Genomic DNA, 57671 nt, shown 5'->3' on the forward strand with positions numbered 1-57671 from the left:
ATTCTGGCTGCCCGCATGGCTGCCAGTATTGTTATAATCAAAAATTTTTTAACATTATCCATCCCGACTGCCCCTGGGGTAAATATTTTGACGTCAAAACAAATTTCCCAGAAATTTTAGCCAAAGAAATCTTGGCCAAACCCAAAGCCAACGTATTTTTTTCAACTATTACCGATCCCTACAACGCCCTGGAGAAAAAATACCAGATCACTCGCCGTTCTTTGGAGCTGCTGCTGGCTAATGGTTGGCGAGCTTCTCTTTTAACCAAATCTGATCTGGTTTTGCGGGATTTGGATTTATTCAATAAATACCGAGCTAAAATAGACGTCGGTTTTACTATTACTTCGGTTGATGATAAAATCGCCAGAATTCTCGAGCCTAACGCGCCAAGCCCGACCCGTCGATTAGCTGCCTTAAAACAACTACACAAACATAAAATAAAAAATTATATTTTTGTCGCGCCAATTATTCCGCACCTAACTGACATTGAAAAAATTTTCCAGGCAGCGAACGGTTTTTGCGATGAAATTTGGTTTGATTCATTTAATACTAAGCTGGTTAACTGGCCAGCCTGGTTAAGGATCGTTAAACAAAATTTTTCAAATTTATTAGACTTTTACAAAGATTATGCCTTGAATAAAAAATTATTTGAGAAAGAAATAAAAAACAAAATAATAAATTTAGCGCAGAAATATAAAATAAAAACCAAATTTATTTTTTAATTTTAAAAACAAAAAGCACATTCCTTCTCGCGCTTTTTAATATACATATTTTACTGTTGACAAAATGCCGATCTTTGCTATCATATAATAGTATTTGAAAGGAGCGTTCTTGGGCAAAACATGTCCACCTGGCGAGAGACTCATCTCTCGTCCGCCCTTCCACAAAGGCACAGATTGGCGTCGCCAGCTCAGACCAGGGCATGGCAGTCGCCCGGGCAACGGTCCGTCGCGCATACCGCGACCGATCGAAACTCGATCCGAATCTGAGAGTCGTATCTCAAGGAGGTAAGTAAGATGCTCTTGCGTCCGAAAGCGCGCGACCAGCCGCATTAAGCAAGGGTCACCCTCTCGGGTGAAGCCTACGCGCGGTTTTCCTCACATCGAACCCCCTCTCCCAGGGGGTTCGTTTATTTTATAAAATTATATTAATCAATATTATTTAAACCATACTCATATTAATAGGCCGAAGAAATAACTCTAAACTAAAAAAATTTGCGAAATTACGAATATAGAATTCGGGGTTGCAAGTGGGATAAACCTATCTACTCGTTCCTCTTTTTCTTTTTTTAATTAAATTTCTTTGTTTGTGTCGTAAAACGTGAGTGCAAAATTTGTGGATTATGTTTTAATTTTTATAAAACCCGATTAACCCAATAAAATGTTCCACGTGGAACATTCACTCTGGTTAATACGAAAAACAAGGGATTATTGTGAAATTCTGGATCTATTTTGAATTTAAAAACAAGAATTTAGCTCTGCTTAAAATCTTAAAAATATTTTATCTTTTACTTTTTATTTTCTTAATTCTATTAAATGTTCCACGTGGAACATTCTTAAATTAAAAATAAAATTCATTAATTTTGTCTGGCGATATGCTAAAAATTGAAACATCATTTTACGACGCCAAATATTTATAAATAAGCCTGATCAAAAAGTTAATAAAAAACAAAGGATTGACAAATATAAAAATTATGCTATCATTAAAAATGATAGATATCTACTCGGAGAACGATCTCTAAGAAGAGGTCGACAGCGAGTAGGGTCTGTCGGAATTAAGCACTAGGAGGTTTTGTGAGTATAGCGACAGTTCACCCCTTAAAACAGGGTTCAGTCCAAAAATGGCTCAGGCGATTCTGGATGAATCTGCTCCCCTGGAACAGAGCCTGGAAAAAGTTCATAAGCGAAGATCACCTGTGGGGCGGTTTATTCTACCTGAAGAACCACTACATCGACCCGATCAATTGCCCGGAAGAAGTCTCGCAACTGCTTCGGCTCCTTACGGCCTTACGTGCAGAAGTAGGACACATTCCGGAGCTCCGGAAGATCCAGAATCAGCTGCTTTGGAATCCCAACCCCCAGAGCAAGCACCGCAAGCTGGCCGACTTGATTGGCCAGGTAATTGTCCTGCTTCAGTCGTATCGCGCCCTTGCCGATAAGTGCGGCATCCAATCGCCCAGGCCCGGCATATTCCTCGAAGCCGACAATGTCATAATTGCCGAGAGTTCAATTAAGTACCTGCGCAGTCTCGGCAAGACCGATTCGAGGAGAGTTTCGGCCAATTTGTCGGCCCGGACCTTCCGGAGAAACGAGATGTGGTCGATGGTCCCCATCATCGGCACCATCAACGAACTGCTCAACTCATGACCATTGCCCGCATCAGGTTCAATCCCTGATCGCGGGCTTTTCTTTTTTAAAAATATTGACAAAAGACAAAAATCTGCTATAATATATTTAACAAACCAACAGACAACTGCTCGGAGAACGATTTCCTAGGAGAAATCGGCAGTGAGCAGCTCTGTTAAAGGAGGTTTTGTGAAGCTACATCCGTCAATCATCAGGATCTGGAAGCGAACTTGCCGCTGGCTCAAGGAGATCTGGCCATTCCTGTCTCCCTGGGGCCGCGCTGTTGTTCGCTTCACCGAAGAAGCTCCAAGCGGTAAAGAAATACCGTTGTGGAACATGCTCTTCACTCTCGTGCGCACCTACCTCGAGGCCAAGACTCCCATCGGCTTCCCTGAAGACCAAGAAGAACTGATGAGACTACCTACCGTGCTCTACTACTTGCGCATGCTAATGCTGCGAATCCCTGAGCTCGAGAAGGTCAGAAAAGGGCTGCTATGGAACCCTTTCTACGAAAGCAAGCATCTGCAGCTGGCGCGCCAGGTTGAGCGAATTATCTACGTACTACAGCGGTACGACGATTACGCCGCTGTATGCGAGATTGAGGTGCCGAAAGAACTCCCCCAGCTCCACAGCACCAAAGTGCTAAGCCGCACCATCGTTCAACTAAGAAGCCTTGAAAAGGGCGCCGACAACGATCGAGCCAAGGCCAATAACCTCTGCCACGACTTCATGCGACATCAGCTGTACGAACTGATAGCCGCCGTTAACGCGATAAACCAGCTTCTTCACCCCGAGTCATAGCCCTGGCGGATTCATCAGGATCGGCCGATCCTGAAATGTCGCCCGCGGGATAATTAGGTTCAAATCCTACCTGCGGGCTTTTCTTTTTGAAAAAGACATCTAATTTTAGATGTCTTTTTGTTTTGTATTCTAGATTCTAATTTATGCATTAGCCCTAATCTCAATCACGTCGCCATCTTTAATTGTGTATGTCTTGCCTTCGGTGCGAACTAAACCCTTTTCGCGAGCCTCAATATAACCATGCGCCTTTAATAAATCTTGCCAAAAAATAACTTCAGCGCGCACAAAGCAACGTTCAAAATCAGTATGAATCACGCCGCCGGCTTGTGGCGCCATACTACCTCGTTTCAAGGTCCAAGCTCGCGTTTCATCCGGCCCAGTTGTTAAAAACGTAATCAAATCTAATAACTGATAAGATTTTTGAATTAATTTGTCTAAACCCGACATGGCTGGTAAACCGAGGGCGATTCTGTCTTCTGTTTTCATGTCCGCTGCTTCAAGTTCGGCCACCACGTCAACAATTAAATACGACCAACTGTGTTCGTTAAAAACATCTTTTATTTTTTGCGACACCTCTGATTCGGATCCGTTTAATAAATATATTCTCGGCTTGGTGGTTAAAAGCTGATAGGTTTTTAAAATTTGCTTTTCTTCTTCGTTTAAAATCACTTCGGATAAAATCTGACCATTATCTAAAATCTGCCGCACTCGTTTTAAAACTTCAAATTCTTTAAGCGTCTCTTTGCGGCCACTTTTTATTTCATGTTCCAGGTCTACCAAGCGCTTATTGATAGTTTCCAGATCTTTTAAAATTAATTCTGTATCTAAAATTTCTTTATCAGCCACTGGGTCGATTTCTTTTTGAGTGTTGACGATTTTATCATCCAAAAATGCTCGCAAAACATAGACAATAGCGTCGGTTTCACGAATATTGGCCAAAAATTTATTGCCCAATCCTTCGCCTTGGCTAGCGCCCTTAACCAGACCAGCAATGTCAACAAATTTTACCGTAGTAAAATTTTTCTTAGCTGACTTAGTCAGCTCGGCTAATTTATCAACGCGTTCGTCAGGCACAGCCACCACACCAACATTTGGATCAATGGTGCAAAAAGGATAGTTCGCGCAATCAACCTGCTTTTTAGTAATAGCTTGAAATAGGGTAGACTTGCCCACATTGGGCAGCCCCACTATGCCGATAGAAAATGACATGTCAAAATTATTAAAAATTAAGAACTAAAATATTATATAGATTTTTCTCTCTTTCGTCAACTTTTCATAAGATTGACAAATTCATTAAAATGCGCTATTATATAGCAAGGTTCGTGAAGCTGGGGTCGCTCGGTTTTCGCAAACCTGTCTGGAGGCACCTTAACAAGGAGTTTACCGTGAGAATCGTGATCTTGACTATGGCGGTCTTTGTTGTCATAGCAGGTGCTATGATCGCATGGGCTTGGCCAATCGTCACCCAGCCAAATGCCGGAGACGAAAAACCGCAGAGCGCTATCACGCACTTCCGCAATGTACTCAACACGACCGCGAACAACAGCTTAACCCTGGTACAGCTCAAGGATACCATGACCAGGCTGGGCCAACTGCCCATGGCGCGGCAACTCGGATGGTCTGGGTATCATCTCGACTCACTGCTATCGAATTACGCCAAGAACCTGGCCGTGAACTACGGCGATACTATCAAGGCTGTCCTGGGAGAACTGACTGCCGGGAAGACCGATACTGCTACTTTTTGTGAAGTACTGCAGGCTTTCTCTACCCGCATCGCCTATCTACGCGTGGAATTGAGTATCGCCTGCCCGGCAATGACCATGTTACCAGACGATAGTCTCTACCCCTACTCCCAGGTTTGGGACGTTTGGGAGAAAACGAGAACGACATGGGTGCAGCGTTTTTTCCGCACATTGTCTCTCGGGCCGCGCATTAGCGCGGCCCTTATCTTTTCCTAAAAAACCATTGCGGTTTTTCTAATTTTAGTTATAATAAAGGGTGTTCTGTCTCAACAGAGCCTACTCTTAATCTGCGCGCTTGGCAATAATCTCTATTTAAGTCAAAAGGTTAAATTAATCTATGACCCTTTCTCTTTTTGTCATTCTTGTAATTTATCTTATTTTCTGCGGCGTAACTCTGTTGTTTTTTTTAGCCAACCTATACCACCTTATCCGATTCGGGGCGCTTAATTTAGTGACTCTTTTATTTTCTTTCATTTCCATTTGCGGCGTCATTCTGTTGGTTTATTTTTCTTACCAATACATCTCCGGTATTGATTGGGGTCAAACTTTTACTATTTTTGATGTCATTCGTTTTAAAATGCCTTCCATACCAAAAATTAACCTCTAATTTATGGAGCCATTATACGCCCTATTTCATCTCGATCTTGACGAAAGAATTATCATTCATGTGCGACAGCACTGGTGGTTTTTCTTCAAAAAGATTTTAGCTTTTATTCTAGAAATTTTGGTTTTGGTTGTTATTTATATTATTTTGGTTAATTTTAAGACATCGCTGCTTGAAGATCCAATCATTACCCCGATCTTATTCTTAGCGGCCACTGCCTACCTGCTCTTTGCTTGGGTTAAATTATTTTCCGACTGGGTTGTCTATTATTTAAGCATCTGGGTGGTTACGAATAAACAGGTTATTAGTGTTGAACAAAAAAGTATTTTCAACCGGCTTGTGGCGCGCCAGCCGCTTCATCGCATCCAAGACGTCATGGCCACTTCGCAGGGCGTGATAGCAACGATTCTAAAGTTTGGCAACGTCAGAGTCCAGTCAGCCGGCACACAAGATTATTTCCTATTTAAAAACGTGCCTCGCCCATTTGAAATTGAGGCAAAAATAAACGATTTAATAGAACGCCTTCCCAAAAAATAAAGAGTTAACACCCTTTGTTGCTCGCCGCGCTTAGCAATAAAAATATTAATCACGATAAATATGGTAAACGGAAACAAAAATAGAAAAAATCAAACTATCAAACAAAAGCCCGCTAAGGCAAAAAATCCCGAAGCGCAGCGAGTTTCGCGTTTAATTACGGCCACCGTCTTAATCGCAATTGCCATTGTGATTATTTTGGGCCTGGCCGGCGCGGCCGGACCTTTAGGAAAATATTTAGCCCTAGGATTAAAATTTATTCTAGCCTGGTCTAGCTGGTCAGTGCCGATTGCACTTTTAATTATTGCCTATAATTTAATTATTCTTCGTGAAGAGGAAAAAATCAGAAAAACCGTTTGGGTTGGCGTGATTCTTTTTGCTATTGCTCTTGCTGGTATTTTACATTTTTATTTTCTACACGATCAAACTGCCCTAAAACAACAACGTGGTGGCGGCTATCTTGGCTTTGCTTTAATCTGGTCTATGAACCAGGTGTTCGGTTTTTGGCCGAGCTTAATAATTTTAATTGCTATTTTTTTAACTAGCCTATTTTTAATCGCCACCCTCTTTGCTCATACCAAAAAATTAATTGAAGAGGCAGAAGAAGAGCCCGAAGAAGCGATCACTTCGACGGAAAAATCTTGGCTGCAAAAATTAAAAGACAAACAACAAGACAAAAAAGAAGAAAAAGAAAAAAGAGACGCGGAGAAGGCCGCGGAAAAAGCAGCTCTAATAGAAAGTATGGCCAACGAAGAAGAGGCTAAGGCCGCAGTTAGAGACGCCTTTAAACCGATTTTTCGATCGCGGCAAATAGCTCAAAAGACTGACTTGCCTCTCGATCTTTTAGAAAAAAATAGCGCCAAACCAACCAGCGGCGATATAAAAAGCAATAAACTAATTATTCAAAAAACTTTAGAAAATTTTGGCATTTCCGTGGAAATGGGCGATGTGAAGGTTGGACCAACTGTAACTCAATATACGCTTCGACCCTACGATGGCGTAAAAATTTCACAAATCACCAGCCTAAACAATGATCTGGCTCTGGCCTTAGCCGCGCATCCAATTCGCATTGAAGCGCCAATTCCCGGCAAAGCTTTAGTGGGCATCGAAGTTCCCAACCAAGGCATTGCCATTGTTAAAATCAGGGAAATGCTGGAAACAGAAGAATTTAAAAACAGAAAAAATAACACGGCTATTGCTATTGGCAAAGACGTGGCCGGACATATTTTATTTTCTGACTTAACTAAAATGCCGCACATGCTTGTGGCTGGCGCAACCGGCAGCGGCAAAACCGTCATGCTTAATTCGATTATTATCAGCTTGCTTTATGAAAATTCTCCGGATGATTTAAAGTTTATTTTCGTTGACCCAAAAAGAGTAGAGCTTTCTTTATATAACGACTTGCCCCACCTTTTAACTCCGGTTATTACTAGCGTGCCTAAAACCGTCAATGCCTTAAAATGGGCTATCGCTGAAATGGAACATCGTTTTGATGTTATGTCTGAAGCTCGCAAGCGCGACATTCAATCCTATAATCAAGATGCCGAAGAAAAAATGCCCTACATCGTCATTGTCGTCGACGAATTAGCCGATTTAATGGTTGTGGCACCGCAAGAAATAGAAACTGGCATCATCCGTCTAGCGCAAATGGCCCGCGCAACCGGCATTCACTTGGTCTTGGCCACTCAACGGCCATCAGTTGATGTCATTACTGGTTTAATTAAAGCCAACATCACTTCGCGCATTGCCTTTTCAGTGGCCTCAATGACTGACTCGCGCACCATCCTAGACTTTGCTGGCGCAGAAAAACTTTTAGGCCGTGGTGATATGTTATATGTTTCAGCCGACCTGTCAAAACCACGAAGGTTACAAGGCGCATACGTAAGTGATAAAGAAATAAAACGCGTAGTTGATTATTTAAGAAACATCCGCGAACCCAACTACCAAGCTGAAATTGTAGAAAAATCTTCTTCGATTGAAGGATTTGGTAGTGGTGACTTGGCCGAAGACGAACTTCTACCACAGGCTCGCGAAGAAGTTATCCGAGCTAAGCGTGCTTCAGCCTCGCTGCTACAAAGACGATTAAGGGTTGGTTATGCCCGCGCAGCGCGCCTATTAGATTTACTGGAGATGGAAGGAACCATTGGACCGGCCGACGGCTCAAAACCCAGAGAAATTTTAAAAAATATCCTAGCTCCCGAAGGATTAGCGGTTAAAGGAGAGCGCGAGGGCGAAGAAATGCCGCAGGAGGAAGAAAAACAATAAATACCAAATTTAAAATCCAATATTTGTTTGAAATTTATAATTTTGACATTATAGTTTATTCTTCATGCCTCACATATTTTTTGACGAAAGTGGTCAATTTACAACACATAATAATGAAAACTATTTCATCGTCGCATCTTTTACCGTCGGGAATCCCAGACGAACAGAAAAACAATTTAAATCTTGGCAGAGGAGAAAATTTCCCAAAAAACTGCGCTATCAACCAGAAATTAAATTTTCTGAAGTTGAGATTAAAGACGAACTTCGTATGGCAACTCTAAAATTTATTTCCGATCTTGATGTTAGGATTAATTTTTCCTATTTATTAAAACAAAATATTCCTGGCAATTATCATAAAAATAAAAAACTACAAAGCGGACTCTTATATACCAACATCATCGGAGAAACAGTAGAAATGTATTTGCCCTTAGCCGATAAAGAACTTCGAGTTTTTTGCGATGAACGACATTTAAAAGGAATTAAAAAACCAATATTTGAGAAAACCCTAATTAATAGATTGTTACCGCAATTACAAAAAGGTACAAATATTCAAATTGAGATGATTGATTCAAAAGAAAATGCTAATATCCAAATCGTCGATTGGATTGCCGGGGCACTAGCTGCTTTTTTGGAGAAAAAAGAACTTGGTAGCGGATTTTATCAAATCTTACAAAACAATATCTTAAAAGAAGGCAAAGAATTATTTAAAGATTATTGGAGCAATAAATATCAAAATTAAAGATAAAAACCCTGATTTGTTAACCAAGGTTTTTATCGAGAAGTAGCGTCTTATAAAATGGTTATTCTGCGGCTTAAGTCTCGGATACTCCGAGGGAACACCACAGCATTTTATAAGCTATTATTGCATACTTCTATGAGATAATAATAGCAGATTAAGCATTAAAATCAAATCAATACTGTGGAAAACTGGTGGACTTAAAATACAATAAAAATGACTAAAAAAATAAAAACAATTCTTATCACCGGCGGCTGCGGCTTTATCGGATCAAATTTCATCCGATATTTTTTGGCCAAACATTCCAACTATCGCATTATCAATTTAGATAAACTGACCTATGCCGGCCGAAAAGAAAACTTAAAAGACTTGGCAGGCCATCCGCGCTATAAATTTATCAAAGGTGATGTTTGCGATAAAAAAATCGTTGAGCTGTTAGTCAAAAAATCTGAAGAAATAATTCATTTTGCCGCTGAATCGCATGTAGATCGCTCAATCGAAGGACCGGAAACATTTTTACGCACCAATATTTTTGGCACCTATGTTTTACTTGAAGCAGCGCGCAAATACAAGATTAAAAAATTCCTTTTTATATCAACTGACGAAGTTTATGGCAGCATTAAAAGCGGAAAATTTTGTGAAACCAGCAACCTGGCCCCCAATAGCCCCTACTCGGTCTCCAAAACTAGTGCCGACCTGCTTTGCCGAGCCTATTTCAAAACATATGGACTGCCAATTTTAATTACTCGCTCTTCCAATAATTTCGGCCCGTACCAATTTCCAGAAAAGGTTATTCCTTTGTTTATCACCAATTTAATGCGTAACAAAAAAGTGCCGCTTTATGGCACAGGCAAAAACGTCCGCGACTGGATTTATGTGCTTGATAATTGCACTGGCATTGATTTTGTCAGACAGCATGGCAAATTCGGCGAAATTTATAACATCGGCGGCGGCAATGAATTGCCTAACGTTGTTTTAACTAAATCAATCTTAAAAGCTTTAAAGAAGGATAATTCTTGGATTCAACCGGTAGCCGACCGTTTAGGCCACGATTGGCGCTACGCTCTTGATTGCACAAAAATAAAAAAACTCGGTTGGCAACCAAAATATAATTTTGAAAAAGCCATTGATGAAACTATTAAATGGTATGTTAATAATCCGTGGTGGTGGAAGCCGTTAATTAAATGATTTTATGTCTCGCATTTTTATCGCCATCGCCGTTATTTTTCTCGCCCTTAGCCTTTTGGTCGCCGGGGCTTGTTTTTTGGCCAGTCGCGATACTTTAGCGCAATTTGTTCCTCAAGGAACATCTTTTTATTTACATTTTAATTTTAATCCCCTAAATAGCCAGGGACAAGCAGCCGCAAAATATTTTAATCAAAACTGGCCGCAGAAATCACTTGATCAATTATTAACCAGCGAATGGTCTTTTGTTAAGAACTATCTTAATAGAGATAAAATCGGACAAATTGATGAACTGGCTATTGCTGTTGTCGATAATCAGCCATTAATTTTAATGAGATATAAGGCTAATTATGCCAATTTTATGCCCCTGGTCTTAAACCAAAATAAGACCAATAATTATTATCAATTTTTAACGCCCACTATTTTTGTCGCTTCTAACCAAAAAACCAATCTTGGTAAGGTAAATAGGCAAACCAATAGCTGGCAAAATCAGTTTAAAAATATATCTTTAAGGTCTTTTGTTTCCGGTCGATTGCAAAGTTGGACAATTAAGGCTACGCTAGCCAAGAACGGCCTTAATTTTTATGCCTTAAATGAACAAAAGGTACACAAAGCTGACTTGCCGGAAAAAATCAACCAATTTCTAGCTTACGTTATTGCCGCGCCTCAAAACCAGGAAGAATACGTTTATTTTTTACCAAATCAATCGCAAACTTCTTTGGAACAAGTCCAAAATATTTTCCAAAGAAGACTAGCTCTCCTGTTCCCGATTAAAAAATCAAAAACCTTACCCGACAAAACTATTATCAATGAAATAGTCGCCGATCCAAGCCTTTTCAAATTCCAAAACATCACCATCGACGGACAAAATGCCTACAAACTAAATATTGATAAGGCGAAGGCTGTTGTTTTCTTGGGTCGATTTCAAAATTGCATTTTACTAAGTAATGACCAGGTTATTTTAGAAAAATTTTTAAAGCAACCCCTTCAGATTAATTTTTCTGAAGCCTTTTATTGGCAAAACCAGGCCATGGTTGTTCAGGGTCAATCTGCTAATAGCCAGAAATATCAAGGCCAAAACAGCGTCCGTGGATTAATTTACTTCAAATAGCTGTGGAAAAGGCTCTTGCTTTTTTATTAAAAAGCGTTAGAATTTAATTCTAAGATTGGTTAAGCCAAAATCTTATTTTTTTAACTTTTGATTTTTGATTTTATATCGTATGAACAAAAAATTAGCCGAAGAAATGCAGGCGTCTTTATTACAAATTAAGGCAGGCCTAGAAAAATCCATGGAAGATGTTGCTCAAAAAAGCAACCGCGTTAAGGATACTTATGAAGCCAAATTCCCGGAATATGGAACCTCTGAAGAAGAGGGTGCTGATGAAGTCTCTACTTTTATCGATCGGCTGTCTTTGGGCGAAAACATGGGCCACAATCTACAAGAAATTGATTTAGCTCTAGATAAAATTAAAAATGGCACCTATGGCATTTGTGAAGAATGCCATCGCGACATAGATCAACAAAGACTAAAGGCTATGCCGACCGCGCGCTGGTGCTTAAAGTGCAAAAATAAATTAAATAAATAAAGCCCTTTCTGCTGAAATTTTAGAACAAAGGGCGGAATCCACCAAAGCCCAAAAATTCCCGGAAAATAAATTATAAACCACCTTACTAATTAAATATTTATGTTTGAACCAGAGCTGGCGTCGGTGGATAAATCGAAAATTACTATGCGCCACAAATATCTTGGGATTAATTTAATAATCCTGGGATTTTTTGTTTTAGATAGAATTTTAAAGGCCATTTTTTTGGCTAAAAATTCACTGCTTAATTTAGGCCCGATCAATTTATCTCTGACCAAAAACCCGCAAACAGCCTTCGGCTACTTACAGCCAAGCGCTTTATTCTATATTATTATTATTATACTAATCAGCTTTTTAATTTATAAACTTTACCAAGCCTACCAATCACAAGAAATTTGGTCAATCTGGGCATATACCTTGGTAATTATCGGCGGATTTAGTAATTTACTAGATCGAATTAAATATGGCTTTGTTGTTGATTACGTTTATATTGGTCATTTGTCGTTTTTTAATTTAGCTGACCTAATGATCAGCGCCGGAATTATTGTCTTAATTATTTATTGCATCCATTCCGGTCGCTTGGCTAAAATAAAAAATAATTAATCGTAAAAAGCATTATGGAAAAAATGCATCATCAACCATTTGAAGGCACCGAAAACTGGTTTAACGAAAATCTGCCAATCTCTCAAGAACAAATGAAAGAAAGGTATGATTTTTGGGCTGGAGGCGATATTGAAGTTGAACCAGTTATAACAAAACCCCAAGAACTTTTGGCTGTTAGTCTTTTGTTAAACAAGGCTTGTTTGCCTGACATAAAAAATTTATCTTTATCAACTTTGCATCTTTTACAAAAATCTATTCGCAGCTGTTATGCCCAATCTGGTATAGAAATAATTCCAGAAATAGGTAAACTAACTCCCGAAGACATTGATAAAATAAAGGCCGGCGAAACAATTGGTTGTCCGGCTATGGTTTTAAGTCACAGCCTACGGCCCATAAATCTTAAGGGGCGGGTAATGCGCTTCTTTTGGACCAACACCGAGGCATGTTTAATAAAAAATAATTTAATCGAAACAGTTAGAGATAAAATGGCCATTAAGGGCATCGAGGGTAAAGATTGGTGGTTTGGCGAAGAAGTCATCGATGAAGAAACCAAAAGAGTCTTTGGCGAAGATGTTCCCAGGTCTAGCCAGCCGAGCGACGCACTAACCTTGTGTCTTAAAATTCAAGAAAAAAGACTGTGGTATCCGCCGGGCGATGAACCAATTAGCGTAGATAGCCGCGCCGATTTAGCTAAACATATAGAGCCAATTCCTGACGGCATAGACCCGTATTTTATAATCGGAGAGACGCCCTGGATCTCGTTTCCTAAAGATATAGTCGGCGTTTTAAATCTTGGCGCTCATGATAGAACCAGTGCCCGCCACGCTCATTCTCCTTTGATTGACCCTGGTTTTGAGGGTCCGATTCGTTTAGAACTTATAAATGGCCCTCGACATCCAGATTATGTCGAGTTGCTTATTTATCAAATAAGGAAATAAAAAGTTAAATAAAAAAGAGATCATCAATAGATCTCTTTTTTATTATAAAAAATTTATTTAAATAATAATTGGCTGGCCTTATATTTATCTTTGATAATTTTTTTAGCCATCGGGCTTAATTTTTTATAACTGCGATTAAGCTTTTCTCTCAACCATATTTCGGCCTGATTAATAGTCATTTGGTAGCGACGACTATTAAAAGCGTGATATAACAAAGAAGCAATGCAGTCAAAATGAGCCATGGAATCAGCATCAGCTAAACAGCGGGCTTCTTTGGTTAGTTTTTTAGCTAGTACGCTACCGCGATGAGTTAAAATACAATATTGGACTCGCGCGGTTTTGTCTTGAGGATAGCCTAGCTTTTTTAAAATTTTTTCCGCTAATCTGGCTCCATGAATGTGGTGATCTTTGTGCAATTTATTTGATTTAACACTGGCATAATCATGAAGCAAAGCGGCGAGCTCAACAATCTCCGCATCAGCGCCAGTTGCTCGCGCCATTAATTTAGCATATTTGACTGCTGGCAAAAAATGATAAGTCCAGGCGCTTGAGCCGGCGTAATTAGTAGGCTTTTTACAAGCCGCTTCAACGATTTTGGCTACCCTGGTGGTAATCATAATCATTTTAATAATTCTAACGCTTTATTTAATTGCGGATCTTTATCCGCATTATAATCTTCGTCGGTTAATGTAACTTTAATATCAGGCGCAATGCCGGTTTCATTTATCTGGCGATTTTTTGGCGTATACCAATAAGCAGTCGTCACTTTAATTGCCGAACCGCCGGGCAAATTGATCAGCTCTTGAACCGAACCCTTGCCAAAGGTCGTCTCGCCAACCAATGTCGCCCTACGAGCATCTTGCAGGGCACCGGCCAAAATTTCTGCCGCCGAGGCCGTCCCACCATTAACCAAGACAATCGTCTTTAAGTTAGCCAATTCGCCACGGCCCTGTGACTTATAGGTTTGAACCAGGCCTTGAGCGTCTTTAGAGGTAACAATGGTTTGACTGGGCAACCAATAACCGCCGATTTCAACTGCGCTTTCAAGATAACCGCCCGGATTATTACGCAAATCTAAAATAAGATTTTTAGGATTTTTAGCTAAAATCCCCTTAACTGCGTTGGCCGTATCTTTAACCGTATCACTGTTAAAATGAGAAATTTTTAAATAAGCGGTTGAAGTGTTCCTCATCTCCCATTCCACGGTCTTTACTTCTATTTTAGCGCGAACAATTTCTATGTCTTTAGCTTGAGGCCAACCTAATCGACCAATAGTTAAAATTACTTTGGTGCCGCTTTTGCCGCGAATCAAGCTCGAAGCATAGTCAATCGACATATCTGAAGTATCAAGATGATTAATGCCAATGATTTTATCTCCGGCTTTCAGACCAGCCTTGGCGGCTGGTGTGTTGGGTAAAGGAGCAATAACGGTCATTTGATTTTTCTTAATGCCAATTTCAATGCCAATGCCTTCGAACGACCCGGCTATTTCATTTTCGAATTTTGTCGCCGTGGCCGGATCAAGATAAACCGAATAAGGATCTTTGAGCGCGCTAACAACGCCCCTTAAACTGCCATAAAATAAATCCTGATCAGAAACCGGCTGCTTAACATAATTATTTTTTGCAATTTGCCAAACTTGCTGGAATAGGCCCGCATCTAAGCCCTTGCTCGTTAAAAATGGCAAAAGCAAAGTTGAACCAGCTGGGCTTTGTGACGAGGTATTATGTAAAATAGTCAAATAAGCGGTATAATAGCCGGCCGTTAAACCGAATACAAAAATTAGAATCAAGGTCAAAATTAATGTTCTTCTTTTCATAAATAACTAAAAAATATTTTTAAAAAAATCCCTTTTTAAAACCTAAATGCTGATAAGCCTTGTCAGTGGCCACGCGGCCGCGAGCAGTGCGATGCAAAAATCCGCTTTGAATTAAATATGGTTCATAAATTTCTTCCATGGCCTCTAGTTCTTCGCCGCAAGCAATAGCCAGCGATTTTACTCCCACCGGTCCACCTTTAAATTTTTCTATCATCACAGTTAAAATTTTTCTATCCATTGGATTAAGCCCAGCCGAATCAATCTCCAGCATCTCCAGCGCCCCATCTACTACGTTTTGATCGATAGTTTGGTGCTGGTGGACCTGGGCAAAATCACGCACCCGCTTAAGCAACCGATTGGCGATACGCGGTGTGTAGCGAGCGCGCTTGGCAATTTCTTGCGCTGCCTCATCGTCTAATTTAATACCTAAAATCTTAGCTGAACGTTTGATGATTTTTTTTATATCTTCGACTTGATAAAAATCAAGCTGATAAACTGCACCAAAACGATCTCGCAAAGGAGAAGAAAGCATCGAGGGCCGGGTGGTAGCGCCGATTAAAGTAAAACGCGGCAGGTCTAGGCGCAAAGTTTTAGCCGCCGGGCCTTTACCTAAGACCAAGTCAATGCCAAAGTCTTCCATGGCCGGATAAAGCACTTCTTCGATTACTCTATTTAAGCGATGAATCTCGTCAATAAATAAAATGTCTCCGTTGTTAAGGTTAGTCAAAATAGAAGCCAAATCTCCGGCACGCTCCAAGGCTGGACCAGAAGTAATTCTGATATTCACGTTCGTTTCTTTGGCGATAATATAGGCCATGGTCGTTTTGCCTAGACCTGGGCCACCATTTAATAAAACATGCTCAAGCGCTTGTTCGCGTTCTTTGGCTGCTTGAATAAAAATCCGCAGATTTTCTTTTATTTTTTCCTGGCCAACAAATTCACCTAGCCGTTGCGGTCTAAGATTTTGGTCCAAATTATTATCTTCGGGGGTATTAGTTGCAGAAACAATTTTTTCTTCGTCGTATTTAGCCATGAAGACACTTTAACAGAAAATCATAAAACAAGCAACCTAAAAAAATAAAAGCAGAATTGACAAAATTAAAAAACCTGCTATAATTATAATGTAAGTGTAAATCCAAAGGAGGTCCCCTAGTGCCAATGTCAGACGACGAGATAAAAGCCATGATCGATTTCTGGGGAGATACGGCTGAAGCCTTTCTCGAGAAGAAAGGCGTCCCTGAGGACGACCATGATAAGTCGTTCAAGCATGCTTTGGCTGCCGTAGCAGCCCTGGCGTGCCAGCTCGGTCCCCGACAAAGAAAGATCGGAACGCCGGAAGAAGGAGCCGTTATCTTGGCGATTCTCGATCAGCTGTGGGAAGCTTGCGCCAAACACCTCAAGAGCCCGGCCATCATCGCCGGGGCCGTGAAGGTCGTCGTAAGCAACCTGTCAGCGGTCGAGATAGCGCTTCTCTACCAGGCGAGTTCCGCCAAGTCCCAGTAGCGGATCTTCGATCGTGTACTGAAGTCACTCCGGGCGGCTCATTCGAGCCGCCCGGTTCTCTATTTAAAAATTTTTCTAAAAACAAAATCGCCAAATTTTCTTTCGGGCGATTTTGTTATCTAGCTAAATTATCAACCAAATTATTTTTCTTTCTTGTCTTTCTTTCCCAGCCCAGTGCCCGCTGGAATTAATCGACCAATAATTACGTTTTCTTTCAATCCCATTAAATTGTCCGGTCGACCGGTAATCGCGGCGTTAATTAAAACGCGAGAAGTTTCCTGGAAAGAAGCTGACGATAAGAAACTATTAGTCGAAAGTGAAACTTTAGTAATGCCCAATAGTAATTCTTTAGCCTTGGCCAATTTCTGGCCAGCCTTGGTGGCGCGGCGATTTGATTCTTCCAAGTATGATTTAGATACAACTTCGCCGGGCAATAAATCAGTATCGCCACTTTCGGAGACTAAAACGCGGGAAAACATTTGGCGAATCAAAATCTCCACGTGCTTATCATTTAAGTCCTGGCCTTGTGAAGAATAAATATACTGAATCTCTTTTAAAATATATTTTTCAACCAATTCGCGACCACAAAGCTCATAAAGCTCGTTGAGATTTAAGCTGCCGTCAGTTAATTGATCGCCCGCCTTAACTTCTTGGCCGTCTTTAACTAGCAAAGCATAACTAATACCAATGTCATATTCTTCGACGTCAATGGCCGGGTAACTAACGCGCAACACTTCGCCATCGATCTTAACTTCACCTTTATGTTTGGCGGTGATTTTTTGTTTCTTAATATCCTGACTTTTATCGGCTTTGATTTCGGCCAAAACATCGCCGCTATTCACTTTATCGCCATTTTTAACTTTTATTTGCCAGGGTTTTTCTTCTTCTAAAATATAACTGTCGTCCTTGGTGCCCTGATATTTAATTCTAATCTTTTTGCCCGTCTTGTCTTCAATAACCTGGAGACGGCCCGGGTTTCTGGCCAAAATAGCGGCTTGACGAGGTGGACGAGCTTCGAGCAATTCTTCTACCCGCGGCAAACCTTGTGTAATATCTTTTCCGGCCACACCGCCAGTATGGAAGGTTCGAAGGGTTAATTGCGTTCCAGGCTCACCAATACTTTGGGCAGCCACAATGCCGACCGGCGTACCAATCTTAACTAATTCATTAAAACCCAAGTCATAGCCATAACACATCGCGCAAGCTCCTTCATGGGCCTTACAGGTTAGAACAGACCTAACCTTAGCTTCGGCCAAATCTAATTTTTTGATTTCTTTTACTTTAGCCGAATCAATTAATTCGCCGGCCTTAAAGGCAACTTTTTTCGTATTAGGATCTGTAATATTACTAGCTAAAACTCGGCCCAATAAACGTTCAGCTAGGCTCTCTCCCATTTCTTCCGACTCTTTTTTGGTTAAAGTAATGCCCTGTTTGTCTCCGCAGTCTTCTTCACGAATAACCACGTCTTGCGAGACATCAACCATACGCCTGGTCAAATAACCAGCGCTGGCGGTTCTTAGGGCCGTATCAGACGTACCCTTACGGGCACCGTGAGTAGAAATAAAATATTCTAATTCATTGAAACCTTCTTTATAAGAACTCTTAATCGGCAACTCGATTAAGCGGCCTGTCGGAGACGAAACAATGCCCTTCATACCAAGCATTTGAGTTAATTGCGTCCAAGAACCCCGAGCGCCCGACTCAATCATACTTAAAACCGAACCATATGGATCAAGAGTTTTGCGGCAAAGATTGGTAATTTTATCTTTGACTTGCATCCAAGTTTCAATATTTTTCATATAACGTTCATCTTCGGCCAGTAGCCCCATTTCATATTGATGTTGAATCTCGTCAATTCTTTTCTCGGCGGCTTCGAGGATCTCTTTTTTGCCTGGAATATCCGGCAAGTCGTCCATACCCCAGGACAAGCCTGACTCGGTCAAATATTTCAAAGTTAATTCTTTAATATCATCTAATAAGTCTACTGTTCTTTCTTGGCCGTATTTTTCCATACACTTCATAATCAGTTCTTTTAAAACTTTTTTATCAACCACTTTGTCTAAGTTATAAACATCGGTCGGAAAAATGGAATTGAAAATCAAACGGCCAATGCTGATTTCTTTAATCTCTTTGCCAAAACGAATTTTTACTTTTTCTTGTAGATTAATTTTTTTCAAATCATAAGCAATCTGCGCTTGACCAACGTCGGAAAAAACTTTAATTTTATCAGCTGGCTGAATGTCGCGAATAGTCGTTAAATACCAAGCACCCCAAACCATGTCCTTAGATGGCACAACGATCGGTTCACCGGTGGCCGGTTTTAATAAGTTCTTAGATGATAAAATTATGTCCGCCGCTTCTTTGACGCCTTGCTCGGTAATTGGCACATGCACGGCCATTTGGTCGCCGTCAAAGTCGGCGTTAAAGGCCGCGCAAACTAAAGGATGAATTTGGATGGCCTTGCCTTCAATTAAAACTGGCTTAAAGGCCTGAACTGAAAGGCGATGTAAAGTTGGCGCACGATTTAAAAATACGTAAGCCCCTTTAATGATTTCTTCTAAAATATCCCAGACTTCTTTAGCGCCTGATTCTATATAACGATTGGCACTGCGGACATTGTGAACAATGCCTTGTTTAATAAGCTGAGAAACAACAAATGGTCTGAATAATTCCACTGCCATAATCTTTGGCAGGCCGCATTGATATAATTTTAAGTGCGGACCAACCACGATAACGCTGCGGCCAGAATAGTCAACGCGTTTACCAAGCAAGTTTTGACGGAAACGACCTTCTTTCCCCTTTAAGATATCGGCTAAAGATTTTAAAGATCTTCGTTGGCCGGTCGAAGCGATAACGGTTTTACCAGATCTCATTTCGTTATCAATTAAAGCATCAACTGCTTCTTGTAACATTCTTTTTTCGTTGCGCAAAATAACTTCCGGCGCATGTAAATCTTTTAATCTTTTTAAACGATTATTGCGGTTAATGACGCGGCGGTATAAATCATTCAAATCAGAAGAAGCAAATCGTCCACCGTCTAGCTGGACCATTGGTCTTAAGTCCGGCGGAATAACTGGGATAACATTCATAATCATCCACTCTGGTTTAATGTTCTGGGCTACCAAATTTTTAATTAATTTTAGCCGTTGGATAATTTTTTTCTTTTTAGCCAAAAGCAACGTTCTCTTTTTTCGTTTTTCAAGATCAACTACCATGGTTTTTAAGTCGAGCTTTCGCAACATTTTAAGCAAGGATTCGGCGCCAATGCCGGCTTCAAATAAATGACCATATTTCAGCGAAAGGTCGCGATATTTTATTTCTGAAATAATGTTACCGACCTCGATTTCTTCGATTTCTTTTTTAACTGTTTGATATTGTTTAGTGAATTCTTCTGATTGTTTATTAAAATCATTCACCTTGTCGCCAAGTTCTTTTTTTAATAATTTCTTTTTGGTTTTGAATTCGTCTTCCAGCTGAGACTTAATTTCCTTTTTTAATTCTTCTTTCACGTCCGTAATGATAAAGTTCGCGAAGTAAACAACTTTTTCTAGGGCCTGGCCGGAAAGGTCGAGCAATAAACCAATGCGCGAAGGAATGCTGCGTAAAAACCAAATGTGAGTAACTGGCGCAGCCAAAGTAATGTGCCCCATTCTCTCGCGGCGAACCAAAGATCTGGTTACTTCTACGCCACAGCGGTCGCAAACAATACCTCTAAATCTGACTTTTTTGTATTTGCCGCAAGAACACTCCCAATCTTTAACCGGGCCGAAAATCTTTTCGCAAAACAAACCTTCTCTCTCAGGTTTTTGCGTACGATAATTAATGGTCTCAGGCAAAAGAACTTCGCCATAAGACCAAGCTAAAATATCCTGCGGAGAGGCTAATCTCAGTCTAATAGCGTCGAAATTAATCATGGGCCGAGCCATTTCGGTCGGGAGAATTAATGTTTTTGTTGAACCTGGTAATGACATATAATTATAATTTCTAATTTTTAATTTTCAATTATTAATTATTTTTTATTTTCCGATTCGTTTAGGCCGATTTTTTTACCGTCTTTCATTAATTCAACGTTTAATCCCAGACCTTTTAATTCGCGGACTAAAACGCTAAATGATTCTGGCAGGTTAATTTCTTTAATTGGCTCGCCCCGAATAATCGATTCGTAGGCCCGAGTACGTCCCGGCACATCATCTGATTTAATCGTTAACATTTCTTGTAAAGTATAAGCCGCGCCATAGCCTTCGAGCGCCCAGACTTCCATTTCACCAAAACGTTGGCCGCCAAATTGCGCCTTACCGCCCAACGGCTGCTGGGTAATAAGTGAATATGGACCAATCGAACGTTGATGAATTTTATCTTCAACAAGGTGATTTAGTTTCATCATATAAATATAACCAACAGTAGTTTTTTCTTTAAACGGCTCCCCGTTTCGGCCATCGTAAAGTGTAATTTTCCCTGATTGTGGAAAATTAATTTTCTTAAGTTCCTGTTTAATCATTTCTTCGGTCACACCGGCTAGGGCAGGTGAAGCGGCTTTATAGCCCAACTTTTTGGCGGCAATGCCGAGGTGGGTTTCTAAAATTTGACCAAGATTCATTCTGGAGACCACGCCAAGCGGATTTAAAATAATATCAACCGGCGTACCATCGGCTAAATAAGGCATATCTTCTTCGGCAACTACGCGAGAAACCACGCCCTTATTGCCGTGACGCCCGGCCATTTTATCGCCAACCTGAATTTTTCTTAGATCAGCCACCAAAATTTGGATTGATTTGGTCACGCCTGAGGATAGTTTATCGCCTTGCTCTCGCGAGAAAATTTTCACACCGATAACTTTGCCATGCTCGCCGTGTTCAAGATATAAAGATGAGTCGCGTACATCTTTGGCTTTTTCTCCAAAAATAGCGCGCAATAATTTCTCTTCAGCTGATAGTTCGGTTTCGCCCTTGGGCGTAATCTTGCCGACTAAAATATCGCCAGACTTTACTTCCGCGCCTACGTAAACGATTCCTTCTTCGTCAAGATTTTTTAATTTTTCTTCGCCGACGTTTGGTATGTCGCGAGCAATCATCTCTGGACCAAGCTTTGTTTCGCGAACCTCAACAACGTGTTCGTCAATGTGAATTGAACTTAAAATATGATCTTTGACTAAGCGCGAAGAAATTAAAATCGCGTCTTCATAGTTTCCACCCTCCCAAGACATAAACGCGACTAAAATATTGGTTCCCAATGCTAATTCTCCTTGGTCGGTAGAAGCGCCATCGGCTAAGACATCACCGCGCTTAACGTTTTGTCCTTTATGGACAACTGGCGCTTGTGAAAAACAAGTATCGGCGTTGGAACGAATAAATTTTTCTAACTCATAAACGTCTTCGCCGCCGGCGTTTCTTTTAACTACAACATGGGCGCCATCAACTTCGCTGACCTCGCCCGCTTCTTTGACTAAAATAACGTGACCAGTGTCGCGAGCAACCTTACCCTCAATGCCAGTACCAACCAAAGGTGACTCCGGTTTAATCAAAGGCACGGCCTGTCTTTGCATATTAGAACCCATAAGCGCGCGAGTAGCGTCGTCATGCTCAAGAAAAGGAATTAAAGAGGTGGCCACACTGACAATCTGATTAGGAGCCACGTCAATGTAATCTACTTCTTTGGCAGAACAAAAGCCGGGACGACCGTAAATTCGTCCCTCTACTCTGGTGTCAATAATTCTGCCTTTGTCGTCTGATTGGGTTGAAAAAGAAGCAATAATATGTCTTTCTTCTTCTAGAGCGTTTAAATAAACTACTTCTTCAGTTAGTTGCCCGTTTTTTACTTTGCGATAGGGTGTTTCGATAAAGCCATATTCATTGAGCCGCGCGTAACAAGACAAGTGTCCGACTAAACCGACGTTCGGGCCTTCTGGAGTAGCAATCGGACAAATGCGGCCATAGTAAGTGCGGTGCACGTCGCGAATTTCGAAACCGGCTCTTTCTTTGGCTAAACCGCCCGGACCAGTAACGGTCAAACGACGTTTATGTTCCAGCTCGGCCAAAGGATTAATCTGGTCCATAAATTGTGATAGTTGGCTGGACATAAAAAACTCTCGAATGACACCGACTATCGGGCGCGAATTAATTAATTGATTGGGTGCCAAATCGCGAACATCAATTGTACTCATTCTGTCGCGAATAATTCTTTGCAGTCTCATCATGCCTACGCGCATGCGACTTTGGGTTAATTCACCCGCGGCGCGAATGCGGCGGTTAGACAAATGATCAATATCGTCCGGCTCTTCTTGAGCAATATTTAAACGAATAATTTCTGACATAATAGCCACTAAGTCTTCTGGCTGTAAAACTCTAGCCTCGACTTCTTTGACTTGTTTAGAAAAAGGCCACTTACCCTGTTCGGCTAATAATTTATAACGCTGATTAATTTTATAACGACCAACTGCTGATAAATCATATCTGTTAGAATTAAAAAACATCGCCTGGATTAATGATTTAGCATTATCTGGTGTAGCTAATTCTCCTGGGCGGATTTTGCGATAAATTTCAATCAAGCCTTCATCTTCGGAAGCAGAAGGATCTTTCTCTATGGTTGAATTCATGTATTTAACATCTGGATCAATGTCTAATTTTTTGAATAAATCTAGAATTTCCTGGTCGCTACCAAAGCCAAAGGCGCGTAAAAGCGAAGTGGCAACCGCCTTGCGCTGTCTATCAATACGCACCCAAATAACGTGATTGGCGTCGGTTTCAAATTCAAGCCAAGCGCCTCGTTCGGGGATAATCTTGGCGCCATAAAAAAACCGCCCGCGAATGTTTTCTCTTGTGAAATACACGCCGGGCGATCTAATGAGCTGATTTACGATAACTCGCTCAATGCCATTGATAATAAAGGTGCCTCGATCAGTCATCAAAGGAATATCTCCAAAATAGACCTCTTGGTCTACTTTTTTGCCGCTTTTCTTATTGATTAGGCGGGCCTTTACTTTTAGGGCCGCTTCATAAGTAAGATTACGGGCCTTGGAAACTCGTTCGTCGAATTTGGGTTCATCTAAATAACAATCAAGAAGGTGGAGTTCTAAGTTTCGGCCAACGAAATCAGTAATAGGCGAGAACTCGCGCAATAATTCTTTTAGTCCCCTTTTTAAAAACCACTGATAGGAGTTTTTCTGGACTTCGACTAAGTCCGGAAGTTGGGTTGTTTTGAAAGGCGCAAGAAAAGTTCTCATAAAATATATTTAAAATGAATTATGAATAATTTTTATAAGCAGCAAAAATTCCTCTCGCCACAAAATGAGCTGAGAGGTTTGAAGTAGTTTTAATTGTTTACCTAGAAAAATACATTTAGGGCGAAACGTTCGCTAAACGATTAATATTTTCTAGAAAACCTAGAAAATAGACTACTAGGTCAGTGCTATATATTTTAGTGATTTTTACTTATTTGTCAAGCTAGAATGTCGAGTTTTCCACAGATTTTCCGACCCTTAGGCCATAAACCCTTGAAAAATTTATTATTTTTGATAGACTAAGATTCTATAATAATCAACCGAAAAGATTAAGAAATTTAATTAGCCCTTAATCTTTGGCCGGTTATTAAAATTATTATATAAAGAGGACAATATTTAATATGCCTACAAAATTAAAAAGCAAAACCGACCACGATATATCTGAAGCTTCGGATATTAATTTCCCGAAAATAAACGATTTATTGGAAGGAACGGTGGTCGAAATTAAAAGAAATGAAGTCTACCTTGATTTAAGCGGTTCAGCAACCGGTTTGGTTCGCGGCCCGGAACTAGAAGATGAGTTAGGTGAATATTCTAATTTAAAAGTTGGCGACCAGGTAATGGCCACTGTTATTGATACTGATAACGAAAAAGGCTTGGTAGAGCTATCTTTCCGTCATGCCGGCCACATCAAGGCCTGGAAAAAACTCCAGGAAATCATGAGTGAAAAGAATTTAATCGAGGTAAAAGTAACGGGCGCTAATGCCGGTGGATTAATCATTCAATACGGCAAATTAAACGGATTTCTGCCCACCTCGCAGCTAGGATTTGATCATTTTCCTCGTGTAGAAAATGGCGACCGCAATAAAATCTTAGAAATTCTTAAAAAGTACGTTAATCAAACCTTTAAGGTTAAAATCATTGGTCTGTCTGAAGAAGAAAACAAGCTTATTGTAAGCGAAAAAGAAGTGGCCAAAACAGCCAGGGGCGGCAAAGAATTTAAAATCGGAGACCAAGTTGAAGGAGAAGTCCAGGGATTGGTAGATTTTGGCGCTTTTATTAAATTTGACGGCCAAGAAGGCCTGTGCCACATATCAGAAATTGCTTGGCGACGACTTGATCATCCGTCAGACATCTTAAAAATTCACGATAAGGTCAAAGCTGAAATTATCGGTATGGAAGACGGTCGATTTTCGCTCTCCATTAAAAAACTATTACCCGATCCTTGGTCGAAAATAAACGAAAAGTATAAAATTGGACAAGGAGTTGATTGTAAGATCTTAAAAATTAATCCCTTCGGTTTCTTTGTTGAACTTGACCCGGAAATCCACGGCTTGGTCCATGTCTCCGAGTTTCCTGACGATCAAAAAGATCCGTCAAAACTAGCCAAGGTTGGTGATATAATGAAGTTTCGAATAATTTCTATTGAACCCGAAGATCACCGCCTAGGATTAAGCCTGAAAGACCTTAAAGAATAAAACGGTTTAATCTCTTTAAAGATATTGACTTTGCTCGTGGAGAAAATTTGTTAAAACTTTCATTAAATTTTGCTTATGAAAATATTATTGAAAAATTTTCTTATCTTTTTGATAATTTTTTTAATATTAGCTGGCGTTTTGAGTTTATTGGGATCGTCTGGCGCTAAAACCGAACAAATTTCTGTTAGCCAGTTGGTGACCGAGGTTTCTACCGGCCAAGTAAAAACCATTGCTTTAACCGGCAACCGCCTAGACGTTGTTTTGAATAATGGCCAACGTCAATTAGCCTACAAAGGAGATGGCGACTTTATCGCGCTCTTAAAAAATTACGGAGTCGATCAAAATAAATTAAATTCTTTTGAGTTCCAGGTAAAAAACAGTTCTGGTCAGAGCATTTGGGCCACTACGATTTTGCCGATCGGTATACCGCTTATTTTTATAATCGGTTTTTTTGTTTTTCTACAACGGCAAATGCGCGGCGCCGGCAACCAAGCTTTTAAGTTTGGCGAAAGCCAGGCCAGAGAAATAGGTCCGCTGGATAAAAAAACTAAAATCACCTTTAAGGATGTAGCCGGAGTAAGCGAGGCTAAGTCAGAATTAGGCGAAATTATTGAATTCTTAAAAAATCCCCGAAAATTCATTAATTTAGGAGCAAAAATTCCTAAGGGCGTACTTTTGGTCGGCGGTCCGGGCACGGGCAAAACCCTATTAGCTCGAGCTGTGGCTGGAGAAGCTAATGTGCCATTTTTCCATATATCCGGATCTGAATTTGTGGAAATGTTTGTCGGTGTCGGCGCTAGCCGAGTGCGCGATTTATTCCGCCGAGCTAAAAAAAATCTGCCTTGTATTATTTTTATCGACGAAATCGACGCTGTTGGCCGCCAACGCGGCGCCGGATTGGGCGGCTCACATGATGAACGAGAACAAACTTTAAACCAAATTTTAGTAGAGCTCGACGGTTTTGAACCCAACATTGGATTAGTGGTGATGGCCGCTACTAATCGACCTGATATTTTAGATCCGGCACTACTGCGGCCCGGCCGTTTTGATCGTAAGGTTATTTTAGATATGCCGAGCATTAAAGACCGCGAAGAAATTTTAAAAATTCATAGCCAAAATAAACCCTTGGCATCGACTGTAAATCTAAAAAAAGTAGCTGAACGTACTCCTGGTTTTTCTGGCGCTGATTTATCAAATTTAATGAACGAGGCGGCCATTTTAACCGCCCGGCGCAATAAAAACAAAATCGGCCAATTAGAAATTTTAGAAAGCATTGAAAAGGTTTTGCTCGGCCCAGAACGTCGTAGTCGCGTTTTTAGTGAAAAAGAGCGCGAGATTAGCGCTTATCATGAAGCAGGACACGCTTTAGTGGCTCATGAACTGCCTGGTTGCGATAAAGTCCAAAAAGTTTCCATCATTTCTCGCGGCCAAGCCGGCGGTTATACTTTAATTACGCCCGAAGAAGACAAATATTTAAAAAATAAAAATGAATTTTTAGACAACGTAGCCGGACTTTTAGGTGGATTTGTAGCCGAAGAAGAAACTTTTAAACAAACCACTACTGGTTCGAGCAGTGACCTCAAAAAAGCCACCGACCTAATTAAAAGAATGGTTACCCAATTTGGCATGAGTGATCTTTTGGGCCCTCGAACTTTTGGCGAAAAAGAAGAACTAATTTTTCTGGGTCGCGAAATCAGCGAACAACGTGATTATTCAGAAAAAACAGCTCAATTAATTGACGAGGAAGTGTCTAAATTAATAACTTTATGCTATAATAAAGCCAAGGAAATCGTTAAAAACAAAAAGGCTTATTTAGAAAAAATAGCTAAATTGCTTTTAGAAAAAGAAACTTTGGAAAAAAATGAGTTTGAAAAAATATTTACTACTCCTTAATTAGTTTATGTTAAAATCTCTTATTAAAACCTCCTGGCAAATTGTTTGGCAAAATCCTATTTTGTGGATTTTTGGCTTTTTTAGTACGATTTTAACCGGCAATGAAATTAGTTTTGTTGTCAATAATTTTCAAAATTTTTCCAATAGCTTTAATAATAACTCTGTTTTAACCCAAATCACTGGCTTTAATTTTTCATCAACCCCGCTTCGTTGGTGGGGCCTTTTGTTAATTATTATTTTCTTTTTGATTTTACTATTTCTGGTGGTCTGGTCGCAGGTTGGATTAATTTTGGGCGCTAAACAGCAGACTAGCGGCGCTAGGCCTAATTTTAAAGAAATCATGAAACGAATTGGCCACTATTTCCTGCCTTCTTTTTTGATTAATTTTGCCGCTTTAATTATTGTTTACGTGGTTTTTGCTGTTATTAGAGTTTCTTTGGTTAGCCTCGTTTATTCTAATCATTTAATTTGGCCTGTTCTTTATTTTTTTATTAATTTAATTTTATTTATACCTATTTCTTTAATTGTTTATTTTCTTGCTCGCTTTGCTGTGATTAATTTAGTTCTAACCGACGATCCTTTTATGGCCAGCCTTAAAAAGTCTTGGAAATTTTTATTTAAAAGCTGGTTAACAGTTCTTATTTTGGTTGTTGTTTGGGGTTTAATTGGTTTTGTTTTTGGCTTAATCTTGTTTGTTTTATCATCAACCACAGCTGCTCCGTTTGTTATTTTGGTCGCCCTAACTTCTTTGTTAAAATTTAATATGAGTTTTCCACTGGTTTTAGGCATTATATTATTTTTAATTGGGATTATTTTTGTTTTTTTGGAAGCTTTGTTTTTCTCTTGGCAAAACACGTCTTGGATCCTGTTTTATTTGGGGAAAAAGAGTGAGCAAAAAACTTCCTAAAATCCTTGATTTTGCTATAATATACCTATCTTTTCCATATTTCCACCTACTTATTATTATTACTAATTTATAATATATAAATAGATTATAATACAACAGTGAAAATTTTCTAAGAAGTTTTATGAAATTAACAGTTCTGCAAGAAAACTTAAATAAAATTTTATCTCAACTTAGTCGTTTAACAAGCACAAAGGCGACTTTGCCAATTTTAAATAACGTTTTAATTGAAGCCGAAAAAGGAGTTTTGAAATTAAGCACGACCAATTTAGAAATAGCGATTAGTACTCAAATTAGGGCTAAAGTAGAAAGGGAGGCGAAAATAACCATTCCTTGCCAAATTTTTGCCAACTTTGTTAATTTATTAGATAAGGGTCCGATAGATATCGAGCTTTTAGAAAGCAATGAAGTTAGCTTGAAGTCAAAAAATAGCGTAACTAAAATAAAGGGCACGGTGGCCGAAGAATTTCCAATTATTCCTCAAGTAGATCATAAAAATTTTTTCAAAGTTAACGCCCTAGATTTAAAGCAAGCTCTAGATAAGGTTGCTTTTACCGTTTCGCCAAACGAAACGCGCGCTGAAATTAGTGGTGTTTTATTTTCCTTTAACCCAGAAAACGACATTTTAACCCTAGTCGGCACCGATAGTTATCGTTTAGCAGAGAAAAGTTTTAAGGTTATCGAATCTAATATTAAAGAATCGCACAGCCTAATTGTTCCGGCGCGAACAATTCAAGAATTAAGTCGGATCGTCGAAGAAAAAGGAGTAATTGAAATTTATTTTGCCGAAAATCAAGTTTTATTCATCTATGAAGCTACAGAAATAATTTCGCGTATTATAAATGGCGAATATCCCGACTATCGGCAAATTATTCCTCAAACTTTTGCCACTCGCGCCCTAATGGAGAAAGAAGCTCTTTTAAGGGCGGTTAAGGCTGTTAGTCTATTCACTAAAATTGGTTTAAATGACATTAATTTAAAATTCCAGGCTAGCGGCGACAAAACCATTGTTTCTTCTTTAAATAGTCAGGTGGGCGAAAGCCAGATTGACTTAAAGGCAGAAATAAAAGGCGAAGACAATGAGATTATTTTTAATTATCGATATTTATTGGATGGACTTTTAAATATTGGCGGCGATGAAGTGAGTTTAAATATTGTTAATGACAATTCGGCGGCAGTTATAACCTCACCAACCGAAAAGGACTATTTGTATTTGGTTATGCCTATTAAAAAATAATCATTATTAATTTTTTTATTTTGCCGGTGGCTAAAACCATTTTAGGCAAAACAAAGGTCGTCCCATTTTTATTTAATCCTTAAAAAGGATTAAGAGGTAATACTATGAATAAAGCTGAATTAATCGAACAGTTAGCCGGCAAGGTGGGCGCCGACTCCAAGGCCGAAGTCGGTCGTTGGATTGACGCTTTCGTTGATATGGTCATCGGCACCTTAAAGAAAGGCGACGAAGTCGCTATCGCTGGTTTTGGTACTTTTATAGCCAAGACTCGCGCTGCTCGAACTGGTCGAAATCCAAAGACTGGAGAAAGCATTCAGATTAAAGCCACTAAGGTTCCAAAATTCAAGGCTGGAAAGGGCTTTAAAGATGCTTTAAAATAAAAATTAAAGCCAAATCTTCAGTACTGAAAATAAAATCCCTTATTTATTAAAAATAAGGGATTTTATTGTTGGGCGAATAATTTTTTGTTTAAAAATATTTATAGTAAATTGGGAATATGCAAAAAGTAACCCTTCAGGCGCAGACTGTTCGGGGGGGGGTATTTTAGCTCTATTTAGTCCCCAGGTCTGTCGGCAGGCCTGGGGACGTTGAAGCTAAAATAAAACGGGAGTCGGCGACGAGCGCCTTCTCCCGCGTAGTTCCTCCATGGACTTCTTGTTTGTTATCCTCCCTGTCGATCCTTGCGCAACGCCAGGGCCAGCTTCGCGATACACTCAACGGCCTCTTCGCTTAGCGTGCCCGGATTACCGACCTGTTCCAGTTCTTCGCGTAGATCGGCGATGACGAGCTGGCGCACGGCCGGGCCTTCTGTTTCGGCTACGTGCACTTCTGCAGCGCGCGCTGTCTCTCTTCGTGCCTGGACCGACGATGCTCCTCTCTTGCCTCCGCGATTCTTAGTCGAAACGCCGGCAAGATGACCCCGCCCTCCACCATTACTGCGCCATTCTTTCTCTGGTAGGAGGCTTTGGTCAACATCCACCAGTAACGAATCTGTAACGACGCCGAGTGCTGAGGCCATGCGCTGAATGGTCTCTATTGACGGCAGGGTGCCCGACTTCTTGAAGCTGACCCAGGCTGACTGAGGCCGGGCGGCATCGGGAGATATCGCCCTACCTATTACCAGGAGAGTGATCCCTTTTTCTGTCTTGGCCTCTTCGACGTTTCGGAGAAGCGCCTTCTTTGATTTCGCCTCTCCTTCTTGCGGTTTACGGGGCATAGAGCCCTTCCTTTCGATTGATACCCTTCTTGCCTTGGTGGTCTTTGCTCTTGTGTTCGGCCTTGTGTTGGCCGCCTTCACTGTTACTGTTTGTGGGTCAGGCGGATCAGCGGCGGTAGCCGTTGGCTTTGGGTTGGTTGCATCATCTTCTTGGGCTGGCGTAGTCTTTTTGGGGTCGTGCCCATTGTGCATTATAGCGCTCGGACTAATGCCCAAGCGCTGGCAACAGGCGAGAATCTGGTTGCTGGTTAATAGGTTCCAGGCAGTATCTCTGAGCCAGCTGTGCCAGACTTCAATCGGCCTGTCAGTCCTGGGGCTAACGATAAGTCCCATGGCCGCTTCGCCATACATTCGCCGTTCAGCGGCGTCCAAAGCGATGGCTTCTCTCTCTACTCGCGCTGCTTCAAGCCTTCTGGCCACTAGCAGTTTTTGCGCTGTTCCGTCGTGGTTATGATGGCCCGCCGCTTCTATTGGGGCCACACTCATAACACCTCCTTTCTAAACAGACTTAGTCTTCAATGGAATTCCGAGTTATAAATATAATTAACCATTTTTAGCCGACTTTGTCAAGTTAAAATAAAAATACCCCTAAGGGGCATTTTTGGTACTGAGTAGTTCAAGGTAAGAACTGCTATTTTCAGCTTTTATGCCAATCTTCTTTTTTTGCGGTTAATGGTTATGTCTGTTATTTCTATCTGTTTTGGTAATTTTAGTAAATATAAAACTATATTAGCCACATCGTTTGGGTCCATCCACTCCGATGGGTCTTCTATTTTTTTTCTATAGTCTTTTTCGTGCATCTGTGTATTCATACCGCCACAGTGAATATATATCATTCTACTTTTTGTGTTTACTAGCTCTAGGCCGATATTATATGAGCCACCCCTTAGTCCATATTTAGTAGACGTATATGCTAGTTGATCATTAAATCCGGCCTTAAGGTCTGCCGTTGTGCCTATATTCAATATATCTGCTTCGTTTTTTACAATATTATCAAATAGAGAAGATATGAAATAGAGTGGTGCAATCGTGTTTATTTTAAATGCCCTTTCGAATTTAAGATATGTAATTTCGTTTATCTTTTCTCTACCCACAATTGCGGCACAGTTTATTATTGCGCTAAAATCATCATATTTTTCTTTTATTATATTAACGGCATCGTTAATATTTTCTTCTTTAGATAAATCACAGGCGATATTAATAACACCAGATATATTACAAGGCGTTCTGCTTATATTAATTACCTCTACCTCTTTTTTTACACACAAATCGGCGATTGCTTTACCGAGACCATCGCTAGCTCCTAATATGATTATTTTTTTCATATTTTTATTTAAATCAATTTTTAAGATTTTGTCAAGAAGTTTTTATAAAACAATAAAATGCCCCTTAGTGGCATTCTGGTGCGCGTGGGAGGATTCGAACCCCCGACCTTCTCCTTAAGAGGGAGCAGCTCTACCAACTGAGCTACACGCGCGCATTGGTCTTTTAAAATAATTTACCCCGCCTCGATTTATCCGTTCGCTGGCGGACTGAAGACTTATATGCCCTCAAGAGGATTCGAACCTCTAATCTCAGCTTCGAAGGCTGATGTGATATCCATTTCACCATGAGGGCCTAGGTTTTAGCGGTGGTTTACTTTATTTAATAATTAATTCCGGATATAAAGTATGAGCTAAGGCCACCTCACGAGTGATAAGTCCTTGTTTTAAAAGTTGGTTAAGAGATTGTTCAATACTGATCATACCTTCTTGTCCGCCGGTTTGTAGTACTGACTTTAACTGATTAACTTTATTTTCACGAATTAAATTACTAACAGCTGTATTGTTGATTAAAATTTCTCTTGCCGCGATTCGCCCACCGTCTTGTTTGGCCAATAAGTGTTGAGCAATAACGGCTCGTAAAGCCAAGGCTAATTGCAAACGAATTTGCGTTTGTTGGTGTGGCGGGAAGACGTCAATAACACGATCAATAGTCTGGGGGGCGTTTGGTGTGTGAAGGGTGGCGAGGATTAGGTGCCCGGTTTCGGCCAGGGTAAGCGCCAGAGAAATAGTTTCCAGATCTCTCATTTCGCCAACCATAATTACATTTGGATCTTGACGAACGATGCGTTTTAAGCCGTCAGCAAAAGAGAGCATGTCTTTACCGAGTTCGCGCTGCGAAACAATACTTTTGTCTGGTGTAAAAACAAATTCAATTGGATCTTCTAGGGTGATAATATTGCAAATCCTGTTTTGATTAATGTAATTAATCATAGCGGCCATGGTTGTGGATTTACCGCAACCAGTTGGGCCAGTGACAATAATTAAGCCATTGTGCAGTTTGGTTAATTCTTTAGTAATGGGCGGCATATCAATTTCATCCATATCTGGAACGTGCGGCCAAATAATGCGCGCAGCCAGGGCTAGATTGTTTTTCTCCCAATAAAGGTTAATACGGAAACGGGCGCAGTCATCGAGCTTAAAAGATAAGTCTAACTCTTTATTATTAAAAATTTCTATTTTTTGTTTTTTGTCGATAATCGGAGCGACTAAATTAATAATGTCTTGATTGGTCAAGATTGGCCCATTTATTCGCTGCAAAACTCCATCGACACGAAAAACAGGCGGACAATTTGCCAATAAATGAACATCGGACGCTTTTTGATTTACTGCTTGTTGAAAAATTTGCTGAAGACTTAAGTTCATAGCCATTAAATTTATATTTATAAATTTAAACTAAAAATTCGGCCAGAACCGAACTTTAGACTCTTTCAACGTATTCTCCGGTTTCTGTGTTGATTCTTAGCACATCATTTTCTTTAATAAAGAGCGGGGCGTTAACTTTTAATCCGGTTTCTAGTGTTATTTGTTTCATAATATTGGTGGCTGAGTCGCCGCGCACTCCGGGCGGAGCGTCAACAACCTTAAGCTCAACCTTTTTCGGCAATTCAATATTAATCGGATTTTGGTTAAAAAGGACAATTATTACTTCTTGACCATCTTTTAGATATTTTTCTTTGCCGGCCAAAATACTTTTATTTAATCCCAACTGTTCATAGGTTGTCATGTTCATTAAGTAGACATTATGGTCGTCTTGATAGAGATAGTTGGCTTTAGCTCGCTCTACGTCGGCCTCTTTAACCTGATCGCCAGCATTAAAGGTTTTTTCCATGGTGACGCCAGAAATCAGATTTTTTAATTTAGTACGCACAAAAGCACGGCGCTGAGCAGTGCGCGCGTGTTGTGACTCTAAGACGATATATGGTTGGCCCTCTAATTCAATTATTGAACCAACCCTTTTTAATTCATTAATATCCATTGTTTAATTCTATTTTTTTATAAATGGTAAAAGCCCCATAATTCTTGCTCTTTTAATAGCCGTGGCCAATTTTCTTTGGTGTTTGGCACAGGTGCCTCTTTTACGTCGAGGTAAAATTTTGTGATAAGAAGAAAGAAAACGCCTTAAAAGATCAACGTCTTTGTAGTCGATTTGATTAACGTGATTCAAGCAAAAATAACAGTGCTTTTGTTCTTGACTATTATTCATGTTCATATTTTTTATTTAATTAATTTAAAAAGGAATTTCATCCGGACTGATTTCTTCTTCTAGAGAAGATCCTTGATTCGGGGTTGCCTCAACTGGCTCAAAACTTTCTTCTGATTCTGCTTGATTGGCGCTAGCGCCGCTAGCCTTTGGCCCGATCTGTAAGCGTTCGGCAACTATTTCTGTGCGATAATGCTTTACTCCTTGTGGGTCTTGCCAGTTGCGAGTTTGAATACGGCCTTCAATATAAGCTAGGCTGCCCTTGGTTAAAAATTTTTGAGCGATTTCAGCTAAACGGCCCCAGACAACGATATTATGGAATTCGGCTGATTTTTGTTTTTGGCCATTACGATCGGTCCAAAAACGATTGGTCGCCATACCAAAAGAAGCAACATTTTGTCCGCTGGGCGTAGTGCGAATTTCCGGCGCTTTGGTTAAACGGCCGATGATTAAAGCTTTATTAAGATCCATAGAAATAATTTTAATTATTAGATTTCTAATAATTCATCAATTTTATCATCAATACTCTTAAATTCTTGTTTTTCTTCTTTGGGTTCTTCTTTTGGTTCTTCGTCAATGCTTGTCGTTTCTGTGTCGGCAGGTTTTTTGGCGGAAGGTTTTCTTTTGTGGGTTGGCGCGGGCTTTTTATATTCTACAAAATCGGTGATTTGAAAACGCAAAACCTCAGGAGTTAATTTTAATTTTTCTTCGATTTTTTTGATAGTCTCGCCCTCGGCCTCAAAATTAACCAAGACATAAAAACCGCGCTTAATTGTTTTGATTGGATAAGCCAATTTTTTATTATCAAGGTTTTCTTCGCTAATTATTTTTGCTCCTTGTTCTTCAAGGATTTTAGCGACGTTTTTTTGGATTTCCGGCGCGTCGGTTTCGGTAAACGGCGAAGGAATGATGTATAAAATTTCGTATTTTTTCATGCCAAAATTATTAAAAAATTAAGAATACGGTTCGTAAATTTTTTCCATAATTTTGTGCACCCCGCCAAGGCGGGGTATCTTAATTATGGTTAAAATGTTAAACGACTCACTTCAGGTTTAAATTCTAATAAAATCTTAATAAAAAGTCAAGACCAATTAGGGCAATCTTGAAATTTATTAAAAGAAGAGTACAATAATTGTTATGTATTGCTTTATTCTAGGCCATAATCCAACTTTGTCAAGCATTGAAATCGCCAAAGTGTTGAGCGGAGATTTTAACTTAATTGAGTTATCGCCAGAGGTGATGATTGCTGATTGGCACAAAAAGATTAATGCAAAAGAGTTGCAAAATCAGTTGGGCGGGACGATAAAAATAGGCGAAATTATCTCAGAGATTGATCTCGGGATAAACGAAGCCGTTGTTGCTAAAATCAGCGATGAATTAATTAAAATCGGCGCTAGTTCAAAAAAGGTGTTTTTTGGTTTCAGCCTTTATTTATTGGACAAAAAGATTAATCCAGAGCTAATTAATGGGCAGCTCAAAAAATTAGCTATGCAAGTCAAGAAAGAGCTACAGACAAAAAAAATACCGGCTCGCTGGGTTAGTTCTCGGGAAAGGGTCCTATCATCGGTTATTGTGCAAAAAAATAAACTATTGACACAGGGCGCCGAATTTTGTTTTTTAGTCGGCAGCCAGAAAATATATTTAGCCAGAACTTTAAGCTGCCAAGAATTTGCCGAATACGGATTTTATGATTTTGGCCGACCCGCTCGTTCAATGAAACAGGGTATGTTGCCGCCAAAATTAGCCAAGATGATGATTAATTTAACTCAAGCTAAAAAAGATGACTTTATTTTAGATCCGTTTTGCGGCGCCGGAACCGTTTTGCAAGAAGCGATAAAAATGGGCTATCATAATTTAATCGGCAGCGATATAGACGATCAGGCCATTGAACGAACTAATAAAAATATTAAATGGTTGGTTGAGCAATTAAATCTTAAAATAGACAAAGGAACGGTTAATGTTTTTGCTTCCGACGTTCGCACCTTAGCCAAAACCTTATCTGCTAATTCAGTGGCAGCTATTGTAACTGAGCCGTACCTTGGTCCGATTGATAAGGCGCGAATAGGCCATGAGATTTCAAAAGTTATCGTGGAGTTGAGCCATTTATATCTTCTGGCCTTTAAACAATTCGATAAAATTTTGAAAAAAGATGGTTGTATTGTGATGATTTTTCCGGCCTATAAAATAGGCGGACATTTGCATTTTTTGCCGATCTTAGAAGCGCTCAAAGAACAGGGCTGGAGAATTATTAATCCGGTGCCAGAAAAATTTAAAAACAATCAAGCCATTCGCTTAAGCGACCGGCAATCAATTATTTATTCGCGTCAAGATCAGCACGTGCTAAGAGAAATTTTTGTTTTTAAAAAATAAAAGTAAAAAAAGACGATAAGGGCAATTTGCTATCTATTTTTATTATTGATCACCACGCCAAAATTTTGGCGTGGTGATTGACAAAAAGCAAAAAATATCTAAAATATACCTAAGTCTAAATGGAGGAACCAATGACTTTTCGACAGTTTGTTTGTCGGGCTTCACAGATGACCACAGCGGAGAGGGGCGTCTACTTTCTTTCGCTAAGAGCTGATCTTTTCTGGGATGTTGAGCTGAGCCCAGCCCAACGCGCTGAAACCCTGCTTTGGTTAGAGAGCCATAGATACGGGTTTGTTCGGGGTCAACCGAGGGTCTTAACTCGAGTTCCTTCCCGGGAACAATCGGAGAAGAGGTGGCGACGAGAGCGACGCCGGCTGATTATGGCCAGTAGGCCGTATTATCGGTTTTGTTGTCCGTTTTGCCGGACCAAAATCATCGTGCGGCATGAACTTTGTGCTGGCGACCGGGTCAGATGTCGGAGTTGCGGCGAAGAATCGCAATATCTACATTCTGGCATCCGGCCTGGCACGGTCTTCGGCTCACTGGTTTTTACTGATGACGGATCTTTCCGTTGTCCGGTTTGCGCCGAGTTGACGCCAAGCCAGCGCGACAAAAAACACAAAGAGGCAATCGTCTGTAGCTTCTGTAAGTCAGAGTTCACTAAACACGTGGATTCCCCTGAAGTGGCCAACGGACGAGATCCTCACGGCGTGATCTTTGTGCTTGCCGGCCCGATATTTCATCACCTTCTCGTGATGCAAACTCCGCCCGCCCTGTCGGTTCAGCAATGACCCGCTCGGCGGGCCATTGCTTTTAAAGAAAAAGACGGAATTAATGTCCGTCTTTTTCTTAATGTCATAAAGGACATTTCGACTTACAATATTTTTTGATCTTCTTTCCCAGCGGCGCGAACCTTGTCCCAAACCGCGTTTTTAATATCTTTGATAATTTTCGGATTTTGTTTTAAAAAGTCGCGCGCGTTTTCTCGACCGACGCCGAGCTTAACTTCGCCATAGAGATAAGTGTTGCCGGACTTTTTAATAATTTTACGATTGGTCGCCGTATCAAGTACGTCGCCGGCCAGAGAAATGCCTTCATTATACATAATATCAAACTCGCAGGTTTTAAATGGCGGAGCTACTTTATTTTTAACAATTTTAACCTTAACTTGATTGCCAACAGTTTCGTCGCCTTTTTTAATTTGTTGAGCGCGGCGAACTTCAATGCGACAGGAAGAATAAAATTTTAAAGCCGTACCGCCTGGAGTCGTTTCCGGATTGCCAAAGAAGACGCCGATTTTTTGGCGGATCTGGTTAATAAAAATAACAGTGGTTTTACTTTTACTGACTATGCCTGTTAGTTTTCTTAATGCCTGGCTCATGAGCCGGGCCTGTAGGCCGATAAATTGATCGCCCATTTCTCCTTCAATTTCCACTCGCGGAGTCAAAGCTGCAACCGAGTCAATTACAATAACATCGACGCCGTTTGAACGAACTAGTGTTTCGACGATCTCGAGCGCTTGTTCGCCAGTGTCGGGCTGAGAGATTAAAAGGTCATTAATTTTTACGCCTATTTTTTGCGCATAATCAGGATCAAGCGCATGTTCGGCATCGACGAAAGCGGCTACGCCGCCAATTTTTTGTACTTCAGCGACCATATGTAGGGCTAGCGTTGTTTTGCCGCTCATTTCTGGACCAAATACTTCAATAATTCTGCCACGCGGTATGCCGCCTACGCCCAAGGCTAAATCAAGAGACAAGCAGCCGGTAGAAACGGCATCAATGTCCATTCTTTTGGCTTCACCAAGCCTCATAATCGAGCCGTCGCCAAATTTTGTTTTGATTTGGTCAATAGCTGCTTGAGCTGCTTTGGCTCGGTCATCATTAATGTCTTTTATTTCATCTTTTTTTGCCATAAATTATTTTTTACTATTTAAAATTTGAATTATTCTTTAACAAAAATTTGGCGCCAAACCACAGACTCAGGACTATTTTTTTTCTTAGCCGAAATCTTAATCATATTTATGCCCGGCACAAGCATTAATTCCTCTTCAAAGGTGTTATTCTCAAGCTTGGTTATTGATTGATTGTTAATTTTTACAATCGCGTCTTTCTCGGTCACACCCTTAATAATAATATTTTTCTGGCCAATTTCAATATTATTATTGGGTTCAGTAACTTTAAGGCGGGGCGGTAAAAATGGTTGGGCGATGACCGTGGTAAAATAAACAACTAACCCCAAAGCCAAAACTGCACCGCCAATTTTTTGTAAATTAGTATTGGAAATTTTTTTGGCCCTAGGCAGGTGTAGTTCGGCTGGCTGTTTAATTGGATTAAAATTTGATTTTTTTTGCAGTGGTCCGAAAAACGGCAGTCCTTTTTGCGCGCGGGAGTTTTTTATGACGCGCTGTTTAATCTCAGAAAAATAATTTTCTCTACGAAACAGAGGCATCAACTCCTGAGCGTTAAGGCCTAAAAATTCTGCATAGTGTTCTAAAAATCCTCTGGCATAGGTCGGGCTGGGCAGCTCAAAGTAGTCAGAATTTTCTAGGGCTGAAAGATATTTTTCGGCAATTTTTGTTTTTTTGGCCACTTCATCTAGGCGCCAGCCAAGGCCAAGCCGGGCCTGTTTTAATAATGTGCCTAAGTTTTCTGTTTGCGCTTGACCAACGGCCATAAATTAAAGATTAAGATATTTTTTCATCGCCGCGCTAGCCGCCAGCCAGCAGGTTAGAATGGTGAAAATAAGCGGCCCGCCAAAAACATACAAGGCGTGATTTACTAGATATGAAAATAGGGTCGTGGACATGCCTAAGAATGTCGATAGTTGCGGTTGAAGCTTTAAGACTATTAGCAAAAATAATGAGCCGCTGATAATTAGGGCGATAAAAATACTAATTAAAATTTCCACTAAAAATGGACCTTGGATTGACCAGCCAGTGGCGCCAACCAATCGCATCATTCTTATTTCTTCCAGTCGCCCGTAGACGCTCAAACGGATGGCGTTGAAAATCATTAAAATAACAATGGCGAAAAATAAGGCGCTTAAAATAAAACCCAAAAATTTTATTTTTCGACCAAGAAAATCGATTTTATTAATCAATTGTTGATAATTACCAAAATCTTTTTCTTGAATCACGTCTTCATAGCGCGCACTGGTCACCAATTGTAAAACAGGATTAACATCAGCATCAGATTTTATTTTCACCAAAAATGTCGGCCCAAAAGGATTCTGGTTTATTTCTTCCAAAGATTTAATGACGTCAGGATTGTTTTGGTGGCGCTGTTTAAATTGCTCTAAGGCCTGTTGTGGACTAATAACTGCGACGCTTTCGACTTGCGAAAAATTTTCCAAATCCGTTTTCAGGGCGTTTAAGTTGATCTCTGTTACTTGCGGGTAAAGATAAAGGCTTAGGTCGGCTTTGGCGCGAATCGAGCTAACCGTTTCTTTGACCAAAATATTAAGTGAAATCAAAAAAGAAAAAGAAAAAAATAAAAGAATTAAAATAATAATGACCGCGCCAGACAGCCAAAAATTTCTTCTAAAATTTTGCCAACCGTATTTAAGTGACTGCATACTATGAATAGAAAATAGAACTTAGAATCTACCCGGCATAGCCAGGGGGTGAAGTTTGACCCTCTTTTATTGCGATATATTTAAAGCGCTAAAATAATAGTGAATTAAATATTTTTAGGATAAATATTTATCAAGATTGAATTCAAGCAATGTCAAATTTCTACCAACTGGCATACTATTTTTTATTTCTTAAACAAATGTTTATTTCTTTGAGTTGTTCTTCGGTCATCTCGCTCGGCGCTTCCATCATCAGGTCCTTGGCGTCAGTAGTTTTAGGAAATGGAATAACTTCACGGATATTGGGTTCGTTGGCCAAAATCATAACAAGACGGTCAATACCCGGCGCCATGCCTCCATGTGGAGGAGTCCCATATTCAAACGCCTCCAACATATGGCCGAATCGAGCCTGGATTAATTCTTTAGATAAACCTAAGAGTTCAAAAATCTTTTGCTGTAGTTCACGCTGATGAATACGGATAGATCCACTAGACAGTTCATATCCATTTAACACTAAATCATAGGATGCCGCTCGAACACGTAAGGGATCAGTATCGAGCAATGAAACATCCTCTGGATTTGGCATACAAAATGGATGATGTGTAGCCTGAAGGTCTCCGCCCTCTACTGGTTCAAACATAGGAAAATCTACGATCCAGCAAAAAGCTAATTCATCGGGGTTTGTTTTGTCCTTTCTCAAGTCGGGCTTATCGTTTCCATATTTTTCTATGGCTTCCTGATATGAAATGCGAGGAAACGGAACGGTTGTGACGATTTTTTTCGGCGCGACAGTTTTGATTAATTCAATGAACATTCGTTCATTTAAGGCTAGCACGTCTTCCTGGTTAACAAACGACATCTCTAGGTCTAGTTGTGTGAACTCTGGTTGGCGATCACCGCGCGCATCTTCATCGCGAAAACAGCGGGCCAACTGAAAATAACGCTCGATACCGCCGACCATTAGTAGTTGTTTAAATTGTTGCGGCGATTGGGGCAAGACGTAAAATTTTCCCGGATATAAACGTGATGGCACGGCAAATTCGCGTGCACCCTCTGGCGTGCCCTTGGTTAAAATCGGCGTTTCAACTTCCAAAAAACCCTCCCGATTTAAGTAGTCGCGGAAAAATTGGCAAACTTGACTGCGTAAAATTAAATTATTTTTTACTCTTTCGTGACGCAGATCTAAATAACGATATTTTAATCGCAGCTCTTCATTGGCGGCGATAATTTCATTATCAATGGTAAATGGCGGAGTTTTGGCTTCGGATAAAATGGTTAATTTTTTTGCTAAAATTTCTATTGAGCCAGTCAACATTTCTTGATTAATTTGATTCTTTGGTCGGGCATTAACTATACCTTCGATTTCAACGACAAATTCCGGACGAATTTTTTTAACTGCCTCATTTGATTGTTCATCAAGTTCTTGCGGGACGAAAACTACTTGCGCTAAACTGCTGCGATCTCTCAAATCAATAAAAACGATTTTGCCCATATTGCGGCGAGTATTAACCCAGCCCTTAAGCAAAACCTTTTCGCCGACTTTATTAACTGCGTCTTTTGTCCAAATACGATTCATAAATTATGAAACAAAATTTAAGTAGTAATAGTATAACATAAAAATACAAAAAAAGAAGAGCCCACCCCGAAGGGTGGGCTTGATTGACGAAGTGGACTAGGAGACTTCTGCTTTCTCGGTTTGCCTGAGACCGAGAACCAGCGCCCAGACACCCAGGACGGGCAGGTAGACCCTAGCTATCCAGTCGAAGACGGCTGTGGCGTTCTCTATTTTGCCAATGGTATCTGTGAGCTTGGACAGCCAGAGCATCAGGATGATCACGCATAGGCCGACGGTCAGGATCAGTCCGAGAGCCTTCTTTTCGCCCAGGTAGAAACGGACGGCGACGAAGAAGATGGCGACGATCATGGCCGGTTCGATCCAGATGAGCGAAGCGGTGAGCTCGGATGATGGGTAGAGCATGAGGCCCAGGCCCAGGTAGAACCAGAAAGCGCAGAACATGCCGATCAGGATGCTGGCCGGCGTGTCTTTGGCCTTGAACACGGTGTAGCCGAGTCCCGCCAGATGAAACAGGCCGCCGAACAGGATCAGTGACAGTCCGGTCGGGCCGTTCGGCATCATGCCGAATTTGCCCAGGATCGGTTGCCACTTGATGCCGGAGTAGAGCGCGCAGAGCAGGAAAATGCTCAACAGCACGAATCCGACTGACGAGAACCTCTTTTTGTCATCCATTTTGCCTCCTTGTGGTTAAAGGGACGACCTTCGAATTATACGGATTTCTTTTAGAACTGATTTGAATTTTAGCAGATTTTCGGGCTTTGTCAAGATTAATAAAAATATATTTTTTAAAAGATTTTTGTGGAAAATTATTGACAAATTTTCCATTTTAAATATAATAATTATATTCAAGATGCGGGTGTAGTTCAGCAGTAGAACGTCTCCTTGCCAAGGAGAAGGCCGTGGGTGCGAATCCCATCACCCGCTCCATATATTTGCCGCGGTGGCGGAACTGGTATACGCGTTGGACTTAAAATCCAATGATCGTAAGATCTTGAGGGTTCGAGTCCCTCCCGCGGCACCATTAATAAAAAAATTTTTCTTTTATCGCCAAGTGAGCGAGAGACAAAGAAAAATTTATTTTTATTTTCCAAGCGAACGCTGGCAACAAACGGCGAAGCCTTTTATTTTTTTCTCTATTTAGTATAATTCAGTTATGAATATTTCTGATTTTTTCGGTTTAATTGCCGGAATTGTTGCCGTCATAGCTTACGGACTATATTTTAGGCAAGCCGTAAAAGGGAGCTCCACTCCGAATCCTTCTACCTGGGCAATTTGGGTTTTAATCGGCATTATTAATTCGTTTACTTACTTTTCTTTAGTTGCTAACGATTGGCGGCAGGGATTGGTGGTTTTAACCGCAGCCACTTTTTCTTTAATAACTTTTATTTACTCATTATTTCGAGGAAGGTTTTCTAGGATTTCAAAAATAGAAATAATAACTTTTATTTTAGCAGTACTTATAGGGATTTTTTGGCGATTTACAGCTAACGACAGAATGGCCAATTTATTTTTGCAGGCGATTTACGTCATTTCATATATTCCCACCATCTCGGGTTTAGCCAGAGGTAGGGCTAAAGAGGGTTATGTGGCTTGGGTTGTGGCTTGCGTGGCTTATTTGCTTTCGGCTATTACCGTAGCCACTAATCCAAGGGCTGATTGGATTGCCTTGGTCTTCCCGCTGGTAAATGGTTTATTGGGTAATGGCACGATCGCCGTTTTAACGATTTACAAACAAAGAGTACAAAATAATACATTATAAAAATGCCGAAGTGGCGGAACTGGTATACGCGCATGGCTTAGGACCATGTGGGAGAAATCCCTTGGGAGTTCGAGTCTCCCCTTCGGCATTTTAAACGTGATTTGTCAATTAAAACAAAAAGACGTTTCAAAACGTCTTTTTGCATATTTTATAAAGCTCTTATTTTGTTTTTACCGCAGCTACGCTGACGATCTTGGCCTTGCGCAAAGCGCCGTTGAAACGAATCAGTTTTTTGGTATTAAATTTAACCACGCCGGCCGTAGCAGCGTATAAAGTATCGTCTACTCCGCGGCGAACGTTTTTACCTGGTCTAAATTTGGTGCCGCGTTGGCGAATTATAATCATGCCGGCCTTGATTTTCTGGCCGTCTTGAATTTTTACTCCCAGCCGTTGACCGTGTGAATCCCGACCGAGCGATGTAGAGCCGCCTGCTTTCTTGTGTGACATATATAAGTCTTAAATTAGTAGGTTAATTGAAGCAATCAATATAATAGAAAATTATTATAAACTTGTCAAGTATAATTTTTGCATTATAATATGTTTAGCTTAACTAGTCAATCCCTCTCTTGGAAATTTTAATCAGACCCGCGATTGGCTTTTATTACTTTTTAATTAGTTAAATCCCCGATAGGTTAATCTATAAAATCGGTTTATGAATGGTCTACCTGAAAAAACCAATCAAAATTTCCAGGCGAGGGAGTTAAATAATTATTATGGTTATGACCAAAAACATAAAAATTGCCATTGAAGAAGTTTTAGAAGAAATTCGTCCGATGCTTCATTCGCATGGTGGCGACATCGAATTGGTTGAATGGTTGGAGAAAGGAAAAACGGCTCAAGTCAGATTTGTTGGCGGTTGTGCTACATGTCCGATGGCACAAATGACCTTTAAAAATTTAGTTGAAGCGAGTTTAAAAGAAAAATTGCCGGAAATTAAAAAAATTGAATTAGTATGAGCCTAGAAGCAGTTGTAAAAAAACTGAGACAGCAAAAGTTTTGGCACGACAGAAACGCCACAACGCCGCTTTTAATTGCCTTAATAATTAACGTCATTAATTGGCCCTATCTTTATTTTCAAATGAGGCATTCGGGCCAATTAGTCCCTCTACGTTATAATATTTTAAATGGTGTTGGCGCGATTGGCCACTGGACGAAGCTTTTTGCTTTACCGTTTTATGCAATTTTGATTTTTATTTTTAATGGCCTTTTAATTTATAAATTTTATCAAAAAGAAGACCGTTTTATTTTACGGCTGCTTTTAATTACGCAAATAGCAACTCAATTGATATTTTTATTGGCGCTCATTTTAATAACTAATCTTTAGAATTTATGCTATTTAATCTTATTAAGGTTTTTTTTCTTAGCACCCTGGCCTTTGTCGTCACTATTCTGTGGACTCCGCTTTTAACAAAATTTTTATATAAGCATAAATTGGGCAAGCAAATCCGTGACGAAAAAACCGCTCCTATTTTTTCTAAAATGCATCAGGCCAAGACCGGTACGCCGACTATGGGGGGAATGTTGATTTGGGTAACGACCGCAGTTTTGGCTGTGGTGTTTTTTTATTTAGCCAAGTTTACTAATTTAGATTTTTTTAAGCAGCTTAATTTTCTCGATCGAGGACAGACGTTATTGCTTTTGGGCGTTTTGATTGCCTCAGCTGTCGTTGGTTTTATTGACGACCTATTTAATGTAAAAAAAATGGGCCCGCGTGGTGGCGGGTTGAAAATGAAACACCGCTTACTTATATATACGGCCATTGCTGCAGTGGGCGCTTGGTGGTTTTTCTTCAAACTTGATTGGTATACTATCTATATTCCTTTTGTGGGAAACTTTACTATCGGTTGGTGGTTTATCCCGCTCTTTATTTTTATCGTTGTCTCGACCGCTTTTTCGGTTAATGAGATTGATGGCTTAGACGGCTTAGCCGGTGGAACATTGTTGACCGCTTTTGCTGCTTATGGAGCTATTGCTTTTGTTCAGGGTAAATATGATCTGGCCACTTTTTGTGCCGTGATCATTGGATCGCTCGTTGCCTTTTTGTGGTTTAATATTTTCCCGGCCAGATTTTTTATGGGCGACACAGGCGTCATGTCATTAGGTATCACTCTGGGAGTTTTAGCTATGTTTACTAATTATTTCGCCCTTTTACCGATTATTGGTTTATTGTTTGTAGTAGAGTCAATATCTGTGATTATTCAACTTCTTTCTAAAAAAATTCGTAAGAAAAAAATATTTTTATCCGCGCCTATTCACCATCATTTAGAAGCTAAGGGTTGGCCAGAACCAAAGATTGTTATGCGTTTTTGGTTGATTTCCGGCGTGACCGCAGTTTTGGGGTTGCTAATATTTTTGATCGATAAACTTATTTAATAATTTATGAAAATTTTGGTTATTGGTTCAACCGGACAGCTTGGTTCGGAGTTGACTCTGGCCTTGCGAAAGAAATATGGCGATCAAAACGTGATAGCCGGTATTAATAAAACATTACCAGCCGAAGAACTTAAAAGAGGTCCTTATGAATTTGTCGACGTCAGCAGTCGAGAAAGTCTAAAAAATGTTATTCAAAAATACCAAATAAACGTCATTTATCATTTGGCGGCCATTTTATCAGCAGTTGGTGAAAAAAATCCGGAATTAGCCTGGCAAGTAAATATACTTGGTTTAAAAAATGTTCTTGACGTGGCCGTGGCCAATAAAATTGAGCGTGTCTTTTTCCCCAGTTCTATCGCCGCCTTTGGTCCAAACACACCCAAAGAAAAAACCCCTCAATATACAGCTATGGATCCAAATACCATGTATGGTCTAACTAAATTGGCCGGTGAATTGCTCTGTCAATATTATTTTAAAAAATACCAACTTGACGTGCGTAGCGTGCGCTATCCAGGGCTAATTAGTTATAAAACGCAGCCTGGCGGCGGTACGACCGATTATGCAGTGGCGATTTTTTATGAAGCCCTTAAAACAAAAAGCTATACTTGTTTTGTCAGACAAGATACGGTGCTGCCGATGATGTATATGCCCGATGCAGTCCGCGCCACCTTAGAATTAATGGAGGCGCCCAGCGAAAAATTAACCGTGCGTACCAGTTATAATTTATCGGCCATCAGTTTCTCAGTTAAAGATTTAATCAAAGAAATAAAAAAATATTTACCTGATTTTTGTTGTGAGTGCAGTCCTGACCACCGGCAAACCATTGCCGACTCCTGGCCCAAGAGCATTGACGATTCTTATGCGCGCCGTGATTGGGGTTGGCGCCATGAATATGATTTAGCAAAAATGAGCGAAGATATGTTAAAAAATTTGAAAAATATTTTGTAAAAATTATCTATTATATAGCTAAAAAATAACCCGCAGTTTGCGGGTTGTTTTTTTTATTGACAACTATATTTAACGTTTTATAATTTTAAATATAAACAACCCATGGAGGTGTCATATAGGCGCGAAAAGAGACTGCAGTATTTCCGTGGTAGTACCTCCGGACAAGGGACGTCTAAGTATAGACTCGAGACGTTCAAAACCATGTTGTTCTGCCATGGAGGCAGAGCTGAGACTTTTGCGGCCTCTTCGACAGGGCGCGGTATTGCGTCGTCCCGGCCACAACAATCTAATACCTGGTCGGCCTTGTCCCCACTGCGGAGCACTGATTCAACTCCTCATGGAGTAAGTCCTGGGGCGGAGCCGTTTTGGCTCCGCCCTCTGTCATTACCAAGAACACAGAATTGACTTTCTGTCTTTTTTTGTTAAAATAGTTTTAATAAAGACCTACCCGCCTATTGCCTATCCAGGAGTTAATTTTAAATAAGAATTGAAGAAAGAATATTTTTTAATTCTTAACTCGATGGGGCGGCGTTGGCAGGCGGGCCTGCTCGCCATTACTACGCTCAGTGGTAGAGCTCTTATATCGACAATTTTATTAATAGGCGTGCATAGCTCAGCGGCCTAATCCAATTCTCTAAGAACTGGACGGCCCGTTCGAGTTTTTTTAAAACTCGAATTAGGGTAGAGCACGACTCTTATATCAATAAATTTTCAATATTTAGTGTCTTGAGTGCGCGTGTAGCTCAGTGGTAGAGCACCACTCTTATAGCGGTAGATTCCTATTATTCTCTAAGTGGGCGCATAGCTCAGTGGTAGAGCACCACTCTTATAAAGTGGGGGTCGATGGTTCGAACCCATCTGCGCCCACTTAGAGAATAAAATAATGTTATCTACCGATATATAGGTCGCAACTTTATAAATTATTTTAATTGTAGCGACCAATATAAAGTGGGGGCCTCTATTAGAACCCATCTGCGCCCACTTATAAATTAATTATTGTTTTAAATTATGCTTAGAGTATTTTTAGGAATTATTTTGGTTATTATCGGAGCGCTTGCCACCTGGAAGGCCGACTGGATTTATCGTAACATGGGTCCGGTTGAATGGGCGGAAAAACACCTGGGATTTGAAGGCGGTACGCGATTATATTACAAGTTACTCGGTATCGCCATAATTTTTCTGGGATTTTTTGTGATTAGTGGTCTGTGGACTGAGCTATTGAATGGATTTTTGGGGCTTTTGGGCGTGCCAACAAAATAAGGGCCTATAGTTTAATGGTAGAACACCTCATTTGCAATGAGGAAACGGCAGTTCGATTCTGCCTAGGTCCACCAAAAATTAAAATATTAATTTGTATCTACACAATTTTTATGAAAAAAACAGATTATATTAAAGAAAGTTTAATAAGTGGATTTGGCGTTTTGATTTATGTTTCAGCTGTGGCGTGGTTAATAACCAGCACAAAGTCAATTTTTGGAGACATTCCTGAGCCCAACTTATTTATTCCTGTTTTTATGTTGCTGCTTTTTATTATATCAGCAACCGTTGTCGGGCTTTTGATTTTGGGCAAACCAATTTATTTGTATCTTAGTGGCTTGAAAAAAGAGGCGATTTTTTTACTTTTACTTACCTTAGGCTGGCTTGTTCTTTTCCTTGTAGCAGCTGCAATTGTATTATTGTTTCAATAATCTTATTTTAATTCATACCTACAAAGTTTGCCAAAATAAATTAATTTTTATGGACGTTGTAGAATTTCGTTCAAAAATCAGGCCAAACATAAAATTATTTGCTGACGGAAAAGAGTTTTTTGTCAAAGAAGTAATAAAATTTAGGTTTGATGACGGCAGTTATTATGTTAAATGTTTTTTAAGCGACGATTTTGTTTTTGCTGATGACTTAAATGAGAACACGTTTCTTTTGGTAAAAGAGATAAAAACTACAATTAAACAACCCTTTCCGCTAGAGTTCGATTTTGACGGCAAAAAATTTAAATTCCTTTTCAACGCTCATGCTGTTGCCGAAGAAATACAAGGCGAAGAAATTTTTAAAAAGGGTGACAGCGAAAAATTCTGGGATTTTAAAGCAGAAGATAATGGTTATTTAAGCTTGGGAGTAAATGATAATACGGGAGAAAGATTAGATTTTTACGGAAAGATTGTTCAAAATAATACCGTTAAGTGCGAATAAAATAAAATTTTATAATCAAGAATATAATATCCACAATTTTCATTCCCTAATATTTGTTTTGTGCTATTATTAATTCGTATGGAAAACCTAGATCCAACAAAAGTTCCTGGAGGCAATGAGTTGATTAACGCAAAAGATTTTTTGCGCAAGGTTGGCATTGAAGAGAGAATGAAGGTTGGTGATCTTGGTTGCGGCGCTCGCGGATATTTTTCTTTACAAGCCGCCAAGATGGTGGGCAGTAAGGGCATTGTTTATGCAGTTGACGTTATGAAGCGGGCCCTTGATAGTGTAATTGGCCACGCGAGAATCTTAGGAATTTATAATATTAAAACCGTTTGGTCAAACTTAGAACAATACGGCGCTACCAAGATTCCGGCCGGTTCACTTGATGTCAGTATGTTGATTAATGTTTTATTTCAAACCCAGGATGATGTAACTGTTATCAAAGAAGCCGTTCGTTTACTTAAATCGGGCGGCAAATTAGTGATTTGCGATTGGAAAAGAACAGGAGCCCCGTTTGGTCCGATACCAGAAATGCGGGTCAAGTTTGATAATTTAACCCAGGTAATCTTAAATGCCGGATTAAAGCTAGAGAAAGAATTTGAAGCCGGTCCTTATCATCTGGCCATGGTTTTTAAAAAATAATTTTTCATATTTTATATATGGATCATCTTGAGTTAGGGCAAAGCGGCGAACAAATCGCCGTTTCTTTTTTAAAAAGAAGGGGATATAAAATTTTAGAGCGCAACTTTCAGGCCTGCCTGTCCGGTAGGCAGGCCGGTCAGCTTGGTGAAATCGACATCATCGCTCAAGATTTTTCAAGCACGCCCAGACTTAAAAGAATATTTATTAAAAATGTGACCTTAGTTTTTATCGAAGTCAAAACCAAGTCAGATCATAATTTTGGTTTACCAGAAGAGGAATTAACTACTGCTAAAAAAGAAAAACTTCAGCGCGCCATTCAGCAATATTTCCGGATCAATCATTTGGATAGTCCAAATTGGCGTTTGGATTTAGTGGCTATAGATTTTTGTGACAATAAAATTAAGCCAGAAATAAGGCATTATCAAGGATTAAATTAATGAGCCTACTTTTTCCCCAATTTTAATTTGACTTTCATTTTTTTTCTGTTATAATCTTTATATTAATAAACTAGTCTATTTTAGACTAGTTATTTTTTATTGCCGAGCGAGCGCTGGTAATAGCCCTGAGCGAGTTCGCGAGTCGAAGCGTTACCTCTAATGTCTCGTCAGTTTATCACAAGGCAATTAAATTAAATTTTTTAAATATTCAAAAATTTATGGCAAATAATGAACCCACAATTTCACAAGCCATTGATTTAATTTGTCAGGAAAAAAAGATTTCCCGCGATTTGGTTTTGTCGGCTATCGAGCAGGCCTTGGCCGCCGCTTACCGCCGCGATTATGGTGAAAAAAATCAAAACATCAAAGTTGAGTTTAACCCGATTGATGGATCAATGCGAGTTTTTGACGTTAAAACCGTAGTTGAAGATTTGCCACCCGAAGAACTGGCCGAAAAAGAAAACGAAGAAAAAGAGGCAGAAGAAATAAAAAAAACAAAAAAATCCAAAACCAAAAAAATCGAAGCTGAAGAGTCGGTGCCAGTTCAATCAGAAATTACCGCCGAAGAAGACGAGGAAGAGAAAAAAAGATTTAACCCTAAAACAGACCTCCAACTATCAGATGCCAAAAAAATAAATAAAAAAATAAAAATTGGCGAAACCATTACCACTGAATTAAAAATGCCGACTGGATTTGGCCGCGTGGCCGCCCAAACCGCCAAACAGGTTATCGTGCAAAAAATACGTGAAGCCGAACGACAAACGGTTTTTGACCGCTATAAAGCGCAAGAGGGCACGGTTATTAACGGTATTATCCAGCGTTATGAAAGAAATATGGTTTTAGTAGAGCTACAAGACACTACTGCGATTTTACCCGCCTCGGAACAGATTATAGAAGAGCGATATATGCCCAATCAAAAATTTAAATTTTATTTACAGGTCGTGCGTCAAACCCCCAAGGGCCCAGAAATTATCGTTTCGCGCCGACATCCAGAAATTTTAAAAGAATTATTCGTTCAAGAAATTCCAGAGATTACCAATGGCACGGTTGAAATAAAGGCTATTGCTCGCGAAGCTGGTTCGCGCGCCAAGGTAGCAGTTTTCACTCAAGAAAAGGGTGTTGATCCGGTTGGCGCTTGTATCGGCCAGCGAGGCGTACGCATTCAAACAATCATCTCTGAATTAGGCGGTGAAAAAATTGACATTATCGAATGGAGCGAGGATTTGGCAAAATTTATTACTAACGCTTTATCGCCGGCCAAAGTTCAATCAATCGAAATTGACGAAAAAAACAAAAAAGCAATAGTTAGAGTAAAAGAAGAAAATCTATCTTTAGCTATCGGCCGCGCCGGACAAAACGTGCGTTTGGCTTCTCGCTTAACAGGTTATGAAATAGATGTACAAGTAGCGCCGAAAGAAATTGAAAAAAGCGTAGCTCCAGAAGGAGAAGATGCGAAAGAAGTAACAGCGGTAGTCGATAATCCAGAAGAAAAAAAGGATTCAGCCGAACCGAAAAAAGAGAAAAAATCTCGCAAGAAAAAAACAGAATAAAATATTTTAAAAAAGAATCGCAGCGGGGCAATGCCCCGCTGCGTTAAGGTTTCTACGTGTGAAGACCGATTGCCTTCTTCTTGAATCGACTTGGCGGCACAAGTTCGCAGGCCCCGAGGATAACGAACCCGGTCACGATGGCCCCGAAAAAGGCCTTGAGCAAGCGGATTACGACCAGGGCTGTTGTCTGATAGGCGACTGGTGATTGCCCGAGAAGGGGCACCTTTTTGATGAACATGGCCGAGACCAGCCAGCCAAGCAGTAAGGCTATCGTCAGCACGATTAGCCAGTAGAAAATCAGTCTCTTCATCTCATCCTCCATCGGTTGATATTATCAAGTTTAATTATTTTTTTTGTTTTTGTCAAGATGATTTTCCTTGTCAAAATAAATATTTTATGTTAAGTTAAAATAACTTATGAATTACACTACTAAAAAATTACCTAAAAATTTATTGGAAATCGAGGTTACCTTAACCGCCGATGAGTTAAAAGAATTTTATCAGCAGGCCTTGTCTGAGCTGGGAACAACCATAACTGTTTCTGGTTTTAGACCGGGTAAGGCGCCGCTTGATTTGGTTGAACGCCAGGCCGGCCAGAAAAAGGTGCTAGAGCAGGCGACTGAATTGGCAATTAATAAAAGTTATCGCGATATTATTTTAAAAGAAAAAATTTGGCCCATCGGCGAGCCAAAAGTCGATTTAGTTAAATTAGCCCTAGACAATCCTTTTATTTTTAAAATTACTTTAGTTTTAATGCCAAAAGTCAAGCTTGGTGATTATAAAAAAATAAAAACAGAGGCCAAGCCGATCAAAATCGATGAAAAACAAGTCGATAGATTTTTAAAAGAATTACAGCAAATGCGCCGTAAAGAAGCGCTGGTCAAACGCCCGGCGCAACTGGGTGATCGGGCTGAAATTGACTTAGAAATGTTTCTTGATAAGGTTCCATTAGAAAATGGCTCGGCCAAAAACATGTCTGTTGTTTTGGGTGAAGATTTCTACATCCCCGGGCTTTCTAATCAGTTAATTGGTTTGGAGATTGAGAAAACAAAAGAATTCAATCTGCAATATCCGGCCGAACATTTTGACAAAAAATTAGCCGGCAAGCAAATTGACTTTAAAGTAAAATTAAATAATCTTTATCAAATAGACTTACCGGAGTTAAATGATGATTTTGCTAAAGGTGTGGGCAAATTCAAGGACCTGGTCGGACTAAAGGATCAATTGCGGAAAAACTTGGAAGATGAAGCCAAGCGCAAAGAAGAACAACGCCAGGAATTAGAAATTTTAAAACAATTAATCGACAAATCACAATTCGAAGAAATCCCCGAGGTTTTAGTGGAAAGTGAGCTGGACAGAATTATCGGCGAACTGCAGGCTACCATTGAAGGACAGGGATTAAAGTTTGATGATTATTTGACTCATCTTAAAAAAACCTTACCGGATTTGCGTCGCGAGTTTATTTCTAAGGCCGAAGACAGGGTTAAAACCTCTTTGGCGATTCGCGAAGTGGCTGAGCAAGAAAAAATAGTCATCTCTGATAAAGAATTAGATGATGAAGTTGAGAAAATGGCCGCTAATTATGCGCAGGAGCCCGATTTGGTCGAGCATATTAAATCTGCTCGCGGTCGCGATTACTTATATAACATTATATTAAATCGCAGGGTTATTGAATTTTTACGTAAATGAATTTTATGAAAATCGTTATTATTTCTGACACTCACGACAATTTAACCAACACAGAAAAAGCATTGAAATGGATTAAAAAGCAGGGCATAAATACTTTAATTCATTGTGGCGATTTGTGTGCGCCGACTTTTTTGACGCAATTTTTAGTTAAAAAATTCACCGGACAGATTCATTTGGTCTACGGCAATGTCGGCGACAAAAAAATGCTGGAGCAACGCGTGGTTAATTTTCCTAGCGTTAATTATTGCCGTGAATCCGGTTCAATAAAAATAGACGGCAAAAAAATTGCCTTTACTCATCGGCCAGACAAGGCAAAAGAAATGGCTTTAACAGGAAAGTATGATTTAGTTTTTTATGGCCACACCCACAAACCCTGGGAAGATAAAATAAAAATCAAAGAGAAATCTATTTCAAACGTGTTGCAAAATAAAAGAAAGACAAAAAAAATCGTGCGTTTGGTTAATCCAGGGACGCTGGCCGGCATGTTTTATCGGGCTAGTTTTGCCCTTTATGACACCAAAGCTGATAGGTTGGAATTAAAAATTTTGGATAGAATTTAAATTAAAAAAAATTTAAAAAATAAGAGATCGCTCGTTGATCTTTTATTTTAGTTATAAAGATTTGGCATGGCCACGTGGCTGTGCCGATCTCCGCTTTAGGCACCCTGGAGGATTAGTCCAGATCCAGAGAGGGCTTTGTATTGAGGGGGTTAACTGGTCGGGGCTAGTCGGAAGGATCGGGACACCAACATTTTAAGATAATGTTAGGTGGATATTCCTTGTCAAAAAAGTTCAATCTGCTATCATTCTAATTAAGATTCTTTACTAATTTATTTTATGCACAAAAATAAACTTTGGACCAATTTCGTTCTAATTTTGATTTTAACGATTTTTGCTTTATTGATTGATATACCCCGTTTGCCAAGTTGGTTTCCGCTTCACGGGTGGTTTACCGATCAAAAAGTTCACCTCGGTCTAGACCTACAAGGTGGCACGCAGTTAACCTATCAAACCAATACTTCTGATTTGCCGGCTGATCAACGAGCTGCGGCGGTCGAGGGTGCGCGAGATGTTATTGAACGGCGCGTTAATGTTTTCGGCGTTTCGGAGCCGTTAGTACAAACGGCCAAGTCCGGAGACGAGTGGAGAATTATTATCGAGTTGCCCGGCATTAAAAATGTTAACGAAGCCATTAAAATGATCGGCGAAACTCCGACATTAGAATTTAAAGAAGAGGCGCCAGCCAAGGTTTTGACTGATCAAGAAAAAAAGGAAATTGCCCAATATAATATTAATGCCCAAAAAAAAGCATCGGATGTTTTAGCTAAGGCGCTAAAGCCGGGCGCTGATTTTGCCGCTTTAGCCAATCAATACTCAGACGACCCCGGCACTCAAGGGCAAGGCGGCGATCTGGGTTGGTTTAGCCGCGGCGTAATGGTTAAGGAATTCGAAGATGCCGCTTTTACTTTAAAGAAAGGACAGATTGCTAAGACATTAACTAAAACAGAATTTGGTTATCATATTATTAAAAAAACCGATGAGCGAACCACCGATGATGCTAAAGAAGAAATTCGCGCTAGCCATATTTTGATTAAAACTGAATCAGAGGCTGCCATTGCTGCTGGTGGCGGTTGGGCCTACACGGGCTTAACTGGTAAGCAGTTGAAAAGCGCGACCATGACCTTTAATCCGCAAACTAGTGAACCGGAAATTTCTCTGGAATTTAACGCCGAGGGCGCGAAATTATTTGCCGACATTACTGCTCGCAACGTTGATAAGCCCGTTGCTATATTTTTAGACGGCTATGCGATTAGTATTCCGACTGTTAAAGAAGCAATTACGAGCGGCAAGGCAGTGATTAGCGGCAAGTTTGGCGTTCAAGAAGCTAAAGACTTAGCGCAACGCTTATCAGCCGGCGCCTTACCCGTACCGATTAAACTAATTAGTCAAGAAAGCATTGGACCGAGCTTGGGTCAAATTGCTGTGCAAAAAAGCATTGTTGCTGGCGTGATTGGCTTTCTGGCTGTAGTTATTTTTATGGTGGTTTTTTACGGTCTGAACGGATTAATCGCTTCTTTGGCGTTGTTGATTTATGCTTTAATAAACTTGGCATTATATAAATTAATTCCCGTAACCTTGACGCTGGCTGGCATTGCTGGTTTTATTCTGTCGATCGGTATGGCCGTTGATGCCAATGTTTTGATTTTTGAACGCATTAAAGATGAGCGCCGTTTAGGTAAAACCGGCACAACCGTCATCGATGATGGCTTCCGCCATGCCTGGACCGCTATTCGTGACAGTAATATTACTACCTTAATTGCCTGTTTCATTTTATATGAATTTGGCACCGGCTTAGTCCGAGGCTTTGGCTTGACCCTGGGCATCGGAGTTCTGCTCAGCATGTTCAGCGCCATTACAGTGACCCGAGTAATTTTAAAATTATTCGTTTATAAAAAGTAATTTTCTAATTTCTATTTTCTAAATTTCCCGCTGAAGGCGGGTCAGCCTCGGGCTGATAATTCATAACCTTATGTATAACATTGTTGGTAAAAATAAAATTCTTTTAAGTATTTCTGCTGTTTTGGTCGGCGCTTCAATTTTGGCCTTAACTCTTTGGGGACTAAAACCGGGCATCGATTTTACCGGCGGCACAATCATGGAAATAAATTATACTAACGAGCGGCCAACCGCCACCACGATTAACGAAGAGTTGAAGGGGCTTAATTTGGGACAAATTGATATTCGTTATAGCGGTGACAATGGCGTAATTTTACGCTTTACTGAAACAAACGAGCAGGTTCACCAGGAAATTTTGCAAAAATTAGGGCAGCCCGAAGAGACTCGTTATGAGTCTATCGGTCCGACTATCGGCAAAGAGTTGACCGGCAAGGCTACTTGGGCCGTAGTTTTGGTTTTGGCGGCGATTTTATTATACTTGGTTTGGGCTTTTCGGCGCTTATCGCGAGTTGTTAAGAAGGGAGAGTCGTGGCGTTATGGCGCTGGCGCAATGTTAGCCCTATTCCATGACGTTATTGTTATGCTTGGCTTATTCGCCGTCTTGGGGCACTTTCGTGGTACAGAAATTAATTCGACTTTTATTGTGGCCATTTTGACAGTCTTGGGTTATTCGGTTAATGACACGATCGTGATTTATGATCGTGTTAGAGAAAATTTATTAGTTGACGGCTGGCGGGATTTTAGAAATACGGTTAATCGTAGTTTAAATGAAACCATTGTCCGATCGCTCGGCACGACCGTTACTGTAATCGTTGCCATTTTAGCGGTATATTTGTTTGGCGGTGAATCAACTAGAGATTTTATCCTTGCCATGATAGCTGGTGTAGCGACCGGCGCTTGGTCTACGATAGCTATTGCCTGCCCATTCCTATTATTAAAAAGGAAATAACGTTTAGAAGATTATTAATTAGTATATAGGCATTGATTTATGAAAGTTGCTTTGGTCCATGATTTTCTAACGCAGTACGGCGGAGCAGAAAAAGTTTTAGAAGTTTTACATGAAGTATGGCCGGACGCTCCGGTCTATACTTTATTTTACGACAAAAATGGTTTTGGCGATAAATTCAAGGGTTGGGATATTAGAGTTTCGCCGATTCAAAATTTACCCTTTGGCGTCAGTCATTATCGCTGGTATCTGGGTCTAATGCCCATGGCCATTGAACGCTTTGATTTAAGGGGATATGATTTAGTCATTTCGGCCGCCTCGGGCTGTGCAAAAGGAATTTTAACGCATAAAAATACCAAACATTTTTCTTATTGTTATAGCCCGACCCGTTATTTGTGGAGCGATGCTTATGATTATTTAAATGGTCTCCGCTCTGGCGAGAAAATTTTTAGAAAGTTATTGCCGCCGCTTCTGACTTATTTGCGCAATTGGGACTATTTGGCTGCCCAGCGAGCCGACAAAATTATTGCTATTTCTGATTTTATAAAAAAACGTATTAAAAAATACTATCATCGCGAAGCTGATGCGATTATTTATCCTCCAGTTGAGGTGAATCAATTTTATATCTCGCCCGAAATCGGCGACTACTATTTATTGGTTTCGCGTCTGCGCCCTTATAAAAAAATCGATCTGGCCATTCAGGCTTTTAATAAATTAAAAATACCCTTGAAAATCATCGGGACCGGGCAAGACGCTTCGCTTAAAAAAATAGCCGGACCGTTTATTGAATTTTTAGGTTCGGTCGACGAAGAAACCAAGGCCAAGTATTTGAGCCATTGTAAGGCCTTGATTTTTCCTCAAGAAGAAGATTTCGGCATAGTGCCGGTTGAAGCCATGGCTTCCGGCCGTCCAGTCATTGCTTATCGAGCTGGCGGCGCCTTGGAAATAGTCGAAGAGGGCAAAACAGGAATGTTTTCTAACGAACAAACTTGGGAGAACTTGGCCGAGACAGTCATAAAATTTAATCCGGAAAATT

Annotated in this window: 55 protein-coding genes, 7 tRNA genes and 1 pseudogene (2 of these 63 running past the window's edge); 41 read left to right on the plus strand and 22 right to left on the minus strand. The window is 40.2% G+C overall.

Going from position 1 to position 57671, the window contains the following annotated elements:
* From PHV78_00865 to PHV78_00875, 3 genes are all read left to right on the plus strand, one after another.
* Window positions 1-722 carry the 3' portion of a radical SAM protein gene (locus PHV78_00865; GenBank protein ID MDD5395799.1) on the plus strand. It extends 79 nt beyond the left edge of the window, so 722 of the gene's 801 nt are visible here — the last part of the coding sequence; the start codon falls outside the window, past its left edge; its stop codon occupies window positions 720-722.
* A 1137-nt stretch (window positions 723-1859) separates the two neighbouring features.
* Window positions 1860-2366, plus strand: a complete 507-nt coding sequence (locus PHV78_00870) for a hypothetical protein (protein ID MDD5395800.1) — start codon at window positions 1860-1862, stop codon at window positions 2364-2366.
* A 168-nt stretch (window positions 2367-2534) separates the two neighbouring features.
* Complete coding sequence (locus PHV78_00875) at window positions 2535-3146, plus strand: hypothetical protein (GenBank protein ID MDD5395801.1); 612 nt, start codon at window positions 2535-2537, stop codon at window positions 3144-3146.
* 141 nt (window positions 3147-3287) lie between these two features.
* On the opposite strand, the gene ychF is transcribed toward PHV78_00875, so the two are convergent.
* Entirely contained in the window at window positions 3288-4355 is a 1068-nt protein-coding gene (ychF, locus tag PHV78_00880) for a redox-regulated ATPase YchF (protein MDD5395802.1), read from the minus strand.
* Window positions 4356-4582: 227 nt separating this feature from the next.
* On the opposite strand from ychF, the gene PHV78_00885 reads away from it, so the two are divergent.
* The 10 genes and pseudogenes from PHV78_00885 to PHV78_00930 all read left to right on the plus strand — a co-directional run bounded on the left by PHV78_00885 (window position 4583) and on the right by PHV78_00930 (window position 13336).
* On the plus strand, window positions 4583-5104 hold the full coding sequence (locus PHV78_00885; GenBank protein MDD5395803.1) for a hypothetical protein: 522 nt from the start codon (window positions 4583-4585) through the stop codon (window positions 5102-5104).
* Window positions 5105-5225: 121 nt separating this feature from the next.
* On the plus strand, window positions 5226-5495 hold the full coding sequence (locus PHV78_00890) for a hypothetical protein (protein ID MDD5395804.1): 270 nt from the start codon (window positions 5226-5228) through the stop codon (window positions 5493-5495).
* 3 nt (window positions 5496-5498) lie between these two features.
* Window positions 5499-6029, plus strand: coding sequence for a PH domain-containing protein (locus PHV78_00895; GenBank protein ID MDD5395805.1), 531 nt, complete (start codon window positions 5499-5501; stop codon window positions 6027-6029).
* A 60-nt stretch (window positions 6030-6089) separates the two neighbouring features.
* A complete protein-coding gene (locus PHV78_00900; GenBank protein MDD5395806.1) occupies window positions 6090-8291 on the plus strand; it encodes a DNA translocase FtsK 4TM domain-containing protein in 2202 nt (733 codons plus the stop codon).
* Between the two features lie 64 nt (window positions 8292-8355).
* Window positions 8356-9030: a DUF3800 domain-containing protein gene (locus PHV78_00905; protein ID MDD5395807.1), complete on the plus strand. Its 675-nt coding sequence runs from the start codon at window positions 8356-8358 to the stop codon at window positions 9028-9030.
* 213 nt (window positions 9031-9243) lie between these two features.
* Window positions 9244-10215 (plus strand): dTDP-glucose 4,6-dehydratase, encoded by a 972-nt coding sequence (rfbB, locus tag PHV78_00910; protein ID MDD5395808.1) that lies wholly within the window; start codon window positions 9244-9246, stop codon window positions 10213-10215.
* 4 nt (window positions 10216-10219) lie between these two features.
* Entirely contained in the window at window positions 10220-11323 is a 1104-nt protein-coding gene (locus PHV78_00915) for a hypothetical protein (GenBank protein ID MDD5395809.1), read from the plus strand.
* Window positions 11324-11648: 325 nt separating this feature from the next.
* Window positions 11649-11798, plus strand: a pseudogene (locus tag PHV78_00920) (TraR/DksA C4-type zinc finger protein).
* A gap of 99 nt (window positions 11799-11897) precedes the next feature.
* Window positions 11898-12398, plus strand: a complete 501-nt coding sequence (locus tag PHV78_00925; GenBank protein ID MDD5395810.1) for a signal peptidase II — start codon at window positions 11898-11900, stop codon at window positions 12396-12398.
* Window positions 12399-12412: 14 nt separating this feature from the next.
* Window positions 12413-13336, plus strand: a complete 924-nt coding sequence (locus PHV78_00930; GenBank protein MDD5395811.1) for a hypothetical protein — start codon at window positions 12413-12415, stop codon at window positions 13334-13336.
* A gap of 53 nt (window positions 13337-13389) precedes the next feature.
* On the opposite strand, the gene PHV78_00935 is transcribed toward PHV78_00930, so the two are convergent.
* Genes PHV78_00935 through ruvB form a run of 3 tightly spaced genes read right to left on the minus strand, consistent with a single transcriptional unit; the run spans window position 13390 to window position 16188 of the window.
* The gene (locus PHV78_00935) at window positions 13390-13959 is read right to left on the minus strand and encodes an HD domain-containing protein (GenBank protein ID MDD5395812.1); all 570 of its coding nucleotides are present in this window, start codon (window positions 13957-13959) and stop codon (window positions 13390-13392) included.
* Window positions 13956-15155 (minus strand): S41 family peptidase, encoded by a 1200-nt coding sequence (locus tag PHV78_00940; protein MDD5395813.1) that lies wholly within the window; start codon window positions 15153-15155, stop codon window positions 13956-13958. The genes PHV78_00935 and PHV78_00940 overlap by 4 nt, the downstream gene beginning before the upstream one ends.
* Before the next feature lie 19 nt (window positions 15156-15174).
* Entirely contained in the window at window positions 15175-16188 is a 1014-nt protein-coding gene (gene ruvB, locus PHV78_00945) for a Holliday junction branch migration DNA helicase RuvB (GenBank protein MDD5395814.1), read from the minus strand.
* Window positions 16189-16313: 125 nt separating this feature from the next.
* On the opposite strand from ruvB, the gene PHV78_00950 reads away from it, so the two are divergent.
* Entirely contained in the window at window positions 16314-16658 is a 345-nt protein-coding gene (locus tag PHV78_00950; protein ID MDD5395815.1) for a hypothetical protein, read from the plus strand.
* A 140-nt stretch (window positions 16659-16798) separates the two neighbouring features.
* Here PHV78_00950 and rpoC read toward each other — a convergent pair whose 3' ends face one another.
* Together rpoC and rpoB are read right to left on the minus strand one after the other, a co-directional pair.
* A complete protein-coding gene (gene rpoC / locus PHV78_00955; GenBank protein ID MDD5395816.1) occupies window positions 16799-20629 on the minus strand; it encodes a DNA-directed RNA polymerase subunit beta' in 3831 nt (1276 codons plus the stop codon).
* Window positions 20630-20667: 38 nt separating this feature from the next.
* The gene (gene rpoB / locus PHV78_00960) at window positions 20668-23877 is read right to left on the minus strand and encodes a DNA-directed RNA polymerase subunit beta (protein MDD5395817.1); all 3210 of its coding nucleotides are present in this window, start codon (window positions 23875-23877) and stop codon (window positions 20668-20670) included.
* Window positions 23878-24275: 398 nt separating this feature from the next.
* On the opposite strand from rpoB, the gene PHV78_00965 reads away from it, so the two are divergent.
* The 5 genes from PHV78_00965 to PHV78_00985 all read left to right on the plus strand — a co-directional run bounded on the left by PHV78_00965 (window position 24276) and on the right by PHV78_00985 (window position 29766).
* Window positions 24276-25352 carry a S1 RNA-binding domain-containing protein gene (locus tag PHV78_00965; GenBank protein MDD5395818.1) on the plus strand — a complete coding sequence of 359 codons (1077 nt, stop codon included), beginning with the start codon at window positions 24276-24278 and terminating at the stop codon, window positions 25350-25352.
* A 75-nt stretch (window positions 25353-25427) separates the two neighbouring features.
* A complete protein-coding gene (ftsH, locus tag PHV78_00970; GenBank protein ID MDD5395819.1) occupies window positions 25428-27245 on the plus strand; it encodes an ATP-dependent zinc metalloprotease FtsH in 1818 nt (605 codons plus the stop codon).
* 7 nt (window positions 27246-27252) lie between these two features.
* Entirely contained in the window at window positions 27253-28152 is a 900-nt protein-coding gene (locus tag PHV78_00975; protein MDD5395820.1) for a hypothetical protein, read from the plus strand.
* Window positions 28153-28273: 121 nt separating this feature from the next.
* Window positions 28274-29386: a DNA polymerase III subunit beta gene (dnaN, locus tag PHV78_00980; protein ID MDD5395821.1), complete on the plus strand. Its 1113-nt coding sequence runs from the start codon at window positions 28274-28276 to the stop codon at window positions 29384-29386.
* 104 nt (window positions 29387-29490) lie between these two features.
* Window positions 29491-29766: an HU family DNA-binding protein gene (locus tag PHV78_00985; protein MDD5395822.1), complete on the plus strand. Its 276-nt coding sequence runs from the start codon at window positions 29491-29493 to the stop codon at window positions 29764-29766.
* A 281-nt stretch (window positions 29767-30047) separates the two neighbouring features.
* Here the strand turns inward: PHV78_00985 and PHV78_00990 are convergent, their stop codons facing one another.
* From PHV78_00990 to rpsF, 9 genes are all read right to left on the minus strand, one after another.
* Window positions 30048-31088, minus strand: coding sequence for a hypothetical protein (locus PHV78_00990; GenBank protein MDD5395823.1), 1041 nt, complete (start codon window positions 31086-31088; stop codon window positions 30048-30050).
* Between the two features lie 158 nt (window positions 31089-31246).
* Window positions 31247-31927 carry an SDR family NAD(P)-dependent oxidoreductase gene (locus tag PHV78_00995; protein MDD5395824.1) on the minus strand — a complete coding sequence of 227 codons (681 nt, stop codon included), beginning with the start codon at window positions 31925-31927 and terminating at the stop codon, window positions 31247-31249.
* A gap of 76 nt (window positions 31928-32003) precedes the next feature.
* Window positions 32004-32079: transfer RNA gene (locus tag PHV78_01000), tRNA-Lys, on the minus strand.
* 68 nt (window positions 32080-32147) lie between these two features.
* Window positions 32148-32219: transfer RNA gene (locus PHV78_01005), tRNA-Arg, on the minus strand.
* A gap of 23 nt (window positions 32220-32242) precedes the next feature.
* Window positions 32243-33289: a type IV pilus twitching motility protein PilT gene (locus tag PHV78_01010; protein ID MDD5395825.1), complete on the minus strand. Its 1047-nt coding sequence runs from the start codon at window positions 33287-33289 to the stop codon at window positions 32243-32245.
* A 55-nt stretch (window positions 33290-33344) separates the two neighbouring features.
* Window positions 33345-33902 carry an elongation factor P gene (gene efp / locus PHV78_01015; protein MDD5395826.1) on the minus strand — a complete coding sequence of 186 codons (558 nt, stop codon included), beginning with the start codon at window positions 33900-33902 and terminating at the stop codon, window positions 33345-33347.
* 9 nt (window positions 33903-33911) lie between these two features.
* A complete protein-coding gene (gene rpsR / locus PHV78_01020) occupies window positions 33912-34136 on the minus strand; it encodes a 30S ribosomal protein S18 (GenBank protein MDD5395827.1) in 225 nt (74 codons plus the stop codon).
* An 18-nt stretch (window positions 34137-34154) separates the two neighbouring features.
* Window positions 34155-34598, minus strand: coding sequence for a single-stranded DNA-binding protein (locus PHV78_01025; GenBank protein MDD5395828.1), 444 nt, complete (start codon window positions 34596-34598; stop codon window positions 34155-34157).
* 17 nt (window positions 34599-34615) lie between these two features.
* Window positions 34616-35062, minus strand: coding sequence for a 30S ribosomal protein S6 (rpsF, locus tag PHV78_01030; GenBank protein ID MDD5395829.1), 447 nt, complete (start codon window positions 35060-35062; stop codon window positions 34616-34618).
* 202 nt (window positions 35063-35264) lie between these two features.
* On the opposite strand from rpsF, the gene PHV78_01035 reads away from it, so the two are divergent.
* Window positions 35265-36497 carry a DNA methyltransferase gene (locus PHV78_01035; protein MDD5395830.1) on the plus strand — a complete coding sequence of 411 codons (1233 nt, stop codon included), beginning with the start codon at window positions 35265-35267 and terminating at the stop codon, window positions 36495-36497.
* An 874-nt stretch (window positions 36498-37371) separates the two neighbouring features.
* Here the strand turns inward: PHV78_01035 and recA are convergent.
* The 5 genes from recA to PHV78_01060 all read right to left on the minus strand — a co-directional run bounded on the left by recA (window position 37372) and on the right by PHV78_01060 (window position 42318).
* Window positions 37372-38394: a recombinase RecA gene (gene recA / locus PHV78_01040; GenBank protein ID MDD5395831.1), complete on the minus strand. Its 1023-nt coding sequence runs from the start codon at window positions 38392-38394 to the stop codon at window positions 37372-37374.
* Window positions 38395-38441: 47 nt separating this feature from the next.
* The gene (locus PHV78_01045) at window positions 38442-39173 is read right to left on the minus strand and encodes a helix-turn-helix domain-containing protein (protein ID MDD5395832.1); all 732 of its coding nucleotides are present in this window, start codon (window positions 39171-39173) and stop codon (window positions 38442-38444) included.
* Between the two features lie 3 nt (window positions 39174-39176).
* Window positions 39177-40073, minus strand: coding sequence for a permease-like cell division protein FtsX (locus PHV78_01050; protein MDD5395833.1), 897 nt, complete (start codon window positions 40071-40073; stop codon window positions 39177-39179).
* Between the two features lie 175 nt (window positions 40074-40248).
* Window positions 40249-41646 carry an aspartate--tRNA ligase gene (gene aspS, locus PHV78_01055; GenBank protein MDD5395834.1) on the minus strand — a complete coding sequence of 466 codons (1398 nt, stop codon included), beginning with the start codon at window positions 41644-41646 and terminating at the stop codon, window positions 40249-40251.
* 96 nt (window positions 41647-41742) lie between these two features.
* Window positions 41743-42318 carry a hypothetical protein gene (locus tag PHV78_01060; protein MDD5395835.1) on the minus strand — a complete coding sequence of 192 codons (576 nt, stop codon included), beginning with the start codon at window positions 42316-42318 and terminating at the stop codon, window positions 41743-41745.
* 180 nt (window positions 42319-42498) lie between these two features.
* On the opposite strand from PHV78_01060, the gene PHV78_01065 reads away from it, so the two are divergent.
* From PHV78_01065 to PHV78_01080, 4 genes are all read left to right on the plus strand, one after another.
* Window positions 42499-42573: transfer RNA gene (locus tag PHV78_01065), tRNA-Gly, on the plus strand.
* 7 nt (window positions 42574-42580) lie between these two features.
* Window positions 42581-42667, plus strand: a tRNA-Leu gene (locus tag PHV78_01070).
* Between the two features lie 132 nt (window positions 42668-42799).
* The gene (locus PHV78_01075) at window positions 42800-43405 is read left to right on the plus strand and encodes a hypothetical protein (protein MDD5395836.1); all 606 of its coding nucleotides are present in this window, start codon (window positions 42800-42802) and stop codon (window positions 43403-43405) included.
* Window positions 43406-43409: 4 nt separating this feature from the next.
* Window positions 43410-43493, plus strand: a tRNA-Leu gene (locus PHV78_01080).
* Window positions 43494-43564: 71 nt separating this feature from the next.
* Here PHV78_01080 and rpmA read toward each other — a convergent pair.
* Window positions 43565-43852 carry a 50S ribosomal protein L27 gene (gene rpmA, locus PHV78_01085; protein MDD5395837.1) on the minus strand — a complete coding sequence of 96 codons (288 nt, stop codon included), beginning with the start codon at window positions 43850-43852 and terminating at the stop codon, window positions 43565-43567.
* A 266-nt stretch (window positions 43853-44118) separates the two neighbouring features.
* Here rpmA and PHV78_01090 point away from each other — a divergent pair, with 266 nt between their 5' ends.
* The 12 genes from PHV78_01090 to nusA all read left to right on the plus strand — a co-directional run bounded on the left by PHV78_01090 (window position 44119) and on the right by nusA (window position 51545).
* A complete protein-coding gene (locus PHV78_01090; GenBank protein ID MDD5395838.1) occupies window positions 44119-44361 on the plus strand; it encodes a NifU family protein in 243 nt (80 codons plus the stop codon).
* Entirely contained in the window at window positions 44358-44729 is a 372-nt protein-coding gene (locus PHV78_01095; GenBank protein MDD5395839.1) for a hypothetical protein, read from the plus strand. Before PHV78_01090 ends, PHV78_01095 begins: the two co-directional genes overlap by 4 nt.
* Window positions 44730-44734: 5 nt before the next feature.
* Window positions 44735-45778: a phospho-N-acetylmuramoyl-pentapeptide-transferase gene (mraY, locus tag PHV78_01100; GenBank protein ID MDD5395840.1), complete on the plus strand. Its 1044-nt coding sequence runs from the start codon at window positions 44735-44737 to the stop codon at window positions 45776-45778.
* A gap of 6 nt (window positions 45779-45784) precedes the next feature.
* On the plus strand, window positions 45785-46726 hold the full coding sequence (locus PHV78_01105; GenBank protein ID MDD5395841.1) for an NAD-dependent epimerase/dehydratase family protein: 942 nt from the start codon (window positions 45785-45787) through the stop codon (window positions 46724-46726).
* A 795-nt stretch (window positions 46727-47521) separates the two neighbouring features.
* Window positions 47522-47593: transfer RNA gene (locus PHV78_01110), tRNA-Ile, on the plus strand.
* Window positions 47594-47734: 141 nt separating this feature from the next.
* Window positions 47735-47986: a hypothetical protein gene (locus tag PHV78_01115; protein ID MDD5395842.1), complete on the plus strand. Its 252-nt coding sequence runs from the start codon at window positions 47735-47737 to the stop codon at window positions 47984-47986.
* Window positions 47987-48060: transfer RNA gene (locus tag PHV78_01120), tRNA-Ala, on the plus strand. It abuts the gene before it with no gap.
* Between the two features lie 36 nt (window positions 48061-48096).
* Entirely contained in the window at window positions 48097-48414 is a 318-nt protein-coding gene (locus tag PHV78_01125) for a hypothetical protein (protein ID MDD5395843.1), read from the plus strand.
* 49 nt (window positions 48415-48463) lie between these two features.
* Entirely contained in the window at window positions 48464-48913 is a 450-nt protein-coding gene (locus tag PHV78_01130) for a hypothetical protein (GenBank protein ID MDD5395844.1), read from the plus strand.
* Between the two features lie 78 nt (window positions 48914-48991).
* Window positions 48992-49558 carry a methyltransferase domain-containing protein gene (locus PHV78_01135; protein MDD5395845.1) on the plus strand — a complete coding sequence of 189 codons (567 nt, stop codon included), beginning with the start codon at window positions 48992-48994 and terminating at the stop codon, window positions 49556-49558.
* A 17-nt stretch (window positions 49559-49575) separates the two neighbouring features.
* Window positions 49576-49995 (plus strand): YraN family protein, encoded by a 420-nt coding sequence (locus PHV78_01140; protein ID MDD5395846.1) that lies wholly within the window; start codon window positions 49576-49578, stop codon window positions 49993-49995.
* A 218-nt stretch (window positions 49996-50213) separates the two neighbouring features.
* Window positions 50214-51545, plus strand: a complete 1332-nt coding sequence (gene nusA, locus PHV78_01145; protein MDD5395847.1) for a transcription termination factor NusA — start codon at window positions 50214-50216, stop codon at window positions 51543-51545.
* 52 nt (window positions 51546-51597) lie between these two features.
* On the opposite strand, the gene PHV78_01150 is transcribed toward nusA, so the two are convergent.
* Complete coding sequence (locus PHV78_01150) at window positions 51598-51867, minus strand: hypothetical protein (protein ID MDD5395848.1); 270 nt, start codon at window positions 51865-51867, stop codon at window positions 51598-51600.
* Between the two features lie 94 nt (window positions 51868-51961).
* Here PHV78_01150 and tig point away from each other — a divergent pair, with 94 nt between their 5' ends.
* From tig to PHV78_01175, 5 genes are all read left to right on the plus strand, one after another.
* Complete coding sequence (gene tig / locus PHV78_01155) at window positions 51962-53233, plus strand: trigger factor (GenBank protein ID MDD5395849.1); 1272 nt, start codon at window positions 51962-51964, stop codon at window positions 53231-53233.
* Between the two features lie 5 nt (window positions 53234-53238).
* Window positions 53239-53793, plus strand: a complete 555-nt coding sequence (locus PHV78_01160; GenBank protein ID MDD5395850.1) for a YfcE family phosphodiesterase — start codon at window positions 53239-53241, stop codon at window positions 53791-53793.
* A 276-nt stretch (window positions 53794-54069) separates the two neighbouring features.
* Entirely contained in the window at window positions 54070-55692 is a 1623-nt protein-coding gene (secD, locus tag PHV78_01165; GenBank protein MDD5395851.1) for a protein translocase subunit SecD, read from the plus strand.
* A 70-nt stretch (window positions 55693-55762) separates the two neighbouring features.
* On the plus strand, window positions 55763-56638 hold the full coding sequence (gene secF, locus PHV78_01170; protein MDD5395852.1) for a protein translocase subunit SecF: 876 nt from the start codon (window positions 55763-55765) through the stop codon (window positions 56636-56638).
* 39 nt (window positions 56639-56677) lie between these two features.
* Window positions 56678-57671 carry the 5' portion of a glycosyltransferase gene (locus PHV78_01175; GenBank protein ID MDD5395853.1) on the plus strand. It continues 110 nt past the right edge of the window, so 994 of the gene's 1104 nt are visible here — the first part of the coding sequence; the start codon lies at window positions 56678-56680; the stop codon falls past the right edge of the window.

The organism is Patescibacteria group bacterium (assembly GCA_028715115.1).
Classification (GTDB): Bacteria; Patescibacteriota; Patescibacteriia; order UBA2591; family UBA4787; genus JAQUSN01.

Excerpts from the sequence above, each read along its gene's own strand:
- PHV78_01135 (MDD5395845.1), top strand. The coding sequence starts at position 48,992 with ATGGAAAACCTAGATCCAACAAAAGTTCCTGGAGGCAATGAGTTGATT.
- PHV78_01025 (MDD5395828.1), bottom strand. The coding sequence starts at position 34,598 with ATGGATCTTAATAAAGCTTTAATCATCGGCCGTTTAACCAAAGCGCCG.
- PHV78_01010 (MDD5395825.1), bottom strand. The coding sequence starts at position 33,289 with ATGAACTTAAGTCTTCAGCAAATTTTTCAACAAGCAGTAAATCAAAAA.
- PHV78_00925 (MDD5395810.1), top strand. The coding sequence starts at position 11,898 with ATGTTTGAACCAGAGCTGGCGTCGGTGGATAAATCGAAAATTACTATG.
- PHV78_01130 (MDD5395844.1), top strand. The coding sequence starts at position 48,464 with ATGGACGTTGTAGAATTTCGTTCAAAAATCAGGCCAAACATAAAATTA.
- PHV78_01050 (MDD5395833.1), bottom strand. The coding sequence starts at position 40,073 with ATGCAGTCACTTAAATACGGTTGGCAAAATTTTAGAAGAAATTTTTGG.
- secF (MDD5395852.1), top strand. The coding sequence starts at position 55,763 with ATGTATAACATTGTTGGTAAAAATAAAATTCTTTTAAGTATTTCTGCT.
- PHV78_01035 (MDD5395830.1), top strand. The coding sequence starts at position 35,265 with ATGTATTGCTTTATTCTAGGCCATAATCCAACTTTGTCAAGCATTGAA.
- PHV78_01075 (MDD5395836.1), top strand. The coding sequence starts at position 42,800 with ATGAATATTTCTGATTTTTTCGGTTTAATTGCCGGAATTGTTGCCGTC.
- rpmA (MDD5395837.1), bottom strand. The coding sequence starts at position 43,852 with ATGTCACACAAGAAAGCAGGCGGCTCTACATCGCTCGGTCGGGATTCA.
- PHV78_00905 (MDD5395807.1), top strand. The coding sequence starts at position 8,356 with ATGCCTCACATATTTTTTGACGAAAGTGGTCAATTTACAACACATAAT.
- PHV78_00965 (MDD5395818.1), top strand. The coding sequence starts at position 24,276 with ATGCCTACAAAATTAAAAAGCAAAACCGACCACGATATATCTGAAGCT.
- PHV78_01115 (MDD5395842.1), top strand. The coding sequence starts at position 47,735 with ATGCTTAGAGTATTTTTAGGAATTATTTTGGTTATTATCGGAGCGCTT.
- PHV78_00895 (MDD5395805.1), top strand. The coding sequence starts at position 5,499 with ATGGAGCCATTATACGCCCTATTTCATCTCGATCTTGACGAAAGAATT.
- PHV78_01105 (MDD5395841.1), top strand. The coding sequence starts at position 45,785 with ATGAAAATTTTGGTTATTGGTTCAACCGGACAGCTTGGTTCGGAGTTG.
- PHV78_01140 (MDD5395846.1), top strand. The coding sequence starts at position 49,576 with ATGGATCATCTTGAGTTAGGGCAAAGCGGCGAACAAATCGCCGTTTCT.
- PHV78_00995 (MDD5395824.1), bottom strand. The coding sequence starts at position 31,927 with ATGAAAAAAATAATCATATTAGGAGCTAGCGATGGTCTCGGTAAAGCA.
- ftsH (MDD5395819.1), top strand. The coding sequence starts at position 25,428 with ATGAAAATATTATTGAAAAATTTTCTTATCTTTTTGATAATTTTTTTA.
- nusA (MDD5395847.1), top strand. The coding sequence starts at position 50,214 with ATGGCAAATAATGAACCCACAATTTCACAAGCCATTGATTTAATTTGT.
- PHV78_01090 (MDD5395838.1), top strand. The coding sequence starts at position 44,119 with ATGGTTATGACCAAAAACATAAAAATTGCCATTGAAGAAGTTTTAGAA.
- PHV78_00950 (MDD5395815.1), top strand. The coding sequence starts at position 16,314 with ATGTCAGACGACGAGATAAAAGCCATGATCGATTTCTGGGGAGATACG.
- rpsF (MDD5395829.1), bottom strand. The coding sequence starts at position 35,062 with ATGAAAAAATACGAAATTTTATACATCATTCCTTCGCCGTTTACCGAA.
- PHV78_00885 (MDD5395803.1), top strand. The coding sequence starts at position 4,583 with ATGATCGCATGGGCTTGGCCAATCGTCACCCAGCCAAATGCCGGAGAC.
- PHV78_00990 (MDD5395823.1), bottom strand. The coding sequence starts at position 31,088 with ATGAGTGTGGCCCCAATAGAAGCGGCGGGCCATCATAACCACGACGGA.
- PHV78_01095 (MDD5395839.1), top strand. The coding sequence starts at position 44,358 with ATGAGCCTAGAAGCAGTTGTAAAAAAACTGAGACAGCAAAAGTTTTGG.
- PHV78_01125 (MDD5395843.1), top strand. The coding sequence starts at position 48,097 with ATGAAAAAAACAGATTATATTAAAGAAAGTTTAATAAGTGGATTTGGC.
- PHV78_00935 (MDD5395812.1), bottom strand. The coding sequence starts at position 13,959 with ATGATTATGATTACCACCAGGGTAGCCAAAATCGTTGAAGCGGCTTGT.
- efp (MDD5395826.1), bottom strand. The coding sequence starts at position 33,902 with ATGGATATTAATGAATTAAAAAGGGTTGGTTCAATAATTGAATTAGAG.
- PHV78_00940 (MDD5395813.1), bottom strand. The coding sequence starts at position 15,155 with ATGAAAAGAAGAACATTAATTTTGACCTTGATTCTAATTTTTGTATTC.
- PHV78_00975 (MDD5395820.1), top strand. The coding sequence starts at position 27,253 with ATGTTAAAATCTCTTATTAAAACCTCCTGGCAAATTGTTTGGCAAAAT.
- aspS (MDD5395834.1), bottom strand. The coding sequence starts at position 41,646 with ATGAATCGTATTTGGACAAAAGACGCAGTTAATAAAGTCGGCGAAAAG.
- PHV78_01150 (MDD5395848.1), bottom strand. The coding sequence starts at position 51,867 with ATGGAGGATGAGATGAAGAGACTGATTTTCTACTGGCTAATCGTGCTG.
- ruvB (MDD5395814.1), bottom strand. The coding sequence starts at position 16,188 with ATGGCTAAATACGACGAAGAAAAAATTGTTTCTGCAACTAATACCCCC.
- PHV78_00870 (MDD5395800.1), top strand. The coding sequence starts at position 1,860 with ATGAATCTGCTCCCCTGGAACAGAGCCTGGAAAAAGTTCATAAGCGAA.
- tig (MDD5395849.1), top strand. The coding sequence starts at position 51,962 with ATGAATTACACTACTAAAAAATTACCTAAAAATTTATTGGAAATCGAG.
- PHV78_01045 (MDD5395832.1), bottom strand. The coding sequence starts at position 39,173 with ATGGCCGTTGGTCAAGCGCAAACAGAAAACTTAGGCACATTATTAAAA.
- PHV78_00900 (MDD5395806.1), top strand. The coding sequence starts at position 6,090 with ATGGTAAACGGAAACAAAAATAGAAAAAATCAAACTATCAAACAAAAG.
- PHV78_01060 (MDD5395835.1), bottom strand. The coding sequence starts at position 42,318 with ATGGATGACAAAAAGAGGTTCTCGTCAGTCGGATTCGTGCTGTTGAGC.
- PHV78_00985 (MDD5395822.1), top strand. The coding sequence starts at position 29,491 with ATGAATAAAGCTGAATTAATCGAACAGTTAGCCGGCAAGGTGGGCGCC.
- ychF (MDD5395802.1), bottom strand. The coding sequence starts at position 4,355 with ATGTCATTTTCTATCGGCATAGTGGGGCTGCCCAATGTGGGCAAGTCT.
- PHV78_00915 (MDD5395809.1), top strand. The coding sequence starts at position 10,220 with ATGTCTCGCATTTTTATCGCCATCGCCGTTATTTTTCTCGCCCTTAGC.
- rpsR (MDD5395827.1), bottom strand. The coding sequence starts at position 34,136 with ATGAACATGAATAATAGTCAAGAACAAAAGCACTGTTATTTTTGCTTG.
- secD (MDD5395851.1), top strand. The coding sequence starts at position 54,070 with ATGCACAAAAATAAACTTTGGACCAATTTCGTTCTAATTTTGATTTTA.
- rfbB (MDD5395808.1), top strand. The coding sequence starts at position 9,244 with ATGACTAAAAAAATAAAAACAATTCTTATCACCGGCGGCTGCGGCTTT.
- mraY (MDD5395840.1), top strand. The coding sequence starts at position 44,735 with ATGCTATTTAATCTTATTAAGGTTTTTTTTCTTAGCACCCTGGCCTTT.
- dnaN (MDD5395821.1), top strand. The coding sequence starts at position 28,274 with ATGAAATTAACAGTTCTGCAAGAAAACTTAAATAAAATTTTATCTCAA.
- PHV78_00930 (MDD5395811.1), top strand. The coding sequence starts at position 12,413 with ATGGAAAAAATGCATCATCAACCATTTGAAGGCACCGAAAACTGGTTT.
- rpoB (MDD5395817.1), bottom strand. The coding sequence starts at position 23,877 with ATGAGAACTTTTCTTGCGCCTTTCAAAACAACCCAACTTCCGGACTTA.
- PHV78_00890 (MDD5395804.1), top strand. The coding sequence starts at position 5,226 with ATGACCCTTTCTCTTTTTGTCATTCTTGTAATTTATCTTATTTTCTGC.
- rpoC (MDD5395816.1), bottom strand. The coding sequence starts at position 20,629 with ATGTCATTACCAGGTTCAACAAAAACATTAATTCTCCCGACCGAAATG.
- PHV78_01160 (MDD5395850.1), top strand. The coding sequence starts at position 53,239 with ATGAAAATCGTTATTATTTCTGACACTCACGACAATTTAACCAACACA.